At 71.4% G+C, this 55,145-nt stretch carries 53 protein-coding genes and 3 tRNA genes (1 of these 56 running past the window's edge); 18 read left to right on the forward strand and 38 right to left on the reverse strand.

The features are described from left to right. Nucleotides 1-37 precede the first annotated feature (37 nt). From ACWGPF_RS08065 to nagE, 5 genes are all read right to left on the reverse strand, one after another. Nucleotides 38-955 (reverse strand): carbohydrate ABC transporter permease, encoded by a 918-nt coding sequence (locus ACWGPF_RS08065; RefSeq protein ID WP_345435768.1) that lies wholly within the window; start codon nucleotides 953-955, stop codon nucleotides 38-40. After that, the gene (locus ACWGPF_RS08070; protein WP_452332338.1) at nucleotides 952-1,911 is read right to left on the reverse strand and encodes a carbohydrate ABC transporter permease; all 960 of its coding nucleotides are present in this window, start codon (nucleotides 1,909-1,911) and stop codon (nucleotides 952-954) included. Before ACWGPF_RS08070 ends, ACWGPF_RS08065 begins: the two co-directional genes overlap by 4 nt. After that, a complete protein-coding gene (locus tag ACWGPF_RS08075; protein ID WP_452332339.1) occupies nucleotides 1,911-3,200 on the reverse strand; it encodes an ABC transporter substrate-binding protein in 1,290 nt (429 codons plus the stop codon). The genes ACWGPF_RS08070 and ACWGPF_RS08075 overlap by 1 nt, the downstream gene beginning before the upstream one ends. 144 nt (nucleotides 3,201-3,344) lie before the next feature. Next, complete coding sequence (locus ACWGPF_RS08080) at nucleotides 3,345-4,184, reverse strand: PhzF family phenazine biosynthesis protein (RefSeq protein ID WP_452332340.1); 840 nt, start codon at nucleotides 4,182-4,184, stop codon at nucleotides 3,345-3,347. Between the two features lie 106 nt (nucleotides 4,185-4,290). Further along, a complete protein-coding gene (nagE, locus tag ACWGPF_RS08085) occupies nucleotides 4,291-6,234 on the reverse strand; it encodes an N-acetylglucosamine-specific PTS transporter subunit IIBC (protein ID WP_452332341.1) in 1,944 nt (647 codons plus the stop codon). A gap of 179 nt (nucleotides 6,235-6,413) precedes the next feature. On the opposite strand from nagE, the gene ACWGPF_RS08090 reads away from it, so the two are divergent. Both ACWGPF_RS08090 and ACWGPF_RS08095 read left to right on the forward strand, forming a co-directional pair. Continuing rightward, entirely contained in the window at nucleotides 6,414-6,926 is a 513-nt protein-coding gene (locus tag ACWGPF_RS08090; RefSeq protein WP_345435778.1) for a MarR family winged helix-turn-helix transcriptional regulator, read from the forward strand. 23 nt (nucleotides 6,927-6,949) lie between these two features. Then, nucleotides 6,950-7,738, forward strand: coding sequence for an MmyB family transcriptional regulator (locus ACWGPF_RS08095; protein ID WP_452332342.1), 789 nt, complete (start codon nucleotides 6,950-6,952; stop codon nucleotides 7,736-7,738). On the opposite strand, the gene ACWGPF_RS08100 is transcribed toward ACWGPF_RS08095, so the two are convergent. The 3 genes from ACWGPF_RS08100 to ACWGPF_RS08110 all read right to left on the reverse strand — a co-directional run bounded on the left by ACWGPF_RS08100 (nucleotide 7,710) and on the right by ACWGPF_RS08110 (nucleotide 10,503). Then, nucleotides 7,710-8,501: a helix-turn-helix domain-containing protein gene (locus tag ACWGPF_RS08100; protein ID WP_452332343.1), complete on the reverse strand. Its 792-nt coding sequence runs from the start codon at nucleotides 8,499-8,501 to the stop codon at nucleotides 7,710-7,712. The genes ACWGPF_RS08095 and ACWGPF_RS08100 overlap by 29 nt on opposite strands. A 153-nt stretch (nucleotides 8,502-8,654) precedes the next feature. Continuing rightward, nucleotides 8,655-10,022, reverse strand: a complete 1,368-nt coding sequence (locus tag ACWGPF_RS08105) for an MFS transporter (RefSeq protein WP_452332344.1) — start codon at nucleotides 10,020-10,022, stop codon at nucleotides 8,655-8,657. 28 nt (nucleotides 10,023-10,050) lie between these two features. Continuing rightward, a complete protein-coding gene (locus ACWGPF_RS08110; RefSeq protein ID WP_452332345.1) occupies nucleotides 10,051-10,503 on the reverse strand; it encodes an SRPBCC family protein in 453 nt (150 codons plus the stop codon). Between the two features lie 137 nt (nucleotides 10,504-10,640). On the opposite strand from ACWGPF_RS08110, the gene ACWGPF_RS08115 reads away from it, so the two are divergent. The 6 genes from ACWGPF_RS08115 to ACWGPF_RS08140 all read left to right on the forward strand — a co-directional run bounded on the left by ACWGPF_RS08115 (nucleotide 10,641) and on the right by ACWGPF_RS08140 (nucleotide 15,195). Next, nucleotides 10,641-11,276, forward strand: coding sequence for a hypothetical protein (locus tag ACWGPF_RS08115; protein ID WP_452332346.1), 636 nt, complete (start codon nucleotides 10,641-10,643; stop codon nucleotides 11,274-11,276). A gap of 64 nt (nucleotides 11,277-11,340) precedes the next feature. Next, nucleotides 11,341-12,534, forward strand: coding sequence for a sensor histidine kinase (locus ACWGPF_RS08120; protein ID WP_452332347.1), 1,194 nt, complete (start codon nucleotides 11,341-11,343; stop codon nucleotides 12,532-12,534). Nucleotides 12,535-12,578: 44 nt separating this feature from the next. Continuing rightward, nucleotides 12,579-13,550, forward strand: coding sequence for a TIGR03557 family F420-dependent LLM class oxidoreductase (locus tag ACWGPF_RS08125; RefSeq protein WP_452332348.1), 972 nt, complete (start codon nucleotides 12,579-12,581; stop codon nucleotides 13,548-13,550). 127 nt (nucleotides 13,551-13,677) lie between these two features. Next, nucleotides 13,678-13,965, forward strand: a complete 288-nt coding sequence (locus tag ACWGPF_RS08130; protein ID WP_452332349.1) for a hypothetical protein — start codon at nucleotides 13,678-13,680, stop codon at nucleotides 13,963-13,965. Nucleotides 13,966-13,976: 11 nt separating this feature from the next. Continuing rightward, a complete protein-coding gene (locus tag ACWGPF_RS08135; protein WP_345435794.1) occupies nucleotides 13,977-14,180 on the forward strand; it encodes a multidrug transporter in 204 nt (67 codons plus the stop codon). A 1-nt stretch (nucleotide 14,181) separates the two neighbouring features. Continuing rightward, a complete protein-coding gene (locus ACWGPF_RS08140) occupies nucleotides 14,182-15,195 on the forward strand; it encodes a YihY/virulence factor BrkB family protein (RefSeq protein WP_452332350.1) in 1,014 nt (337 codons plus the stop codon). A gap of 6 nt (nucleotides 15,196-15,201) precedes the next feature. Here ACWGPF_RS08140 and ACWGPF_RS08145 read toward each other — a convergent pair whose 3' ends face one another. The 13 genes from ACWGPF_RS08145 to rplU form a co-directional block, all read right to left on the reverse strand. Further along, nucleotides 15,202-15,495: a SelT/SelW/SelH family protein gene (locus ACWGPF_RS08145; protein ID WP_452332351.1), complete on the reverse strand. Its 294-nt coding sequence runs from the start codon at nucleotides 15,493-15,495 to the stop codon at nucleotides 15,202-15,204. Between the two features lie 27 nt (nucleotides 15,496-15,522). Continuing rightward, entirely contained in the window at nucleotides 15,523-16,998 is a 1,476-nt protein-coding gene (locus ACWGPF_RS08150) for an MATE family efflux transporter (protein ID WP_452332352.1), read from the reverse strand. A gap of 80 nt (nucleotides 16,999-17,078) precedes the next feature. Next, nucleotides 17,079-17,154, reverse strand: a tRNA-Ala gene (locus tag ACWGPF_RS08155). A 95-nt stretch (nucleotides 17,155-17,249) separates the two neighbouring features. After that, complete coding sequence (locus tag ACWGPF_RS08160; protein ID WP_452332353.1) at nucleotides 17,250-17,759, reverse strand: hypothetical protein; 510 nt, start codon at nucleotides 17,757-17,759, stop codon at nucleotides 17,250-17,252. Nucleotides 17,760-17,776: 17 nt separating this feature from the next. Continuing rightward, a complete protein-coding gene (gene rsfS / locus ACWGPF_RS08165) occupies nucleotides 17,777-18,151 on the reverse strand; it encodes a ribosome silencing factor (RefSeq protein ID WP_452332354.1) in 375 nt (124 codons plus the stop codon). Further along, complete coding sequence (locus ACWGPF_RS08170; protein WP_452332355.1) at nucleotides 18,151-19,122, reverse strand: hypothetical protein; 972 nt, start codon at nucleotides 19,120-19,122, stop codon at nucleotides 18,151-18,153. Before ACWGPF_RS08170 ends, rsfS begins: the two co-directional genes overlap by 1 nt. Then, entirely contained in the window at nucleotides 19,119-19,718 is a 600-nt protein-coding gene (gene nadD, locus ACWGPF_RS08175; RefSeq protein WP_345435806.1) for a nicotinate-nucleotide adenylyltransferase, read from the reverse strand. The genes ACWGPF_RS08170 and nadD overlap by 4 nt, the downstream gene beginning before the upstream one ends. Nucleotides 19,719-19,728: 10 nt before the next feature. Next, nucleotides 19,729-19,935, reverse strand: coding sequence for a hypothetical protein (locus tag ACWGPF_RS08180; protein ID WP_345435808.1), 207 nt, complete (start codon nucleotides 19,933-19,935; stop codon nucleotides 19,729-19,731). Between the two features lie 47 nt (nucleotides 19,936-19,982). Next, nucleotides 19,983-21,269: a glutamate-5-semialdehyde dehydrogenase gene (locus ACWGPF_RS08185; RefSeq protein WP_452332356.1), complete on the reverse strand. Its 1,287-nt coding sequence runs from the start codon at nucleotides 21,267-21,269 to the stop codon at nucleotides 19,983-19,985. Then, on the reverse strand, nucleotides 21,266-22,090 hold the full coding sequence (gene proB / locus ACWGPF_RS08190; RefSeq protein WP_452332357.1) for a glutamate 5-kinase: 825 nt from the start codon (nucleotides 22,088-22,090) through the stop codon (nucleotides 21,266-21,268). Before proB ends, ACWGPF_RS08185 begins: the two co-directional genes overlap by 4 nt. Further along, entirely contained in the window at nucleotides 22,087-23,586 is a 1,500-nt protein-coding gene (gene obgE / locus ACWGPF_RS08195) for a GTPase ObgE (RefSeq protein WP_452332358.1), read from the reverse strand. Before obgE ends, proB begins: the two co-directional genes overlap by 4 nt. 101 nt (nucleotides 23,587-23,687) lie before the next feature. Next, nucleotides 23,688-23,942, reverse strand: coding sequence for a 50S ribosomal protein L27 (gene rpmA / locus ACWGPF_RS08200; RefSeq protein ID WP_271172004.1), 255 nt, complete (start codon nucleotides 23,940-23,942; stop codon nucleotides 23,688-23,690). 17 nt (nucleotides 23,943-23,959) lie between these two features. Next, nucleotides 23,960-24,268: a 50S ribosomal protein L21 gene (gene rplU / locus ACWGPF_RS08205; RefSeq protein WP_345436910.1), complete on the reverse strand. Its 309-nt coding sequence runs from the start codon at nucleotides 24,266-24,268 to the stop codon at nucleotides 23,960-23,962. A gap of 235 nt (nucleotides 24,269-24,503) precedes the next feature. On the opposite strand from rplU, the gene ACWGPF_RS08210 reads away from it, so the two are divergent. Continuing rightward, entirely contained in the window at nucleotides 24,504-24,770 is a 267-nt protein-coding gene (locus ACWGPF_RS08210) for a DUF4031 domain-containing protein (RefSeq protein ID WP_345435817.1), read from the forward strand. A gap of 20 nt (nucleotides 24,771-24,790) precedes the next feature. On the opposite strand, the gene ACWGPF_RS08215 is transcribed toward ACWGPF_RS08210, so the two are convergent. Further along, the gene (locus ACWGPF_RS08215; protein WP_452332359.1) at nucleotides 24,791-27,193 is read right to left on the reverse strand and encodes an Rne/Rng family ribonuclease; all 2,403 of its coding nucleotides are present in this window, start codon (nucleotides 27,191-27,193) and stop codon (nucleotides 24,791-24,793) included. A gap of 274 nt (nucleotides 27,194-27,467) precedes the next feature. Here ACWGPF_RS08215 and ACWGPF_RS08220 point away from each other — a divergent pair, with 274 nt between their 5' ends. Next, nucleotides 27,468-28,064: a vitamin K epoxide reductase family protein gene (locus tag ACWGPF_RS08220; RefSeq protein WP_452332360.1), complete on the forward strand. Its 597-nt coding sequence runs from the start codon at nucleotides 27,468-27,470 to the stop codon at nucleotides 28,062-28,064. A 61-nt stretch (nucleotides 28,065-28,125) separates the two neighbouring features. On the opposite strand, the gene ndk is transcribed toward ACWGPF_RS08220, so the two are convergent. Genes ndk through ileS form a run of 4 tightly spaced genes read right to left on the reverse strand, consistent with a single transcriptional unit; the run spans nucleotide 28,126 to nucleotide 33,631 of the window. Then, nucleotides 28,126-28,542, reverse strand: a complete 417-nt coding sequence (ndk, locus tag ACWGPF_RS08225) for a nucleoside-diphosphate kinase (RefSeq protein ID WP_345435824.1) — start codon at nucleotides 28,540-28,542, stop codon at nucleotides 28,126-28,128. 27 nt (nucleotides 28,543-28,569) lie between these two features. Continuing rightward, nucleotides 28,570-28,962, reverse strand: coding sequence for a DUF4233 domain-containing protein (locus tag ACWGPF_RS08230; RefSeq protein WP_452332361.1), 393 nt, complete (start codon nucleotides 28,960-28,962; stop codon nucleotides 28,570-28,572). Then, on the reverse strand, nucleotides 28,959-30,311 hold the full coding sequence (locus ACWGPF_RS08235; protein ID WP_452332362.1) for a bifunctional folylpolyglutamate synthase/dihydrofolate synthase: 1,353 nt from the start codon (nucleotides 30,309-30,311) through the stop codon (nucleotides 28,959-28,961). The genes ACWGPF_RS08230 and ACWGPF_RS08235 overlap by 4 nt, the downstream gene beginning before the upstream one ends. Beyond that, entirely contained in the window at nucleotides 30,308-33,631 is a 3,324-nt protein-coding gene (ileS, locus tag ACWGPF_RS08240; RefSeq protein WP_452332363.1) for an isoleucine--tRNA ligase, read from the reverse strand. The genes ACWGPF_RS08235 and ileS overlap by 4 nt, the downstream gene beginning before the upstream one ends. A gap of 365 nt (nucleotides 33,632-33,996) precedes the next feature. Between ileS and ACWGPF_RS08245 the strand changes: the two genes are divergently transcribed. Continuing rightward, entirely contained in the window at nucleotides 33,997-34,653 is a 657-nt protein-coding gene (locus ACWGPF_RS08245) for a pentapeptide repeat-containing protein (RefSeq protein ID WP_452332364.1), read from the forward strand. Here ACWGPF_RS08245 and ACWGPF_RS08250 read toward each other — a convergent pair whose 3' ends face one another. The 3 genes from ACWGPF_RS08250 to ACWGPF_RS08260 form a co-directional block, all read right to left on the reverse strand. Beyond that, complete coding sequence (locus ACWGPF_RS08250) at nucleotides 34,654-35,043, reverse strand: VOC family protein (protein ID WP_452332365.1); 390 nt, start codon at nucleotides 35,041-35,043, stop codon at nucleotides 34,654-34,656. Further along, on the reverse strand, nucleotides 35,040-35,189 hold the full coding sequence (locus tag ACWGPF_RS08255) for a ribbon-helix-helix protein, CopG family (RefSeq protein ID WP_452332366.1): 150 nt from the start codon (nucleotides 35,187-35,189) through the stop codon (nucleotides 35,040-35,042). The genes ACWGPF_RS08250 and ACWGPF_RS08255 overlap by 4 nt, the downstream gene beginning before the upstream one ends. Before the next feature lie 335 nt (nucleotides 35,190-35,524). Beyond that, the gene (locus ACWGPF_RS08260; RefSeq protein ID WP_452332367.1) at nucleotides 35,525-36,319 is read right to left on the reverse strand and encodes a hypothetical protein; all 795 of its coding nucleotides are present in this window, start codon (nucleotides 36,317-36,319) and stop codon (nucleotides 35,525-35,527) included. Between the two features lie 452 nt (nucleotides 36,320-36,771). Here ACWGPF_RS08260 and valS point away from each other — a divergent pair, with 452 nt between their 5' ends. Genes valS through ACWGPF_RS08275 form a run of 3 tightly spaced genes read left to right on the forward strand, consistent with a single transcriptional unit; the run spans nucleotide 36,772 to nucleotide 41,650 of the window. Further along, nucleotides 36,772-39,339 carry a valine--tRNA ligase gene (gene valS, locus ACWGPF_RS08265; protein WP_452332368.1) on the forward strand — a complete coding sequence of 856 codons (2,568 nt, stop codon included), beginning with the start codon at nucleotides 36,772-36,774 and terminating at the stop codon, nucleotides 39,337-39,339. Beyond that, nucleotides 39,339-39,551 carry a hypothetical protein gene (locus tag ACWGPF_RS08270; protein WP_452332369.1) on the forward strand — a complete coding sequence of 71 codons (213 nt, stop codon included), beginning with the start codon at nucleotides 39,339-39,341 and terminating at the stop codon, nucleotides 39,549-39,551. The genes valS and ACWGPF_RS08270 overlap by 1 nt, the downstream gene beginning before the upstream one ends. A 50-nt stretch (nucleotides 39,552-39,601) precedes the next feature. Continuing rightward, nucleotides 39,602-41,650, forward strand: a complete 2,049-nt coding sequence (locus tag ACWGPF_RS08275) for a M3 family metallopeptidase (RefSeq protein ID WP_452332370.1) — start codon at nucleotides 39,602-39,604, stop codon at nucleotides 41,648-41,650. Nucleotides 41,651-41,692: 42 nt separating this feature from the next. On the opposite strand, the gene clpX is transcribed toward ACWGPF_RS08275, so the two are convergent. The 3 genes from clpX to ACWGPF_RS08290 form a co-directional block, all read right to left on the reverse strand. Beyond that, nucleotides 41,693-42,964 (reverse strand): ATP-dependent Clp protease ATP-binding subunit ClpX, encoded by a 1,272-nt coding sequence (gene clpX / locus ACWGPF_RS08280; RefSeq protein WP_452332371.1) that lies wholly within the window; start codon nucleotides 42,962-42,964, stop codon nucleotides 41,693-41,695. Nucleotides 42,965-43,102: 138 nt separating this feature from the next. Further along, nucleotides 43,103-43,765 (reverse strand): ATP-dependent Clp protease proteolytic subunit, encoded by a 663-nt coding sequence (locus ACWGPF_RS08285; RefSeq protein ID WP_345435846.1) that lies wholly within the window; start codon nucleotides 43,763-43,765, stop codon nucleotides 43,103-43,105. A gap of 26 nt (nucleotides 43,766-43,791) precedes the next feature. Continuing rightward, complete coding sequence (locus ACWGPF_RS08290; protein ID WP_345435848.1) at nucleotides 43,792-44,385, reverse strand: ATP-dependent Clp protease proteolytic subunit; 594 nt, start codon at nucleotides 44,383-44,385, stop codon at nucleotides 43,792-43,794. A 200-nt stretch (nucleotides 44,386-44,585) separates the two neighbouring features. Between ACWGPF_RS08290 and glgX the strand changes: the two genes are divergently transcribed. Next, the gene (gene glgX / locus ACWGPF_RS08295; protein WP_452332372.1) at nucleotides 44,586-46,856 is read left to right on the forward strand and encodes a glycogen debranching protein GlgX; all 2,271 of its coding nucleotides are present in this window, start codon (nucleotides 44,586-44,588) and stop codon (nucleotides 46,854-46,856) included. Between the two features lie 4 nt (nucleotides 46,857-46,860). Here glgX and tig read toward each other — a convergent pair whose 3' ends face one another. The 3 genes from tig to ACWGPF_RS08310 form a co-directional block, all read right to left on the reverse strand. Next, complete coding sequence (gene tig, locus ACWGPF_RS08300) at nucleotides 46,861-48,285, reverse strand: trigger factor (protein ID WP_452332373.1); 1,425 nt, start codon at nucleotides 48,283-48,285, stop codon at nucleotides 46,861-46,863. Nucleotides 48,286-48,352: 67 nt separating this feature from the next. Further along, nucleotides 48,353-48,429, reverse strand: a tRNA-Pro gene (locus ACWGPF_RS08305). Nucleotides 48,430-48,512: 83 nt separating this feature from the next. Beyond that, nucleotides 48,513-48,586: transfer RNA gene (locus ACWGPF_RS08310), tRNA-Gly, on the reverse strand. A gap of 175 nt (nucleotides 48,587-48,761) precedes the next feature. On the opposite strand from ACWGPF_RS08310, the gene ACWGPF_RS08315 reads away from it, so the two are divergent. Continuing rightward, on the forward strand, nucleotides 48,762-48,956 hold the full coding sequence (locus tag ACWGPF_RS08315) for a hypothetical protein (RefSeq protein ID WP_452332374.1): 195 nt from the start codon (nucleotides 48,762-48,764) through the stop codon (nucleotides 48,954-48,956). Nucleotides 48,957-48,997: 41 nt separating this feature from the next. Continuing rightward, complete coding sequence (locus ACWGPF_RS08320; protein ID WP_452332375.1) at nucleotides 48,998-51,844, forward strand: helix-turn-helix transcriptional regulator; 2,847 nt, start codon at nucleotides 48,998-49,000, stop codon at nucleotides 51,842-51,844. Here the strand turns inward: ACWGPF_RS08320 and ACWGPF_RS08325 are convergent. Further along, complete coding sequence (locus ACWGPF_RS08325) at nucleotides 51,837-52,370, reverse strand: gamma carbonic anhydrase family protein (protein ID WP_452332376.1); 534 nt, start codon at nucleotides 52,368-52,370, stop codon at nucleotides 51,837-51,839. The two genes, ACWGPF_RS08320 and ACWGPF_RS08325, sit on opposite strands and share 8 nt — an antisense overlap. Nucleotides 52,371-52,523: 153 nt before the next feature. Here ACWGPF_RS08325 and ACWGPF_RS08330 point away from each other — a divergent pair, with 153 nt between their 5' ends. Next, nucleotides 52,524-53,009 carry a Dps family protein gene (locus ACWGPF_RS08330; RefSeq protein WP_345435860.1) on the forward strand — a complete coding sequence of 162 codons (486 nt, stop codon included), beginning with the start codon at nucleotides 52,524-52,526 and terminating at the stop codon, nucleotides 53,007-53,009. A gap of 72 nt (nucleotides 53,010-53,081) precedes the next feature. Here the strand turns inward: ACWGPF_RS08330 and ACWGPF_RS08335 are convergent, their stop codons facing one another. Together ACWGPF_RS08335 and ACWGPF_RS08340 are read right to left on the reverse strand one after the other, a co-directional pair. Further along, the gene (locus ACWGPF_RS08335) at nucleotides 53,082-54,584 is read right to left on the reverse strand and encodes an amidohydrolase (RefSeq protein ID WP_452332377.1); all 1,503 of its coding nucleotides are present in this window, start codon (nucleotides 54,582-54,584) and stop codon (nucleotides 53,082-53,084) included. Next, nucleotides 54,581-55,145 carry the 3' portion of an FMN-binding negative transcriptional regulator gene (locus ACWGPF_RS08340; RefSeq protein ID WP_452332378.1) on the reverse strand. Its footprint extends 89 nt past the window's final position, so only the last 565 of its 654 coding nucleotides appear in the window; the start codon falls outside the window, past its right edge — the gene reads right to left on this strand; it ends in the stop codon at nucleotides 54,581-54,583. Before ACWGPF_RS08340 ends, ACWGPF_RS08335 begins: the two co-directional genes overlap by 4 nt.

Here is a 55,145-nt window from a genome sequence, read left to right on the forward strand (position 1 = left end):
GGCCGATCCTCGGGATCGGCCATCGACATCCCGTGGATCACTTGAGGCCCGTGGTGGCGATGCCCTGGACGAGGTACTTCTGTCCCGCGATGAAGAACCCGACGATGGGCAGGAGCGACACGACCGACATCGCGAACATGGGTCCCCAGGAGGACTGGCCCTCGGAGTCCATGAACTGGCGCAGGGCGAGGGGCACGGGGTACAGCTCGCTGTCGGTGATGTAGATGAGCGGGGAGAAGAAGTCGTTCCAGGTCGCGATGAACGTGAAGATCGCGGTCGTCGCGAACGCGGGCGTGCACAGCGGCAGGATGATGCGCCAGAAGATGCCGAACGTGCCGCAGCCGTCGATGCGGGCCGCGTCGTCGAGCTCGCGCGGGAGCGCGCGCATGAACTGCACCATGAGGAAGATGTAGAACGCGTTCGACGCGAGGAAGTGGGGCACCACGAGCGGGAGGTACGTGTTCACCCATCCGAGCTGGGAGAACATGATGTACTGCGGGATGAGCAGCACGTGCCCCGGCAGCATGAGCGTGCCGAGCGTGAGGGCGAACATGAACCGGCGGCCGGGGAACGTCAGCCGTGCGAACGCGAACGCCGCCAGCGCCGTCGAGAACAGGGTCCCCACGATCGAGAGTCCGACGATGATGAGCGAGTTCACGAGATAGACGTCGAACGGGTGCTCGAGCGCCGTCCACCCCTCGACGTAGTTCGCGAGGTCCCACTCCGCCGGCCACAGCCCCTGCTCGCGGAAGATGCGGTCGTCGGGCTTGAACGAGCTCGACAGCATCCACAGCAGCGGGTACAGCATGAACAGGCCCACGCCCGCGATCACGACATGGCGCAGGAACCTCGCCTGCACGCTCCGACGGCGGCGCCCGACGACGCGGACGTCCTGCGGGGCCCTCCCCCAGGACCGCCGCCTGCGGACGACGGTCTGCACCTCGGTGACGGTCATCGCTCGTCCTCGTCCTCGTAGAACACCCAGTGCTTCTGGGCGATGAAGTTCACGGCCGTGAGCGCCGCGATGATGAGCAGCAGCAGCCACGCCAGCGCGGACGCGTACCCCATGTTGAAGCGCCCGAAGCCCTCGATGTAGAGGTTCAGGTTGAAGAACAGCGTCGACCCGGCAGGGCCCCCTGACCCGTTGCTCATGACGTACCCCTGCGTGAAGGTCTGCAGCGACCCGATGAGCGACAGCACCAGGTTGAAGAAGATGATCGGGCTGATCAGCGGCACCGTGATGAACCGGAACTGCCACCACTTCGTCGCACCGTCCACGGCCGCCGCCTCGTAGTACATCGCCGGGACCTGCCGCAGCGCCGCGAGGAAGATCACCATGGGAGACCCGAACGTCCAGATGTTCAGCATGATCAGCACACTGAGCGCCGTGTCGGGATCCGACACCCACGCCGGCCCCTCGATCCCGAACCACCCCAACGCGGCGTTCACGACGCCCCGCGTGCCGAACAGCTCCCGCCACAGCATCACGATCGCGACGCTCGAGCCCAGCAGCGACGGCAGATAGTAGATCGCGCGATAGAACGACAGCCCCCGCAGGCCGTGGTTGAGCGCCATCGCGACGCCCAGCGCCGCCACCAGCGACAAGGGCACCGACACGAACGTGTAGACGAACGTCACCACGAGCGACTGCCCCACCCGCGGGTCGGACATCATCGCGAAGAAGTTGTCCAACCCCGTGAAGACGGGGGCGTTCAGGAGGTTGTAGTCCGTGAACGCCAGATACAGCGACCACCCGAACGGGATGATCGTGAGCAGCATCCCGCCGTACCACGGGATGAGGAAGACGTAGCCCGACCAGTCGATGCGCCCCGACCGCGTCGGCCTCCGCCGCGGACGCCCAGGCTCCGGCGTCGCGGTCGCCGTGGGCGGCGGCAGGGTGGCGGTGGCCATCAGCCCAGGCCCATCGTGTCGGAGGCGACCTGCAGGATCTGCTTCGCGGCGTCCTGCGGCGAGGTGCGCTCGAACGTCACCTCGACGGCGATGTCGGCGAGCGCGTCCTGGATGGTCGTGCCGCCGATCGGGTCGGGCCGCGAGATCGGCAGCTCCTCCGCGCCGAGGCCGGAGATGTACTCGATCGAGCGCTGGTCCTCCTCGCCGAGTCCCGAGGCGATCGCGTCGGCGACGACGGTGCTGATCGGCAGCCCGCGCGTGGGGCCGACGGCCTCGTTGCCCTCGACGCTGTTGACGATGAAGTCGAGCAGCTGCAGCGCCGTGTCCTTGTTGGGCGACTGCTGCCCGATCGACCAGTACATCGACGTGTCGATGGACATCCCACGTCGAGCGCCCTGGACCTCACCGGGGATCCGGAGCAGCTCGAGCGGGCTGCCCGTGGCGTCGGTGTACGCCTTGAGGTTGTTCGTGGGGATGATCTGCCCCGCGACGAGCCCCGTCGCGATGGGCGACTGCTCGGTCGCGCCGCCCGTCACCTCGATGAAGCCGGCCGGCGCGAGGCCGCCCGTCTTCCGCTGCTCGAGCGACATCGCGAACCAGTCGGCGAGCGTCTCCTCGCTGGCCCCGAACGTGCCGTCCTCGTTGTACATCTCCTCGCCCGTCTGCCGGATGAAGACGACGAGGTTCTGCACGGTCGAGAAGTCGAGGTCGACGCCGTACACCTGGCCGCCCGAGGCGTCGGAGACCGCCTTGCTGAAGGCCCACAGGTCGTCCCACGACCACGTGTCCCCGTCGGGGATCTCGACGCCGTACTGCGCCGTGAGATCGCGGTTGATCACGAAGCCGACGGCGTTGAGGCCCGCGGGGATGCCGTACAGGGCACCGTCGACGAGACCGAGCGGGCTCGTGGTGGGGACGTCGTCGAGGTTCAGCACATCGAGGTGCTCGTTGAGATCGAGGAGGGCACCGCGATCCGCGTACTCGCGCAGTCCGTCGCGCCGCTGGTTGAAGAGGTCGGGCACGTCGCCGCCCGCGAACCGCGTCGCGAGCTTGTCGGAGTACGGGCCCGAGTCCTGGTACTCGGTCTTGATCGTGAGACCGTCGTGCTGCTCCTGGAAGATCGCGAGCATGGCCTCGGTCGCCTCCGCGCGCGCGGCGTCGCCCCACCAGATCATGTCGAGCGAGGACGCCGACGCGGTCGGCTCGCCGCCGATGCCGAAGCGGTTGCAGCCTGCCAGGAGGAAGGCCGACGCACCGAGCCCGAGGCCCAGCAGCGTCCGTCGGCTCATCTCCACTCGTGATGCGCTCACAGTGTTCCCTTTCGCCTCGTTGCGATGGATGGTCCGGAGAAACCGGTTTCTGCATCCTATGCCGCGAGCCGGGGGCGCTGTCAAGCCGTCAGCGCAGGGGCGCGTCAGCGCAGGCGCCGGGCGTCAACCCAGGCGAACGGTGCCCTGCACGACCGTGCGGCTCTCGCCGCCGACCCAGACGACGCCGTCGGCGTCCGTCGTCACGACGACGTCGCCCGCGCGTCCGAGCGCCGTGCCCTGGCGCGCCGTGTAGGCGGGCGGGAGCACGCCCTCGCGCGTCAGCCAGATCGCGAAGCCCGCGTTGAGGCTCCCCGTGACGGGGTCCTCGCCGACCCCGATGCCGGGAGCGAAGGCACGGACCTCGACGTCGGCCGCTCCCTCGGGGTCGCGTGCGAGCACGCCGACCTTGAGCGCGCCCATCCGCGCGAAGTCGGGGCGGAGGGAGCGGACGAGGTCGGCGGAGTCCAGCACGATGCCGATCCAGCCCGGGCCGTTGTCGATCCACGCGACGCGCTCGACGTCGCCGCGCGCGACGCCGAGCGCGGCGAGGGCCGCCTCGACGGTGTCGTCGTCGACGGGCCCTGAGCGCCGCAGCTCCGGGGCGGCGAACGCGAGCCGATCGCCGTCGCGACGGAGCTCGACGAGGCCGATCCCGCATTCCTGCACGATGCGCTCCGCGGAGACCGGTGCACCGCCCGATTCCAGCCACGCATGGGCGCTGCCGAGCGTCGGATGGCCCGCGAAGGGCAGCTCGCCGCCCGGGGTGAAGATGCGCAGACGGTAGTCGGCGCGAGGATCGACGGGCGGGAGGAGGAAGGTCGTCTCCGAGAGGTTCGTCCAGCGCGCGAACGCGGCCATCCGCTCCTCGTCGACGTCGACGGCGTCGTGCACGACGGCGACCGGGTTGCCGGAGAGCGCCGACGGGGCGAAGACGTCGACCTGGGAGAACGCGTGGGTGCTCATCCCCTCAGTCTCCGCCCGACGGCGCGCTCCTCGTGCCGTCGGCGCCGGTCCACCGCGAGGTGCGTGGACCGGCGCCGCACCGCAGCCGGCCGTCCGAGGAGGCGGGTCAGACGAGCTCGATGCGGGCGCGCTCGTCGTTCAGCACGATGACCGGGGTGACGGTCGGGTGTCCGGCGCGGCGGATCGCCTCGAGGTCGACCTCCAGCAGCGGCGTCCCCTCCGTCACGCGCGCGCCCGCTTCGACGAGTGTGCGGAATCCCTCGCCCTTCATCGCGACCGTGTCGATCCCGACGTGGATGAGCAGCTCCACACCGCCGTCGAGCACGAGCGCCACGGCATGGCCGGTGTCGAACACGTGCCCGACGGTCGCGTCGGCGGGCGCGACGACGGTTCCGTCCGTCGGCTCGATCGCGATGCCAGGGCCCATGATCCCGTCGGCGAACGTCGCATCGGGGACCGAGGCCAGCGGCACGACGGCACCGGCGACGGGCTGGCGCAGGCGCACGACGGCGGCGGGCGGCGCCGCCACGGCCGTCGTCGTCGCGGCACCGGGATCGGGGGCCACGGCGACCGGATCACCCGCCGCAGGCTCTCGCAGCTCGCCCGACATGAGACCCTCCATCGCGTCCTTCACGAACTGCACGTTGAGTCCGTAGACGACCTGTACCGAGGTTCCGCCCGGCTTGATCGTGCCGGCGGCGCCGGCGCGCTTGAGCGCGGCGTCGTCGACGCGAGCCACGTCGGCGACCTCCATCCGCAGCCGCGTCGCGCAGTTGTCGAGCTCGACGATGTTCCCGGCGCCGCCCAGCGCCGCGAGGAAGCGCGACGCCGTCGCGAGGTATTTCTCGTCGACGCTGCCCGTCGCATCGGCCGAAGCCTGCCCGTTCTCGAGGAAGTCGTCGTCCTCGCGACCGGGCGTCTTCAGGTTCCAGCGGACGATCACGAAGCGGAAGACGAGGAAGTACACCGCGAACCAGAACGCCCCCATCACGAGGATGATCCACGGGTTCTGCGCCATCGGGTTCACCCAGCCGAGCACGAGGTCGATGAAGCCGCCGGAGAAGCCGAAGCCCATGCGCACGGGCAGGATGGCGCTGATCGCGAGCGAGATGCCCATGAACACCGCGTGGATGAGGTACAGCACCGGCGCGAGGAACATGAACGCGAACTCGAGGGGCTCGGTCACGCCGACGAAGAACGACGAGACGGCCCCCGAGAGCAGGATGCCGTAGACGATCTTCTTGCGCGCCGTCTTCGCTGTGACGTACATGGCGAGCGCGGCGCCCGGCAGACCGAACATCATGACGGGGAAGAACCCGGTCATGTACTGGCCGGTGACGCCGTACTCTCCCGTGCCGGAGAGGAAGTTGTTGAGATCGTTGATGCCGGCGACATCGAACCAGAACACCGAGTTGAGCGCGTGATGAAGGCCCGTGGGGATGAGCAGGCGGTTGAGGAAGCCGTAGATGCCTGCGCCGACGGGGCCGAGCGTCGCGATGAACTCGCCGAACCCGACGAGCCCGCCGTAGACGAGCGGCCACACGACGTAGAGCGCGACGGCCACGACGAGCGAGAACCCGGCGGTGACGATCGCGACCGAGCGCTTGCCCGAGAAGAACGACAGCGCGTCGGGCAGCTTGGTGTCCTTGAAGCGGTCGTAGCAGAACGCGCCGATGAGACCGCAGATGATGCCGACGAAGACGTTCTGCACCTTGCCGTAGGCGGGGTCGACGTCAGCGGCGTCCGCGCCCTGGAAGAGCGCGACGGTGTCGGGGCTGAGCAGGGTCGTGACGGTCAGCCACGACACGAGGCCGGCGAGTGCCGACGTGCCGTCCGACTTCTTCGCCATCCCGAGCGAGATGCCGATCGCGAAGAGCAGCGCCATGTTGTTCAGCAGCGCGCCGCCCGCGGCGCCGAGGAACGTCGACACGACGTTCGAACCGCCCGTGGCGCCTTCGATCCAGTACGAGATGCCCGACAGGATCGCGGCGACCGGCAGGACGGCGACCGGCAGCATGATCGAGCGGCCGAGTCTCTGGAAGAACCTCACTGTGCCTCCTAGGGTGCGCACACGAGTGGTGCGGAGCTGTGTGATGCCGATGACGGTACCCCCTCGGGGCAGGCCGGACAAGCTAATCGTTAAAATCCCTTACAAATCCGCTCCGCCGCGCCCTGACGGGGCTCGAGGCGATGCGCGCCCTATGCTGGGCAGTGGTGGCAGAAGCGGACATGACCCGGTCGGGCGATGACGAGGTGGACCTCCTCATCGACGCGTGGTCGACCATCCTCCCGGACGTCGACCTCTCGCCCCTCGACGTCATGTCCCGCCTGCGCCGCGTGGCCCGCGACCTGCAGCGCGTGCGCGAGGCGGCCTTCTCGGCGGCGGGGCTGCGCGCGTGGGAGTTCGACATCCTCTCGCTGCTGCGCCGCTCCCCCGACGGCTTCTCCATGACGCCGTCCCAGCTCGCGTCGTGGACGACGGCCACGAGCGGGACGATCACCTACCGCATCGAACGGCTGGAAGAGCGCGGCTACCTCGTGCGGACGGACAACCCCGCCGATCAGCGCAGCCGCATCGTCACCCTGCTGCCGGCGGGGAGCGAGCGCGTGGAGTCCGCCATGCGCGTCCTCGTCGCCGCCGAGGCGGACCTGCTCGACGGCCTCACCTGGAACCAGGTCGCCTCGCTCATCGAGTCGCTGCGCACGATCGGCGCGTCGGCCGAACGCGACGCGCGGCGCTGAGCGCGAACCGGCAGGATGGCCCCATGACGATCCGCCAGCGCCTCATCGCCGAGCTCCTCCGAGGACGGAGGGCGCAGCTCCAGCCCGAGGACATCGGGCTGCTCCGCGACGAGGTGCGACGGGTGCCCGGTCTGCGCCGCGAGGAGGTCGCAGAGCGCGCGGGCATCAACCGCGACTACCTCATCCGCCTCGAACAGGCCCACGGCCATCTGCCGTCCCCGCAGGTCGTCTCCGCCCTCTCGCGCGCGCTCCTCCTCGACGTCGACACGACGGAGTACTTCCAGCAGCTCGCGCAGACGAGCGCGACACGCGCGCTGTCGCGGCGCGAAGGCCTCCCCCAGGGAGCGTTCGAGATCCTCCGCCTGCTGGAGCCGAACCCCGCCTACATCACGAACGCCGTCCACGACATCCTCGTCGTGAACACGGCGTGCGAAGAGGCGGCCGGCGGGTTCCTCGAGGAGGGGCGGAACCTCCTCGAGGAGATCCTGCGCCACGAAGCGCATGCGCCGTTCGGCAACGAGTGGCTGCAGACCGCCTCGCGTCTCGTGGACGCGTTCCGCTTCCACGTGCTGCCGGACGATGCCGAGTACGTGCACCGTCTCGCGCAGCTGCACGACCGCTACGAGACGTTCCGCCGGCTGTGGGCTCGTCAGACCGCGCGCAAGCTGACGGACGCGACGAGCCTGTTCCACGACGGCCGCGCGGGATGGCGGAGGCACACCTGGCAGACGCTCATCGTCCCGGACCACCCCGACTCGCTTCTCACGGTCATCCATCCCCCGCTCACCGGGAGCGCGCCCGCAAGAGCGTGAGCACGATGTGCAGGACGCTGCGTCGCAGTCCGTCGGCGAGCTCGTCCCGCACCCCCTGCGGCAGGTTCTCGAGCCGGTAGTAGAGCGTCGTCCGATGGATGTGCAGCCGCCGACAGGCTTCCGACACGCGGGCGCCGGCGTCGAGGTACACCTCCACCGTCCGGCGCTGCTCCGTGTCGCCCGAGCGCCACAGCGCGAATGCACCGGGAGAGGCGCGGCGCAGCAGCGCCGTCGGCACGTCGACACGGTCGAGGAGCTGTCGGATGGCGCCGGGAAGCTGCGCTCCGTCCGCCTCGAGGTCGCCGAGCACCTCCGACACGGCGGGCGCGAGGTCGACCTCGTCCGCGCCGATCTCGGTCGTCCTCACGACGATGCCGTCGGCACCGTGACGGCGCACCGCCCCGTCGATCCACGCCCGCGCGCTCTCGCCGAGTCGGCCCGCCGAGACCACGACGACGGGCACCCCCGCCACGTCGCCGATGTGCCACACGGCACCGCGGCCATCCGCCTGGAGCGCCGTCGCGAGACGCCTCGCCGCCGCGGGCTCGGGGCCTCCCAGGACGACGATCGTCGCCGGAGAGCCGGCGTCGAACCAGCGGCGCGACCTGGCGTGGGCCAGGGCCCGCTCGCGCACGGAGTCGTCCTCTGCGAGCAGCCGCCGGAACACGGTCGACCGCGCCGGTGAGAGGGGCCCCTCCGGGCCTCGTGCGGGATGCGTCCCCTGGGCGGCGGCGTCGCCCGACGCCCCCTCCGTGTCCGACATCCTGCTCCGTCCCGCGGGAGCACAGCGCACCCCTCGGTTCGACGCTAGAACGCCGCGTCGGCCGTGAGGGTGTCCCTGTCGCACCCAGGAGCCGGGATCGCGGCCCTCCTCCCACACGAATTCCGACGAACGTCTGACACGCGCTCACGCCGCTCACGCCGCGCGCGGCGCGTCGCGGATGCCGGCCCATGACACGATGCCGCCCGCTGCGAACAGGACGGCGGTGGCGATGGCGGCGGCATGGAAGCCGTCGAGGTCGAGCTCTCCCCCGACGATCGTGGACAGCAGGGCGACGGAGACGAGCCCCGCGACGCGGGAGACGGCGTTGTTCACGGCCGAGGCGATACCCGAGCGCCGGGGGTCGACCGCGCCCAGGATGGCTGCGGTGAGTGGGGAGACCGTGGCCGCGAGCCCGCCGCCGAGGAGCAGCATGCCCGGGAGCATCTGCCAGCCGTAGTCGAACTCGTCGGCGACCGTCAGGAGCAGGAGCGCGCCGGCGGCCATGACGAGAGGTCCGGCCGTCATGAGCAGGCGCGGGCCGCGGCGCCCCGCGACGGCTCCCGCCCGTGCGCTGAAGAGGATCATGAGCACCGTCACGGGAAGGCTCGCGAGCCCCGAGAGCGTCGCCGAGAGCCCGACCCCCTGCTGCAGGTAGACGGCGACGACGAAGCCGTTGAGCGAGAGGGCGGCGTAGACGAAGAACGTCGCGATGTTCCCCGCGCGCATGTTCCCCGCCCGGAACAGGTCGACGGGCACGAGAGGGTGGGCGATGCGCCGTTGACGGAGGATGAAGGCGACGCCGAGCGCCACGCTGCTCACGAGGCCTCCCCACACGAGCGGATGGGGCCAGCCCAGCCTCGGCTGCTCGATGAGCGCGAGCACGGCGGCGCCGAGTGCGCCGGCGCAGAGTGCGCCCCCGAGCACGTCGACACGTCGCCCTCCCACGCGCCGAGGGGCGTCGGCCATCCGAGCCGCGAGCAGGAGGGCCGCCGCCACCACGGGGAGGTTCAAGAGGAACACCATCCGCCACGAGCCGAGGTCGACGAGCAGGCCCCCGAGCACGGGTCCGACGATCATGGCCGCCGTCGTGCAGGCCGTCCAGATGCCGATCGCGCGGGACTGGCGGACGGCGTCCGAGATCTCGGCGGTGATGAGCGCGAGCGACGCGGGCACGAGCAGGGCACCAGCGGCCCCCTGCGCGGCGCGGGCGATGACGAGGGTGACGGGGTCGGGCGCGAGGGCGATGAGCGCCGATGTCGCGGCGAACGCCGCGAGGCCGATCCGCAGCACCCGCACGCGCCCGTAGGCGTCGGATACCGCGCCGGCGAGGAGGATGAGCGCGCTCAGCGTGACGAGATACGCGTCGACGACCCACTGCTGCAGGGCGAGGCCCCCGCCGAGCTCCGCGCTCATGGCGGGCAGGGCGACGTTCACGACGGTGCCGTCCAGGAACGTCGTGAACGACGCCAGCACCGCTGCGGCGACGACGCGCCGCTCGGGGGCGGAGAGCGCCTGGGTCATGCCGCCGACGCTACCGCCCCCGCGTCGGTCAGTCGACGTCTCCCCGCCATGCTCCCGTCTCGGAGCCGCGCGACTCGATGAACTCCTTGAATCGCGCGAGGTCCTTCTTCACGGCGTGGTCGTCGACCCCCAGCGCGGCGCCGACCGTCTCGGTGAATCCGGAAGGCTCCCAGTCGAGCTGCACCGTGACGCGCGTGCTCCCTTCGCTCAGGGTGTGGAACGTGACGACGCCGGCATGGTCGGCATCGCCCGACACGCTCGTCCACGCCACGCGCTCGTCGGGGTGTTGCTCCGTGATCTTCGCGATGAACTCCCGCTCGGCACCGCCGATCGTCACCTTCCAGGCGAGCGTCTCGTCGTCGATCTGACGGATGCCGTCGACGAAGCCCAGGAACTCCGGGAAGCTCTCGAACTGCGTCCATTGGTTGTACGCCGTCGTCACATCGACGTCGACGTCGATGGTCTCGATGATGCGGGCCATGGCCGTCCTCTCGTTGTCCGTCGGGGGTCCGCCCATCGTGCGACGGGACAGCCCGGCGACGGAGGGGCTTGCATCCGACCGGGGCTGCGCGTATCGGGCGCGCGACCGCGGGGTCGCCTACCCTGGAGGAAAGCGGGATGGCAGGGGGCGACATGGGGGCAGCGGAGCGGCGGATCGCGGACGACCGGCGTGCGCTCTACGCGTTCGACGAGGCCGTCGAGGGACTCGCCGAAGAGGCGGGCTTCCTCGCCGCCGGCCCGAACCGGCAGGCCGCACGCTATGTCGAGCATGCGACCTCCGTCCTCGCCGAGGTGCGGACGACCGCGCACCGACTGGCCGCGGCGGGAGACGACCCGATGCTGCGCAAGAGCGCGCGGCGGCGCATGAGGGCGCTCGCCCGCTCGGTCGCCGATGCCGGCCAGCGCGACGCGGAGCACATCGCCCGCGGGGTGGCGCACCTCAGGGTCGACGGCGATGCCGCGCCCGGATGGGGCGGAGCCCTCCGGACGCAGGCCGCACGGGCCGCGGCGTGGGGCGTCGAGAAGTGGACGGGGTCGCCCCTCGCCACCGCCGAGCTGCGCAGCCCCCGGGCGGCTGCGGAGGCCGACCGCACGGCGCTCGCGATCTCCGAGCGCGGCAGGGCGCCCGTCCGTCCCCGGGCGCGCACCTGGATCGCCATCGGGCTCTCGGCGGCCGGAGCCGCCGCCGTGGGCGCCTCGCTCGCGGTCTACGGCGCGTGGAGCCTCGTGGGCGTCCTGTTCGGGGCCGGCTGACATCCGCCGCGATCTCGCTCCCGGGTAGGCTGACCGGCGGGGAGGGGCCCAGGAGGGAAGAGCCGTGAGCACCGCAGAGGACGTCGCCCGCCGCGCCGTCGTCGACCAGTACCGCATCGTCGGAGAGCCGCCGGAACCCGACCTCGAGGGGATCGTCCGCCTGGCCGCCACCCTCTGCGGCGTCTCGACGGCCGTCATCAACATCATCGACGACCGCTCGCAGCATCAGATCGCCGCCGTCGGCCTGGAGCCAGCGGTGTGCTCGCGCGAGGACTCGATGTGCGCCGTCGTCATCCGACGGCCCGAGCACGTCGTGGTCCCCGACGCACGGGAGGATGCGCGCTTCGCGGCCAACCCGTTCGTGACGGGCGAGATCGCGCGCGTCCGCTTCTACGCCTCGAGCCCGCTCGTGACCCCGTCCGGCGTCGTGATCGGCACCCTGTGCGTCTTCGACGAGGACACCGGGGAGCTCCCTCCGGACGTCAGCGAGGCGATGGACCTGCTGGCGCGCCAGGTGATCGACGTCCTCGAGCTGCGCAGGATGACCCGGGCGCTCGGCGAGGCGAACGCGCAGCTCGCGCGCTTCGCGGGTCAGGTGAGCCACGACCTCCGCAATCCGCTGACCGCGCTCTCCGGCTTCCTCGAGCTCGCCGCCGACAGCCCGGAGATGGCGCGGGCTCCGCAGGTCGCCCGCGCGGTGTCGCGCGCCGAGTCGGCGGCCGAGCGGATGACGGCGATGATCGCCGATCTGCTCGCGTTCGCCCGGGCGGGCGGCGCCCTCCCCCGTCTCGCCGACGTCGATCTCGGAGCCGTGGCGCTCGCGGCGCGCGACGACCTCGACGCCGCGACGCACGCGACGCGCGCGCGCATCGAGGTCGATCTCGACGCCCGCGTCAGAGGCGACGCCACGCTGCTCGGCGCGCTGCTGCAGAACCTCCTCGCCAACGCCGTGAAGTTCACGGCGGCCGCCGGCCGCGAGCCGCGCGTGCGGGTCCACGCCGAGAAGCTCGCCGGCGCGTGGAGGGTGCTCGTGGACGACAACGGCCCCGGCGTCCCGGAGACCCGGCGCGACGACGTCTTCGCGCTCCTGCACCGAGCCGTCTCCGACGAGGTGCCGGGGCTCGGCATCGGCCTGTCCACATGTCAGCGCATCGTGCAGGCGCACGGCGGTCACATCGGCATCGACGACGCTCCGGGCGGCGGGGCACGCGTGTGGTTCGTGCTGCCCGCGGCGGATACCGCGCGCGCGGCCGCCTGACAAGCCCGTCGCCGGGCTTGCCGGGGCGCCGTAGCGTCTCCGGCATGACCCGCTTCGGATACACGCTCATGACCGAGCAGAGCGACCCCCGGTCGCTCGTGCGCTATGCGCGGGGCGCCGAGGAGGCCGGCTACGACTTCCTCGCCTGCAGCGACCACTTCTCGCCCTGGCTCGTGAGCCAGGGGCATGCGCCGTACGCCTGGACGCTCCTCGGCGCGGTCGCCCAGGCCACGCACGACATCGAGCTGATGACGTACGTGACCTGTCCGACCATCCGCTACCACCCCGCCGTCGTCGCGCAGAAGGCGGCGACGCTCCAGCTGCTCTCGGATGGCCGGTTCGTCCTCGGGCTGGGGTCCGGCGAGAACCTCAACGAGCACGTCGTGGGCGAGGGATGGCCGTCGGTCGCGGTCCGCCAGGACATGCTCGTGGAGGCGATCGAGATCATCCGCGCCCTCCACCGCGGCGACCTCGTCACGTACGAGGGCGCGTACTTCCGCGTCGACTCCGCACGGGTGTGGGACGCCCCCGACGGCGGAGTGCCGATCGGCGCGGCGGTGTCGGGGCCGGAGTCGGTCGCGCGCTTCGCTCCGCTCGCCGACCACCTCATCACGACGGAGCCGGATGCCGCGCTCGGCGACGCGTGGGACGCGGCGCGCTCCCCCGCCGCCGCGTCCCGGCGCATCGGCCAGGTGCCGATCAGCTGGGATCCCGACGAGGGCACGGCCGTGGCCCGCGCGCACGAGCAGTTCCGCTGGTTCGCGGGCGGATGGTCGGTGAACGCCGACCTGCCGACGCCGGCCGGGTTCGAGGGAGCGAGTGCGTTCGTCCGGCCCGAGGATGTGGCAGGCCGCATCGCGTGCGGCCCCGACCTCGACGCCCTCGCGGAGAGCGTGCGCCCGTTCGTGGATGCGGGTTTCACCGACGTCGCGATCGTGCAGGTGGGGGATGCGCAGCAGGAGCGCTTCGTCGCCGAGGTCGCCGCGCCGCTCCTCGGGCGGCTGCGCGCCCTGTGACCGCGCGACCCGCGTGCCGCAGGCGCCCGGATCTGTCAACCCCGCCCCGCCGCCTTGGCGGCGGCGCCGCGCGCGAGACACAATCGCCTATCGCCGCGGATCGCGTCGATGTCGAGAAGGAGGAGAGATGACGCTCATCGCCGAAGGCCCCGCGCACGTCGCCACCCGCCCGACGGCCCCGCTGAGGTCGGCGCACCCCAGCCTCGGCCGGGCTCCCGAGGCCACGCTCATCCCCGTGAGCCTCACGTGCTACCAGGTGGCTCTGGGCGACTCGGTGAAGGGCTACATCTGCGTTCAGGGACCGGGGTGGGAGTGCTTCGCCGGCTCGCACATGGCCGATGCGGTCTCGATCGGCTTCCGGGCCACGCTGACCGTCGCGATCCGCGACCTCGTCGCCGACTCCCCCGCCGCGTGACGGATCCGATCATGGGACGCGACGACATGACCGACGCCGAGAAGCGGCACGACCAGCTCACCTCGGCGCCCGACGCCGTCGAGGAGGATGCAGCGCCGCGCATCGACGTCACGGAGCACGACGGCGTCACGCGCATCGACGTCCGCGAGGACGCGGCCGTGCGCCCGGGGTTCGGCTACCCGGGCGAAGCGGCCGAGCCCTCCGACGAGGACTGACATGATGAAGGAGGCGGACGGCACCGGGACGGCACCCCGATCGCCGTCCGACCTCCACCGGGAGGCGTGGTGGCTCGCCCTGCGTCGTGCCTCGCGCGGCTTCCTCACGGACGCGTGCCCTGACGCCGCCGCGGCTCTCACCTTCTACAGCGTCCTCGCGCTCTTCCCCGGGCTGGTCGCTGCACTGTCGCTGCTGGGCGTCGTGGGCCAGGACGACGAGGCCGCGCAGCTGGTCCTCGCCGTGCTCGGCGACGTGGCCCCGCGCGCGGAGGAGGCCGTGCGCGAGCCGATCCTCGAGATCGCCGCCTCCGACTCCGCTCCGTGGGTTCTCGCCGCGGGCCTCGCGATCGCCCTGTGGTCGGCATCGCGATACGTGGGCGCGTTCTCGCGGACGATGAACGGCATCTGGGGGCGCGAAGAGGGCCGCCCCGTCGTGTCGCTGAAGCTGCACCAGCTCGGCGTCACGCTCATCTCCTCCTTTCTCGCGGCGCTCGGCCTCGCGGGTGCGGCGATCTCGACGCCCGTCGCCCGGGCGATCGGCGACATCGTCGGCGCGGGCGACACGGGTGTCCTCGTCTGGCGGATCGCCCGCTGGCCGTTCCTCCTCGCGATCGTCGTCGTGATCGTCGCGATCCTGTACCACACCGGTCCGAACGCGCGGCGGCCGCGGTTCCGCTGGGTGAGCATCGGCGCGCTTGTCGCGATCGTCGTGCTCGCCGCGGCGTCAGCGGGCTTCGCGGTGTACGCATCCGACCTCGCCGACTACGAGCGCCTGTACGGGTCCTTCGCCGGGGTCGTCGTCGGCCTGCTGTGGCTGTGGATCGCGAACATGGCGCTGCTGTTCGGCGCCGAGGTCGATGCCGAGCTCGAGCGCGCACGTGAGCTGCAGGCCGGGCTGCCTGCCGAGGAGGACATCCAGCTGCCGATGCGCGACGCACGGCGGATCCTCCGCAAGGCGCGCACCGAGCGCGAGGAGAAGCGCCTGTCGGGCGAGGTCCGACGGAGGGCTCGCTGAGCGCCGTCAAGCGGGGGCGTCCGCCACGCGGTCGGCGTGCCCGAGGGGCTTCCCGGGGGCGATGAGGTCGCGCACGCGGCGCTTGAGGTCCGTGATCTCGGGGAAGCCGCCGTCACGCTTGCGGTTCCATACGTGCACGTCGTCGACGTCGATGCGGAACACGCCGCCCGTCGCGGGGACGAGGGCCACCTCGCCCGCCTCGGCCTCGAAGGTCTGCAGCAGCTCGCCGGCGTACCACTGGGCGCGCAGCAGCCAGCGGCACTGCGTGCAGTAGGTGATGACGATGCGGGGTCTGGCCATTCCGTCAGGATGCCACACTCGTCCGCCTCAGCGCCGCCGTCGCGACAGCGGCCGTCGGCGGGCCTCCACCACGGGGACCGGCGCCGTGACGACGGCGTCCACGACCATCGATCCGTCCGTCGGGCCGATCACGGCGATGGGCGTCGTCTCCGTCGCCACCTGCGCCGTGATCGGCCGGGCAGCGAGCCTCCCATGCGCGCGGACGTACGCGGGGACGAGGATGAAGAGCGCCGCCAGCCAGGCGAGCGGGTTGCTCGCCGCGACGCCGACGAACCCGAACGCCGCGCCCAGCGCGACCGCGGCGAAGACGCGCGCGACGAGCTCGACGACTCCCGTCAGCGTGGGCACGACCGTCTGCCCGAGCCCCTGCAGCGCACCGCGGAGCACGAAGAGCACGCCGAGGAACGTGTAGGTGATGCCGTTGACGACGAGCATGAGATGCGCCTGCGCGACGACGTCGTCCGACCCGTCCCCCACGAACACGCGCACGATCGCTGCGCCGAAGGCCACCAGCACCGCGCCGAGCACGACCGCGCCGGCCACGGCCATCCAGACCGACTGCATGACGCCGCGGCGGATGCGGTCGGGGCGTCCTCCGCCGAGGTTCTGCGCCGTGTACATGGACACCGCGAGCCCGAGCGACTGCAGGAACGCCAACGCGAGGCTGTCGACGCGCGAGGCCGTCGTGTACGCCGCGACCGCGTCGGAGCCGAGCGTGTTGAGGGCGACCTGCACCGTGAGCGTGCCGATCGCGATGATCGATGCCTGGAACCCCATGGGGAGCCCGAGACGAAGATGCTCGGCGAGGTCGGCGCGCGAGACGCGCCACTGCGCGCCGCGCACGATGAGCACGGGGACACGGCGCCAGACGTACAGCAGGCAGAGCGCCACCGACACGGCCTGGGACACGACGGTGGCGAGAGCGGCTCCCGCCACGCCCCAGGCGAGCGGTCCGACCATGAGGATGACGAGCGCGATGTTGAGTCCGCACGCCAGGGCGAGGAAGACGAGGGGCGTGCGCGAGTCGCCGATCGCGCGGATGATGCCGGAGAGCTGGTTGAAGAACATCGTCGCCGCGGCGCCGAGGAAGCTCACCTGCGTGAAAACGGTCGCGTCGTCGAGGAGCTCCGCGGGCGTCTGCAGCAGCTCGAGTCCCGGGCGCGCGACGAGAGGCGCGACGACCGTCAGCACGAGGCTCGCGATCCCCGTGAGGATGACGCCGGAGGCGACGGACCGGCGGACGGCGTCGTCATCGCGTGCGCCGTACGCCTGCGCGGTCGGGATGGCGAACCCGGACGTCAGGCCCCATGCGAAGCCCAGGAGGAGGAACAGCAGCGGGCCGGTGGCGCCGACGGCTGCGAGGGCGTCGACGCCGAGTCGCCGCCCGACGACGACCGTGTCGGCGAACTGGTACAGCTGCTGGGCGATGTTGCCGAGCAGGAGGGGGATGGTGAAGGTCAGGATGACGCGCCACGGGCTGCCCGTGGTGAGAGAGGAGGCCATGAGGATTCCGCTGAGGAGACGGGGCCGGCTGCCCGGCCGATCGGAGACGCGAAAAACCCCCGGGTGCAACCGGGGGTTCTTGGTGGACCTGAGGGGACTCGAACCCCTGACCCCCTGCATGCCATGCAGGTGCGCTACCAGCTGCGCCACAGGCCCAGATGCCGTTCGGGGCGAGCCCCGGACAACTCCTTTAGCTTACACGAGGGTTTCCGGCCGATGAAATCGGCGTCGCCCGCCGGGCGCGTCGCGACTCAGCCGTGGGCGAGGACCTGCAGGCCGATGACGACGAGCCCGAGCGCCGCCTCGGCGGCGAGCACGACGAGACGCTGCCACCACGCCATCCGGATGCGGCGGACGGCGAGGAAGCCGATGAAGACGAGCGAGAGCAGGAGCACCGCGATCGAGACGACCAGCGCCGTGTCGACCTCGACGACGCCGATCCCGGACAGCACGAGGACGATGACGGGCACGACGATCACGCCGAACGCCCCGAAGGTCGACGCGCACACCTGCCGCAGCTCATGACGGTCGAGCATTCGCGCGTGGACGACGAGATGGGCGAGCACGTCCGCCGTGAAGACGGCGAAGAGGGCGCCCGTGACCGTCACGGCGAGCGTCGCGAGCGCGTCCCACGGCTCGACGTGCCCGTGCGCGCGCAGCGCGAGGACGACTGCCAGCGCGGCGAACGTGATGTAGATGCGTTCCTTGAGGTGCGCGGCGCGCGCCTCCCGCGTCCGGGCGTCCGGCTCGACGTGGGACATCGCAGGTCCCGCCCGCGTCAGTCGACCGAGCGAGGGGCCGGAAGATCGATCGGCACGACCGGGCAGTCCTTCCAGAGGCGCTCGAGCGCGTAGAACGACCGCTCCTCCTGGTGGAAGACGTGGACGACGAGATCGCCGAAGTCGAGGAGGACCCACCGCGACTCGGATCGTCCCTCGCGACGCAGGCGCTTGTGCCCCGCTTCGTGCAGCTTGTCCTCGATCTCGTCGGCGATGGCGGCGACGTTGCGCTCGCTGCGTCCCGTGGCGAGGAGGAAGATGTCGACGAGCGGCAGCGGCTCGGACACGTCGAGCGCGACGAGGTCCTCCGCACCGGTGGCGTCGGCGGCTGCGGCCGCGATCTGGAGCATGTCGATGGATGTCTGTGTGGCCATCAGCCGAAGACTCCCGTGGTGTAGGCGACGATGACGGCCGCGACCACGACGATGCCGAGGCCTCCCGCGGTGATGCCGAGCGTCAGGATGAGCTTGTGGTTCTTCTCGGGAGCCGGCGGCCGGATGACCTCGCCCGGGCTCTTCGAGGTCGACACCGCGTTGCTCGCGGCGATCGGAGTGGGCGAGGAGGCGAGCGGGATCTCGCCGTCGATCAGCACGGCGTCGACCTCGCGGCCGTCCGTCGTCCCGCGTGCGGCACCGCTCGAGCCGAAGCCCTCGGGGAGCTTGTGGGAGCTCGTGATGAGCAGCTCCCCCGTCGCCGTGATCGGGGCGTTCAGCGCGGCGGTCGCCGGGATCTCGTCGAGGATGAGCGCGGACGGCGCGGACGACGACCCGCTCGACTCCTGCGGGTGCGTGAGCAGCTGATCGAAGGAGGCGGAGGTGTCCGTCACGGCGGCCTCGTCGACGTTGGCGCCGAAGTCGGCGTGCACGACGGGGGCGTCTTGGACCGCCTCGGCAACCGGGGCGTCGGAAGACCCGCCGACTGGTGGAGCGGGCGCCGGATCCGGCGCAGGAGCCGAGACCGCGTCGGCGAGCGCGACGGGCGCCTCGATGAGCTCGCCCTCCACGACGGGTCGGCTGCGGTCGTCGCCCTCGGCGACGTCGGGAACGGGCACGGCCGTCACGAGCGGCACGGCGTTCGTGCGCAGGCGCTCCTGCTCGCGCAGCTGACGGCGCGTGAGCTGCGGTTCGGACGCACCGGGCTCCGGCTCGACGACGGGCTCCGGCTCGACGACCGGCGCAGGCTCAACCACGGGCTCCGGCTCGACGACCGGCGCAGGCTCGACGGCGGGCGCCGGCTCGGCGCTCTGTGCCGAGCCGGAGTCGTCCGCGATGATCGGCGTCTGACCGGTGTCACGCAGCTCACGCAGCTGACGTCGTGTGAGCGGACGACCGTCTGATGTGCTCATGGAGTGCTCCGATACAGATGATGCTTCGCGATGTACTGCACCACGCCGTCCGGAACGAGGTACCAGACGGGAAGATCGCGCTTGACGCGGTCTCGGCAATCCGTGCTCGAGATCGCCAGCGCGGGGATCTCGAGCTGGCTGACGACGCCGCCCGGAAGGCCATCCGTGCTGAGTACGTGCCCGGGGCGCGACACCGCCACGAAGTGGGCGAGATCCCAGAGCTCATCATGGTCGCGCCAGCTGAGAATCTGCGCCACGGCGTCCGCTCCCGAGATGAAGAACAGCTCGGCGTCGGGGCGCTCCGCCTGGAGATCACGGAGCGTGTCGACCGTGTACGTCAGACCGCCGCGGTCGATGTCGACGCGGCTGACCGTGAACCTCGGATTCGACGCCGTCGCGATGACGGTCATCTCGTAGCGCGCCTGCGCCGCAGACACGCGGTCTTTCTGCCACGGCTGGCCGGTCGGGACGAAGACGACCTCGTCGAGGTCGAACGACGTCGCGACCTCGCTCGCCGCGACGAGGTGGCCGTGATGGATGGGATCGAATGTCCCGCCCATCACGCCGATGCGCGGCGGGCGCGTCGTCGTCGTCACGGACGAGTGCCTAGTGGCCGTGTCCGGCCTCGCCGTGCCCCGCGCGGTCGGTGCGGTCGGCGTGGCGGTTGGCCACGTTGCGGTAGGAGGCGCCGACGAGACCGAGCACGCAGAAGATGGCGAACGCCACGATCCCGTACGGAAGGGTCTCGAGCGCGACGTTGCCGTGGTGCTCGGACTCGGCGGCGAGCGTCGCGATGGCGGGAGCGAGATGCATGGGGGGCCTTCCGTGCGCGGATCGGGGCGAACCGTTCCAGCTTACCGTCAGCCCCGCACCTGACCGGAGCCACGCCCGACCCACTTCGTGCTCGTGAGCTCCGGCAGGCCCATCGGCCCGCGCGCGTGCAGCTTCTGCGTCGAGATCCCGACCTCGGCGCCGAAGCCGAACTCGCCGCCGTCGGTGAAGCGCGTGGACGCGTTGGCGAACACGGCCGCCGAGTCGACCTCGGCGAGGAACCGCTCGGCGTTGCGCACGTCGGCCGTCACGATCGACTCCGTGTGCCCCGTGCTGTAGGTGCGGATGTGCTCCATCGCCTCGTCGAGGGACTCCACGACGCGCATGGCGATGTCGAGGCTGAGGTACTCGGTCGCCCAGTCCTCCTCCGTCGCGGGCACGACGCCGCTCGCGAGCGACGCGACGACCTCGTCGCCGTGCACCGTGACGCCCTCGCGCTGCAGCGCATCGACGACGGGCGCGACGAGGCGGTCTGCGCCCTCCCGCACCACGAGCACGGTCTCGGCCGCATTGCACACGCTGGGCCGCTGCACCTTCGCGTTCACGACGATGTCACGCGCCCAGTCGTCGGGAGCGGAGGCGTCGAGGACGATGTGCACATTGCCGGCACCCGTCTCGATGACGGGGACGGTCGATTCGGTCACGACCGTCTCGATGAGCCCGGCCGACCCGCGCGGCACGAGCACGTCGACGAGACCGCGGCCGTGCATGAGGGCTCGTGCGCCGTCGCGGCCGAAGTCGTCGACCGTCTGGATGGCCTCTGCGTCGACGCCGTGCGCGGCGAGCGAGCGGCGCATGACGTCGACGAGCACCTCGTTGGACGAGCGCGCTGCGCTCCCTCCCCGCAGCACGACCGCATTGCCGGCCTGCAGCGCGATGGCGGCGATGTCGACGGTCACATTGGGACGCGCCTCGTAGATCGCGCCGACGACGCCGAACGGCACGCGGCGCTGCTCCAGCATGACGCCGTTGTACATGCGCTGCCCGCGCACGAGCTCGCCCACGGGATCGGGCAGCGACGCCACCTGGCGGACGGCGCCCGCGAGGCCGTCGATGCGCGCACCGTCGAGCCGCAGGCGGTCGAGCAGCGACGAGCCGATGCCATCCGCCTCGCCCCGACGCAGGTCGTCCGCGTTCGCCGCGATGATCCGCTCCGCATCCGACACGAGGGCGTCGGCGATCGCGTGCAGCACGGCGGCCTTCTCATCGCTCGTCAGCCTGGCGATGGCGCGGGACGCCGTCTTCGCACGCCTGAGCCGGTCCTCGGGCGTGTCGGTCTGCGTCGTCACGGGGGCGAGGAGGGCGTCGGCGGTCATCCCCTCAGTGTAGCGATGGCGCCCGTGGCGGAGACCCGCACGTCGGCCGGGACGAACCACGTGCCGATCGGGGCGCCCGAGAGTGCCTCGCCCACGAGATCGGCACTCGTCACGAGCGTGCCGATGCCCGCTGACGACGCCAGTCGCGCCGCCGACGCCTTCGTCGCGGCGCCGCCCGTTCCCACGCTGTTGACGACCTTCGACCCGAACGCGTACGTCGACAGGTCGTCGTCCGCCTCGACGAGGTCGATGGGCTCCGCGCCCGGCTCCCCCGGCGGGCGCGTGTAGAGCGCCGTGATGTCGCTCAACAGGACGAGCGCATCCGCGCCGACGAGACGAGCGACGAGCGCCGCGAGGCGGTCGTTGTCGCCGAACCGGATCTCGTGCGTGGCGACGGTGTCGTTCTCGTTGATGATGGGGAGGATCCGCAGCCCGAGCAGCCGCTCGACCGCTCGACGCGCGTTGCTCCGGTGGGTCGGGTCCTCCATGTCGCTCGCGGTGAGCAGCACCTGGCCGGCCACGATCTCGAAGGGGCGCAGCGCCTCCTGGTAGCGGTAGACGAGGATGTTCTGGCCGACCGCCGCCGCCGCCTGCTGCGTGGCGAGGTCGTTCGGGCGGGAGTCCAGCGCGAGGAAGGGCATCCCCGTGGCGATCGCACCGGAGGAGACGAGCAGGACCTCGACGCCCCGCCCATGCGCTGCGGCGAGGGCCTCCACGAGGACGGGGATGCGCCACGCGGCGTCGCCGCTGATCGACGAGGAGCCGACCTTGACGACGATGCGCTTCGCCCCCGCGATCGACGCGCGGTCCTTTGCGATCACCGGGACTCGTCCTCGTCCAGGCGCGCGAGGCGGCGCTCCTCCTCGAGAGCCCTCTCGACCGTGCGTGCGTCCTGACGGGCGTGGTAGCGCTCGCGGCGTTCCGAGGTGGTGCGACGGCTGTTCGGGTCGAGACGGGAATCCAGGCCGCGCGGCGACTGGATGAGCTCCGCGGCCGACGCGATCGAGGGCTCCCAGTCGAACACGATGCCGTCCTCGCCGATGACGACGGTCGATCCGGCCACCGCCCCCAACCGGAACAGCTCCTTCTCCACGCCGAGCTTCTCGAGCCGATCGGCGAGGAAGCCGACCGCCTCCTCGTTCTGGAAGTCGGTCTGCTGCACCCAGCGCACCGGCTTCTCGCCGAGCACGTGGTAGACGTTGCCGTACGTTCCGCCGTCGACGCGGATCGTGAAGTCCTTCTCCGCACCCCGGGGGCGGATGACGACGCGCTCGCGCGGAGCCTCGACGGGAGCGGTGCGACGGTGCTCGTCGATGACCTCTCCGATGGCGAACGTGAGCTCACGGAGACCGCGGCGCGCGACCGTCGAGATCTCGAACACCCGGTAGCCGAGGGCCTCCAGGTCCGGGCGCACGAACTCGGCGAGCTCGTGGGCCTCCGGCACGTCGACCTTGTTGAGGACGACGAACTGGGGGCGTTCGAGCAGCGGGACCTGCCCCTCGGCGACGGGGTAGTTCGCGAGCTCCTGGCGGATCGTCTCGAGGTCGGTGAGCGGGTCGCGTCCCGGCTCGAGCGTGGCGCAGTCGAGCACGTGGACGAGCGCCGTGCAGCGCTCGACGTGGCGGAGGAACTCGAGACCCAGCCCTCGACCCTCGCTCGCGCCCTCGATGAGCCCCGGCACGTCGGCGACGGTGTATCGGAAGTCCCCCGCCTGCACGACGCCGAGATTGGGGTGCAGCGTCGTGAACGGGTAGTCGGCGATCTTCGGACGAGCCGCCGAGATGGCGGCGATGAGGCTCGACTTGCCTGCCGACGGAAAGCCCACGAGCGCGACGTCGGCGACCGTCTTCAGCTCCAGGACGACGTCGCCTTCCCAGCCGGGTGTGCCGAGCAGGGCGAAGCCGGGCGCCTTGCGCTTGGGCGACGCGAGGGCCGCATTGCCGAGCCCGCCCCGTCCGCCGGGCGCCGCGACGAAGCGCATGCCCGGGTCGATGAGGTCGACGAGCACCTCCCCGTCGGGAGCCTTCACGACGGTGCCGACGGGCACGGGGAGCTCCAACGGCTCTCCCTGGGCTCCCGAGCGGTGGTCGCCCATCCCGAACCCGCCGTTCCCCGCGTGACGGTGCGGCGAGTGGTGGTAGCTGAGCAGCGTCGTGGTCTGCGGGTCGGCGACGAGGACGACGTCGCCGCCGTCGCCGCCGTTGCCGCCGTCAGGGCCGCCGAGGGGCTTGAACTTCTCCCGGTGCACCGAGACGCAGCCGTTGCCGCCCTTGCCGGCACGCAGATGGAGCGTGACCTCGTCGACGAACGTGACCATGGGGGTTCCTGCCTCTCGCCGCCTGCGCGGACGGGTGGGTGTAACGAAAGGACGGGGCGGGCCGAAGCCCGCCCCGTCCGGATGCTGTGCGTGCCGCGCGATTACTCGCCGGCGACGATGTTGACGACCTTGCGGCCGCCCTTGGTGCCGAACTCGACGGCACCGGCCGCGAGCGCGAACAGCGTGTCGTCGCCGCCACGGCCGACGTTGGCGCCGGGGTGGAAGTGCGTGCCGCGCTGGCGGACGAGGATCTCGCCGGCGTTGACGGTCTGACCGCCGAAGCGCTTGACGCCGAGGCGCTGCGCGTTCGAGTCGCGGCCGTTGCGGGTGGAGCTTGCGCCCTTCTTGTGTGCCATGTCTGAGCCTCTTCCGCTTACTTGATGCCGGTGACCTTGACGCGCGTCAGGTCCTGACGGTGTCCCTGGCGCTTCTTGTAGCCGGTCTTGTTCTTGAACTTCTGGATGACGATCTTCGGGCCGCGGAGGTCGCCGAGGACCTCGGCGGTGACCTTGACCTTCGCCAGCTTCGCGGCGTCGGTCGTCACGGCGTCGCCGTCGACGAAGAGGACGGCGGGCAGCTCGATCGTCTCACCCTCGGCAGCCTTGAGGCGGTCGAGCGTCACGATGGTCCCGACCTCGACCTTCTCCTGCCGGCCACCGGCGCGAACAACTGCGTAAACCACGTTCATACCTGTTTCATTGGGGAAGCCGTGCGGCTTCCGAATCTCACGGGAAGACTTCGCTTGCGGATCGCACCGGATGTGCGAGGTGCGTCTCGGGCAAGACTTTCGTCGCGCCGCCAGTGGGAGAGCGCGCGACAGGGGACGCACCAAACGAATACATTACCCGATCGGATGCGTATCCGGCAAAAGCGGTCGTGCGGCGCGTCGGGTGTGTCGCGCCGTAGGCTGGTGCACCGTGACGATCCTCGTGGACACGGCCCAGTGGCCGGCGCACGGCAGACTGTGGGCGCACCTCGTGAGCGACGAGAGCCTCGACGAGCTGCACGCGTTCGCGCTCGCGCACGGTGTGCCGCCGCGCGCCTTCGACCTGGATCACTACGACGTCCCCGACGACATGGTCGACCGCCTCGCCGCGGCCGGCGCACGTCGTGTCAGCGCGCATGAGCTGACGCGCGCCCTCATCGCATCCGGTCTGAGGGTGCGCGCCCGCGACCGCCGATAGGCGGCGCGGGCACGCGGCCGTCAGTCCGCCGACGGGGTGACCGGCACCGCGGTGCCGGGAAGGGCGGCCGTCGTCACGCGCCGCCGCGCGCGTCCCTGCCCGGGCGCCTTGGGCTCGGGCAGCGCGTCGAGCACGGAGTCGAGCAGGTGCGCGGCCTCCGACGCGGGAGCCACCGATGCGGGCTTCTCGACGGACCGCTTCTTGCGCGGCCGACGGGGACGCTCTCGGTCCTCGGCAGGCGCCTTCGTCCGCGGCCCCTCCGGCAGCGCGATGTCGAGGAGGTCCTTCGGCGCCTCGACGACCGCCGGCGGCGCATCGACCGCGGGCTCGTGCTCGTGCTCGTGCTCGTGCTTCGCGATCGTCGACGCGGCGATCTGAGCGAGAGCGGACTTCACCCCGTCGGTGATGACGTGAGCGGGCTGCGAGGGCTGGACCGGCTGGGCAGGGGCGGGGTTCGACCCGCGCCCGCGGCGTCCGCCGCCGTTCGAGCCGCCGCCGTTCGAGCCGCCGGCGGGCCGGTGCTTGACGACGGGGTCGTGGTGCACGATGACCCCACGGCCGGCGCACACCTCGCACGCCTCGCTGAACGTCTCGAGGAGACCGAGCCCGAGCTTCTTGCGGGTCATCTGCACGAGGCCGAGAGAGGTGACCTCGGCGACCTGGTGCTTCGTGCGATCGCGGCTCAGGCACTCGACGAGGCGGCGCAGCACGAGGTCGCGGTTCGACTCGAGCACCATGTCGATGAAGTCGACGACGATGATCCCGCCGATGTCGCGCAGACGCAGCTGGCGCACGATCTCCTCGGCCGCCTCGAGGTTGTTCTTCGTGACGGTCTCCTCGAGGTTGCCGCCGGAGCCGACGAACTTCCCCGTGTTGACGTCGACGACCGTCATCGCCTCCGTGCGGTCGATGACGAGCGATCCGCCCGACGGCAGCCATACCTTGCGGTCGAGCGCCTTCTCGATCTGCTCCGTGATGCGGAAGTCGTCGAAGGGATCGCCCTCGCCCTCGTAGTGCGCGACGCGGTCCAGGAGGTCGGGCGCGACCCCCGTGAGGTAGTCGACGATGGTGCGCTGAGCCTCGTCTCCCTGGATGAGGAGCTTCGTGAAGTCCTCGTTGAAGACGTCGCGGATGATCTTGACGAGCAGGTCGGGCTCGCTGTGGAGGAGCGCCGGCGCGCTGCCCTTCTGCACGAGCTCGGTGATGTGCGCCCACTGCGCCGTGAGTCGGTTGACGTCGCGGGTGAGCTGCTCCTCCGTGGCGCCCTCCGCCGCGGTCCGGACGATGACGCCCGAGGACTCGGGCAGCACCTCCTTGAGGATCTTCTTGAGGCGTGCCCGCTCGGTGTCCGGCAGCTTCCGCGAGATGCCGTTCATGGCACCGCCCGGCACGTAGACGAGGTAGCGGCCGGGAAGCGAGATCTGGCTCGTGAGCCGCGCACCCTTGTGGCCGACGGGGTCCTTCGTGACCTGCACGAGCACGCGGTCGCCCTGCTTGAGCGCGAGCTCGATACGGCGCGGCTGGTTGCCCGTCTCGACGGCGTCCCAGTCCACCTCGCCGGAGTAGAGCACCGCGTTGCGTCCGCGCCCGATGTCGACGAACGCCGCCTCCATGCTGGGGAGCACGTTCTGCACACGCCCCAGGTAGACGTTGCCGATGAGCGACGCGTCCTGGTTGCGCGCGACGTAGTGCTCGACGAGCACGTCGTCCTCGAGGACGGCGATCTGGATGCGGCCGTTCTTCGAGCGCACGATCATCTGGCGGTCGACGGCCTCCCGGCGCGCGAGGAACTCCGCCTCGGTCACGACGGGACGGCGCCGGCCGGCTTCCCTGCCATCCCGACGGCGCTGCTTCTTCGCCTCGAGGCGGGTCGAGCCCTTGATGCGCTGCGGCTCTGTGATGACCTCGACGACACGCTGACGGCGCCGCTCCTCCTGGGGGGCGTCCTCGGCGGGCTCTCCCCCGCGACGCCGGCGGCGCCGTGACGACGACGAGCGGCCGCCGACCTGCTCGTCCGCCTCGGGCTCGGGGAGCGCCGGGAGCGCGACGAACTCGGGGGCGTAGAAGTGCAGCGCCGTCGTCACCTGCGACACGAACTCCGCCGGCAGGAGACCGAGCGAGACGGCCGTCACGGGCTCCGCGTCCGGTTCGTCGGCGGGCGTGCTGTCTGCCGCCGCGGCTTCGTCGGCCTGCGGGGCGTCGTCTGCAGACGTCTCCGCCTGCGGGGCGTCGTCAGCAGGCGTCTCCGCCTGAGGAGCGTCATCCGCAGGCGTCTCCGCCTGCGGAGCGTCATCCGCGGCTGCGGTCTCCGCCTGCTCGACGAGGTCGGCCGGTGCCCCGCTCGTCGTCGTCTCCGCCGCCTCGTCTGCGGCGTCTGCCACGGTGTCGAGCGTTCCGTCTGTGTCGTTGTTCACTTCAGCCATCGCTGGCGCACTCCCTGCGGGGCGGACATCCGCCCGAGATCCTCATGCGGTCGCACACTGCGCGACCGCGAACTCCATCGGTTTGCGACCGGCGATTCCGCTCTGGCCGCGCGGGGCAGCCGTTGCCCCGAAGTCTTGTCACTCCACGCGATCCCGACGCCGTCGACATGCGCGTTCCGGCCATTATCTCATCCCGCGCCGCGGATCGGGGATCATCGTGCCCAGGCAGGCTCCGCTGGGAGCGCGCTCCAGCGCCCGATGCGATAATCCGGGCATGCCGGAGACCCGTTCCCGCCCCACTGCCCTCGCCGTCTGGCTCGTCCTCGCCGGTGCCGTGGGATGGTGGGCCGCCTTCTCGCTCACCCTCGAGAAGCTGCACGTGCTGGAGAACCCGGGCGCGGCGCTCGGCTGCGATTTCAACGTGCTCGTGCAGTGCGCACGCAACCTCGACTCCTGGCAGGGAGCCGTGTTCGGGTTCCCGAACCCGCTGCTCGGCGTGGCGGGCTGGATGGCGCCCGTCGTCGTGGGGATGGCCGTGCTCGCGGGCGCGCGCTTCTCCCGGTGGTTCTGGGCGCTGTTCACCCTCGGCATGACGTTCGCCTTCGGTCTCGTCTGCTTCCTCATCGTGCAGAGCATCTTCGTGATCGGAACGCTCTGCCCCTGGTGCATGGTGACGTGGGTCGTGACCATCCCGTCGTTCTACGCCGTCCTGCTGCACAGCATCCGCATCGGCGCGCTCCCGCTGCCCGCTCGCGTCCGGTCCAGCGCGGACGCCCTCATGGGATGGCTGCCCCTGCTCGCCGTGCTGAGCTACGTCGCGATCGCAGTGGCGGCCCAGCTGCGGCTCGACGTGCTGTCGTACCTGTTCTGAGAGACCGCCGCAGAGAGACGACGCGGCGCCCGGCCGCGGCCGGGCGCCCCGTCGTCCGACGTCAGGCGAACCAGATCGCGAGCTCGCGCTCCGCCGACTCGGGGCTGTCGGAGCCGTGGACGAGGTTCTGCTGGACGGCGACCCCCCAGTCGCGACCGAGGTCGCCGCGGATGGTCCCGGGCGCGGCCGTCGTCGGGTCGGTCGTGCCGGCGAGCGAGCGGAAGCCCTCGATGACGCGGTTGCCGGCGACGCGGATCGCGACGACGGGCCCCGACAGCATGAACTCCAGGAGCGGCTCGTAGAACGGCTTGCCCTCGTGCTCGGCGTAGTGCCGCGCGAGCAGGTCGCGGCTCGGCTCGACGAGCTTGAGGTCGACGAGCGAGTAGCCCTTCGCCTCGATGCGCGCGAGGATCGCGCCGGTGAGGCCGCGGGCGACGCCGTCGGGCTTGACGAGGACGAGGGTCTCTTCGGTGGCCATGGAACTGCCTTTCTGTCGAAGGAGGGGTCAGGCGGCGTCGGCGTCCCGCTGAGCGGCGAGCCGGCGCTCGATGCGCGCCCCACCGATCGTCGCATACGCCCACATGCCGCCGAACACGAGGGTCACGAGGAGGATCGCGGGGACGAGGATCGCGCCGAGCGCCGTGACGACCTGGAGCACCCAGCCGAGGGCGATCGCCCACCGGTGCCGGAGCAGTCCGCTCAGCGCGATCATGAGCACGGCGACGACGGCACCGGCGACGATCGCCCACCACGGCGCGACGCCCTCGGGGAGCGCGCGCAGGCCGTATACGGCGAGGCCGGCGAGGAAGACGATGATCGCCTCGAACGCGAGCACGACCGACCCCGCCTTCTCGGGCAGCCCGCGGGGTCGGCGCGGACGGGGCGCGGGCGACGTCATGCGCCGGCCGCCGGCTTCCACTCGTCCTCCTCGGCGAGGGCGACCGCCTCGCCGGCGAGAACGACGGAGCCCACGATCGCGACCGCGCGCTTGTCGCCCTGCTGCGCCCACGCGCGTGCGGCCTCGGCCGCGTCGTACAGGCCGGGGTGCACGGTCGCACGCAGGCCTGCCGCCTCGACGAGATCGGCGAGGCGGTCGACGTCGGCCGCGCGGTCGGACGAGGGAGCCGTGGCGAACACGTGCGCGGCGACGGGAGCCAGGGCCGCCACGATGCCCGCCGCGTCCTTGTCGTCGAGGACCCCGAGCACGATCCCCCACTCGTCGAAGTCGAAGGAATCCTCCAGCGCAGCCGCGAGCGCGCGGGCGCCGTGAGGGTTGTGCGCGGCGTCCACCACGACCGTGGGCTCCACGCCGACGAGCTGCAGGCGCCCGGGAGAGGTGACCTGCGCGAGAGCCTCCGTGACGATGCCGCCCGCGATCGGCTGACGGCCGTCGCCGATGAGCGCCTCCACGGCCGCGATCGCGACCGCGGCGTTCTGGCCCTGATGACGGCCGTACAGCGGCAGGTACTCCTCGTCGTACACGCCCGCGAGGCCGCGCACGGAGATGAGCTGTCCTCCCACGGCGAGCCGGTCGTCCGTGAGCGCGAACTCGGCCCCCTCGAACGCGATGCCCGCGCCCTTCTCCGCGGCGACACGGCGCAGCACGCGCTCGGCGTCGGGATGCTGCGCCGCCGCGACGACGGCGGCGCCTGGCTTGATGATGCCGGCCTTGACCTCCGCGATCTCGGAGATCGTCGAACCCAGGCGCGACACGTGGTCGAGGTCGATGGGGGTGAACACCGCGACGTCGCCGTCCGCCGTGTTGGTCGAATCCCAGCTCCCGCCCATCCCCACCTCGAGGACGAGGACGTCGACCGGAGCGTCGGCGCACGCGGTGAACGCGAGCACCGTGAGGAGCTCGAAGAAGGTCAGCCGGGCATCCCCCCGCGACTCGAGCTCGGCATCCACGATGCCGACGAACGGCTCGATCTCCTCCCATGCGTCCGCGATCGCGTCGTCGCCGATGGGCTCGCCGTCGATGAGGATGCGCTCGGTGAAGCGGGTGAGATGCGGGCTCGTGAAGAGCCCCGTCCTCAGCCCATGCGCCCGGATCAGGCTCTCGACGATCCGTGCCGTGGACGTCTTGCCGTTCGTGCCCGTCAGGTGGACGACCCGGTAGGTGCGCTGCGGGTCGTCGAGCAGTTCGAGGATGCGGCCGACGCGCTCCACGCGCGGCTCCACCCACTGCTCCCCCGCGCGCCCGAGCAGGGCCTCGTAGACGGCGTCGGCACGCTCGCGGGCGCTCATGCGGCACTCCCGATGCGCGTCACGGAGACGACGATGTCGCCCGCGTTCGCGTAGGTCCCCGCCCCGACCGTCGCGACGTGCTCGCCGGCGCCGGCGTCCGAGCCGTCGACGAGCGCGTGCTCGACCGCGAGGGTCTCGCCGGCCACGTCCGCGGCGTCCCAGGCCGCGCGCACGGCGGCCGCGTCATCCGCGGACGCGAATGCCAGCGTGAGACGGATGCGGTCGCTCACCTCGAAGCCGGCGGCCTTGCGGGTGTCCTGCACGGCGCGGATGACGTCGCGCGCGAGCCCCTCCGCCTCGAGCTCGGGGGTCGTCGCCGTGTCGAGGAGCACGAATCCGCCCGACGGCAGCGTGGCGATCGCCTCGCCCTCCGGACGTCCGGAGGTGTCGAGCGCGAGCTCGTACTCCCCCGGCTCGAGCACGATGCCGTCGGCCGTCACGACGCCGCTCTCCTCCGTCCACAGGCCCGCCTTGGCGGCCTTGATGACGTGCTGCACCTGCTTGCCGAGGCGCGGTCCCGCGGCACGGGCATTCACCGTGAGCCGGTGGGAGATGCCGTAGCGCACGGCGGTGTCGTCCTGCAGGTCGACGAGCTCGACCGATTTGACGTTGAGCTCGTCCCGGAGGATGTCCTCGAACTGGGCGAGCGCCTCCGCGTCCGACGTGACCACGGTGAGGCGCGCGAGCGGCAGCCGCACGCGCAGCCCCTCCTTCTTGCGCAGCGCGTTGGCGACGCTGGACGCCTCCCGGACGGCATCCATGGCCGTCCGGATGTCGACGGCCTCGGCGAACTCGGAGGCGTCCGGCCACTCCTCGAGATGCACGCTGCGCCCGCCCGTCAGTCCCTGCCACACGCGCTCCGACACGAGCGGGATGAGGGGGGCGGCGACGCGCGTGAGGGTCTCGAGGACGGTGTAGAGCGTGTCGAACGCCTCCCGGCTGCGCGGATCGTCGGTGACGCCCTGCCAGAACCGGTCGCGCGAGCGGCGGATGTACCAGTTGGTGAGCACCTCGGCGAAGTCGCGCAGCCGCTCGGATGCGGTCGTCGAGTCGAGCTGCTCGAGGTCGGCGGCCACGTCGCGCACGAGGTCGCCCGTGCGCGCGAGGATGTAGCGGTCGAGCACATCCTGCGAGTCGGTGCGCCACTCGGCGGCGTAGCCCGCACCAGCCGCGCCCGCGCCGGCGGCATTGGCGTACGTCGCGAAGAAGTACCACGAGTTCCACAGCGGCAGCAGGAACTCCCGGACGCCCGATCGGATCCCCTCCTCCGTGACGACGAGGTTGCCCCCGCGCAGCACGCTCGACGACATCAGGAACCATCGCATGGCGTCGGAGCCGTCGCGGTCGAACACCTCCGACACGTCGGGATAGTTGCGGAGCGACTTCGACATCTTCTGCCCGTCGTTGCCGAGGACGATGCCGTGGCACGAGACGCCCGTGAAGGCGGGGCGGTCGAAGAGCGCGCCGGAGAGCACGTGCATGACGTAGAACCAGCCGCGCGTCTGCCCGATGTACTCGACGATGAAATCGGCCGGCGAGTGCGAGTCGAACCAGTCCTTGTTCTCGAACGGGTAGTGCACCTGCGCGAACGGCATCGAGCCGGAGTCGAACCAGACGTCGAAGACGTCTTCGATGCGGCGCATGGTGCTGCGCCCTGTGGGATCGTCGGGGTTCGGCCGCGTGAGCGCGTCGATGTACGGGCGGTGCAGATCGACCTCGCCCCGCTCGTTGCGCGGGAGCGCTCCGAAATCGCGCTCCAGCTCCTCGAGGGAGCCGTAGGCGTCCACGCGCGGGTGGTTGGGGTCGTCCGACTTCCAGACCGGGATGGGCGAGCCCCAGAACCGGTTGCGGCTGATCGACCAGTCGCGCGCCCCCTCGACCCACTTGCCGAACTGGCCGTGCTTGACGTTCTCCGGAGCCCACGTGATCTGCTCGTTGAGCTCGACGAGGCGGTCCTTGACCTCCGTGACGCGGATGAACCAGCTCGACACGGCCTTGTAGATGAGCGGGTTGCGGCACCGCCAGCAGTGCGGGTACGAGTGCTCGTACGACTGCAGGCGCAGGAGCCGGCCGCTCTGGCGCAGCAGGCGCACGAGCGGTGTGTTGGCGTCGAGCCACAGCTCCCCCGCGACGTCCGGGACGATGTCGAGGAAGCGGCCGTCGTCGCCCAGCGACACGATCGTGGGGATGCCCGCGGCGTCGGCCAGGCGCTTGTCGTCCTCGCCGTACGCGGGGGCCTGATGCACGACCCCCGTGCCGTCTCCCGTCGTCACGTAGTCGTCGACGAGGATGCGCCAGGCACCGGCCGTCCCCCACTCCTCCGCGTCGGCGAAGTAGTCCCACAGCCGCTCGTACGAGACGTCGCGCAGGTCCTCCCCCGTCACGCGCGTGCGGACGGCCGCGCGCGCGGCATCCGCGTCGTCGTAGCCGAGGTCCTTCGCGTGGCCCCCGAGGAGCTCCTCAGCGAGGAGGAACTCGGCGCCCTCCGCGCCTTCCGAGATGCCGCCGGGCCCCGCGGGCACGACGGCATAGACGATCGCCGGCCCCACCGCGAGGGCCATGTTGGTCGGCAGCGTCCACGGGGTCGTCGTCCAGGCGAGCGCGCGGACGCCCTCCAGCCCGAGAGCGGCGGCCTTCTCCCCCGCGAGGGGGAACGCGACCGTCACGGAGGGGTCCTGCCGCATCTTGTAGACGTCGTCGTCCATGCGCAGCTCGTGCGTCGAGAGCGGGGTCTGATCGCGCCAGCAGTAGGGCAGCACGCGATAGCCCTCGTAGGCGAGTCCCTTGTCGTAGAGGCTCTTGAACGCCCAGAGGACGCTCTCCATGAAGGTCGTGTCGAGCGTCTTGTACCCGCGGTCGAAGTCGACCCAGCGCGCCTGACGCGTGACGTAGTCGCGCCACTCGCGCGTGTAGGCGAGCACGGACTCCCGAGCCTTCGCGTTGAACGTGTCCACGCCCATCGCGAGGATCTCGTCCTTCTCGGTGATGCCGAGCTGCTTCATCGCCTCCAGCTCGGCCGGAAGGCCGTGGGTGTCCCAGCCGAACACGCGGTCGACCTTCTTGCCGCGCATGGTCTGGAAGCGCGGGAAGAGGTCCTTCGCGTAGCCCGTGAGCAGATGGCCGTAGTGGGGCAGGCCGTTCGCGAAGGGCGGGCCGTCGTAGAACACCCACTCCTCTGCACCGTCGCGCTGCGCGATCGACGCCCGGAAGGTGTCATCCGCCTCCCAGAACGCGAGCACGTCGCGCTCGACGTCGGGGAACCGCGGGCTCGGCACGAGGGGCTCGGCGGCGGGTCCGAACGAGGACTTCGGGTAGGTCATCTCACTCCAGCAGTTCCGTAGGGACTGCGAGGACGACCCGCTGCCGATCGCCCGGCAGGGCCGCGGTACCACCCCGCGTTGCGCCGCACGCGGCGCCTCTCTCACTGCGGCTGTGACGGGCCTGCCCCGCGCGGTTCTAGTGGGGTCCTTGCGTTCCCGTTCTTCCGCGAGCTCCCCGGTGATGGCCGGATCGGTGCCGATGCGCACCATCCTACCGCGCATGCGCAGCCCGCGCGCCTGTCCATGCGGGGCGGGAGCCGCGCGGGCGGGGCGGCCGACGGGCGGGAGCCGCGCGGGCGGGGCGGCCGACGGGCGGGAGCCGCGCGGGCGGGGCGGCCGACGGGCGGGAGCCGTAGGCTCGCAGGATGGCCAGGAAGCAGGACCGCCCGATCGCGCCGCGCGTGAGCGCGCCCGATCTGCCCGCACGACTCGACGACGGCGAACCGCGCTCCCGTGCCGATCTCCACCGGCAGCGTCTCGATGGTCTGACGGGCGACGTCGATCTCGAGCACACGTCGCTCGAGGAGTGCGCCGTGCCCTCCCCCGTCGTCGAGACGCTGGCCCTGCGAGGGGCGACGCTCGTCGACGTCGAGGTGACGGACATCCGAGCCGTCTCCGTGCGCGGGCGCGACACGACCATCCGCCGCGTCGCGATCACGGGAGGGCGCATCGGGACGCTCGATCTCGCCGACGCGCGGATCGCCGAACTGGAGCTGCGCGACGTGCGCATCGACTACCTGTCGCTCGCCGGCGCGCGGGCCGAGGACGTCCGCGTCGTCGACTGCGCCATCCGCGCGCTGGATCTGCCGCAGGCGCAGCTGACGCGGGTCGCGTTCGAGCGCTCGCGCACCGACGAGCTCGACCCCCGCGGCATGCGGGCGGCCGACCTCGATCTGAGGGGCCTCGATGTCGCCGCGTGCCTGGACGTGCTGGCGCTGCGCGGGGCGACGCTGACCGAGGATCAAGTGCGCGCGCTCGCGCCCGCCTTCGCATCGGCGGTGGGGATCGACGTCCGCGGCTGATCAGTCGAGCAGCGCGCGCGATTGCTCCGTCTCGTACGACCGGGACAGGTCGTCGGGTGCCTCGTTCACCTGCACGACGTAGCCGTCGGGATCGGCGACCTCGAAGTAGCGCCCGAACGTCTCGTCGAGGATGGCGCCGGGCGCGTGACCGTGCGCGGCGAGACGGGCGCGGACGGCATCGAGCTCGCCGTCGTCGACCGTCACCTGGAACGACACCTCGCGGCTCTCGTCCGCCGATGCGATGTGCAGTCCGACGGCGCCGCCGGACCCGGTGAGCGATGCCCACGTGCGACTCGTCTCCTGTGTGCGCTCGTCGAGGCCGAGCAGCGCGTAGAACGCCGTGCTCTCGGCCACGTCGGCCACCATCCGGATGGGTGTGATGCGCGTCATGACGCCCCCTTCTCGATCTCCGCGCGCAGGACGCGTTCGACGAGCGCCGACAGGCTCACGTTCTCGTCGATCGCGCGGTGCTTGACCGCCCGGACGAGATCGCGAGGCAGGTACACGTTGAACTGCGCCTTGTCGCTTGCTTGCATGCTAGCACTCTAGTGCGGGAGGCGGCGTGGTGTCGAGGGGCGGCGTGGTGTCGCGGGGCGGCGTGGTGTCGAGGGGCGGCGTGGTGTCGAGGGGCGGCGTGGTGTCGAGGGGCGGCGTGGTGGAGCCGGCTTCAGTCACCGCGAATCGCGGCGAAACCCGCTTCGGTCGCCGCGAATCGGGGCGAGAGTCGGTCGCACCCCGAGGAGCGTCGCCGCGAATCGCGGCAAAACCCTCGACGGTCGCCGCGAATCGGGGCGAGAGTCGGTCGCACCCCGAGGAGCGTCGCCGCGAATCGGGGCGAGAGTTGGAAGCAGGTCCGCGCGGACCTCGTATGTCAGGACCGGCGATCGACCGCCGCCCGCAGGTCGCTCAGCAGGCGGCGCGGATCATCGAGATCCGCCTGTGTGACCGGGATGTAGATCCATCCGAGAGCTTCGAGCCGCCGGCGACGCGCCTGGTCGCGGCGCCACTGCGACTTGTCGCGGTGATGATCGCCTTCGTACTCGATGGCGATCTTCAGGTCGACAAGAGCCAGGTCCACGCGCGCGACGAAGCCTCCGGCCGCGTCGTGCACCTCGACGTTGCAACGGAGCGGCCCGAACCCGGCGCAGACGAGGAGCACCCGCAGCTCCGATTCCTTCGGCGACTCGGAGGCGAGATCGAGCAGTTCCAGCGCGCGCTGAAGCACGGCGGGGCGTCGCCTCGCCGGAACGCGCTCGACAGCGCGACGGATGGCCTCGACGCCGACGATGCGAGCGGCCGCATCTCCAAAGGCGACGAGTTCGGCGAGCGTGAGGTCGTCGGCGAGATCGCAGAACGTGCGTGCCGGCGAGGTGACGGGGAGACCCGCTCGTTCGGTGACGTCATCGGCGTGCAGCGCACGCTCGTGGCCCCTGATCCGTCGCCCCCGCCGGGCACGGACCCCGACAGGCGTTGTGACGTGGACGTGTTCCTCGACAGCGAGCCGTATCGGCACGGGGAGCGGCGTGAGCTGCGCGGCGGTTGAGTGACTGAAGGTCGCGCACGTGGGCATCGTGAGCAGGATGGCCCGACACACGCTCACGACATCGCGTCGCGCGACGGGCAAGCGGATGCCCTGGGCCGGGATCCACAGATCGGACGCGCGCAAGCGCGCAGGCGAGGCCTCGGGCACATCCCGCGCTCGAAAGGCGCGACCGGCGACGCGTGCGGGAAGGGGAGCAGGTCGACGTGACATGTCCTCGACTCTGTCCGCCTTGAGGAAGCCGCCAGGGGCCGTCCACAGGAGAGCCGGCCGCCGCGCGGAGGATCGACGTCTGTGCACGCCTCAACGGGCTCCACGGCGGGCCCGGTGCCCGCGGATAACCCCATCCGTCGCCGCGATTCGCGGCGAAACCCGAAACGATCGCCGCGAAACGTGGCAACCCTGGCGGCCACGCGCGATCAGTCGCCGCGAAACGCGGCGAAACCCGCTTCAGTCGCCGCGAATCGCGGCGAACAGCCCCGCCCGGCTCGCAGGCGCTCCCGACCCGCCCCGGTAGACTGACGGCACATCCACACTCAGGCACGCAGACACCGTGCCGCATATACGTCAGGAGAACCATGGCCATTCCCGACAAGCCCGTGCTCGAAGGACTCGAGGCGAAGTGGGGTGAGACCTGGGAGCAGGACGGCACCTACCGCTTCGACCGCGACGCCGCCCGCGCGAAGGGCCGCTCGGGCGTCTTCTCGGTCGACACGCCGCCACCGACGGCGAGCGGCAGCCTCCACATCGGCCACGTGTTCTCGTACACCCACACCGATGTGAAGACGCGCTTCGAGCGCATGCGCGGCAAGACGGTGTTCTACCCGATCGGCTGGGACGACAACGGCCTGCCGACCGAGCGCCGCGTGCAGAACTACTACGGCGTGCGCTGCGACCCGTCGCTCCCCTACGACCCCGACTTCACGCCGCCCTTCGAGGGCACGACGAAGTCGATCAAGGCCGCCGACCAGATCCCCGTCAGCCGCCGCAACTTCATCGAGCTGTGCGAGAAGCTCACGGTCGAGGACGAGAAGACCTTCGAGGACCTCTGGCGCACCCTCGGCCTCTCGGTCGACTGGACGCAGACGTACCGCACGATCTCCGACGACACCATCCGCACGAGCCAGCTCGCCTTCCTCCACAACATCGAGCGTGGCGAGGCCTACCAGGACCTCGCCCCCACGCTGTGGGACGTCGACTTCCGCTCGGCCATCGCGCAGGCCGAGCTCGAGGACCGCGACCAGCAGGCCGCTTACCACCGGCTCGCGTTCACGAAGACGGATGGCACGGGTGCCATCCGCATCGAGACGACGCGTCCCGAGCTCCTCGCCGCGTGCGTCGCCCTCGTCGCGCATCCCGACGACGAGCGCTACCGCCCCGTGTTCGGGACGACCGTGACCACGCCCGTCTTCGGCGTCGAGGTCCCCGTGCTCCCGCACCCGCTCGCCCAGCCCGACAAGGGCTCGGGCATCGCGATGATCTGCACCTTCGGCGATGTGACCGACATCATCTGGTGGCGCGAGCTCGACCTCCCCAACCGCACGATCATCGGCAAGGACGGCCGCATCGTCGCCGATGCGCCCGAGGCGATCACCTCGGACTCCGGTCGAGCGGCGTTCGCGGAACTCGCCGGGAAGACCGTGTTCAGCGCCAAGAAGCGGATGGTCGAGCTCCTCGACGAGGCCGGCGCGCTCGAGAACGTGTCGGCGCCGTTCACGCATCCCGTGAAGTTCTTCGAGAAGGGCGACCGCCCGCTCGAGATCGTCTCGACGCGCCAGTGGTACATCCGCAACGGCGCTCGCGACACCGAGCTGCGCGCCAAGCTGCTCGAGCTCGGAGCGCAGATCGACTGGCACCCGGAGTTCATGCGCGTGCGCTACGAGAACTGGGTGAACGGCCTCACCGGCGACTGGCTCGTCTCGCGGCAGCGCTTCTTCGGCGTGCCGATCCCGGTCTGGTACGCGCTCGACGAGAACGGCGAGCGGGACTACTCCCGCGTGCTCGTGCCCGACGCCGCCTCCCTCCCGGTCGACCCGTCGAGCGACGTGCCCCCGGGATACACCGAGGAGCAGCGCGGCGCGGCGAACGGCTTCGAGGCCGAGACGGATGTCTTCGACACGTGGGCGACCTCGTCGCTCACGCCGCAGCTCGCGGGCGGATGGCGACGCGACGCCGAGCTGTGGGACCTCGTCGCGCCGTTCGACGTGCGCCCCCAGGGGCAGGACATCATCCGCACGTGGCTCTTCTCGACGCTGCTCCGCAGCGCCCTCGAGGACGACCGAACGCCGTGGGCGCACGCCGCGATCTCCGGCTTCATCGTCGATCCCGACCGCAAGAAGATGTCGAAGTCGAAGGGCAACGTCGTCACGCCCGCCGACATCCTCGAGAAGCACGGCTCCGACGCGGTGCGGTACTGGGCTGCCTCCAGTCGCCTCGGCACGGACGCCGCGTTCGACCCGCAGAACCCGACGCAGATCAAGATCGGCCGCCGCCTCGCCATCAAGGTGCTGAACGCCGCGAAGTTCGTGCTCGGCTTCGAGGCCCCTGAGGGCGCCGAGGTCACCGAGCCCCTCGACCTGTCCATGCTCGCGACGCTCGACGGCGTGATCGCGCAGGCGACGGCGGCCCTCGACGCCTACGACCATGCGCGCGCACTCGAGGTGTCGGAGGCGTTCTTCTGGACGTTCTGCGACGACTACCTCGAGCTCGTCAAGGAGCGCGCCTACGCGGGCGGCGCCGCCGGCGCATCCGCCGCCGTCGCCCTGCGCTCGGCGCTCTCGACGCTGCTGCGGCTGCTCGCCCCCGTGGTCGTGTTCGCCGCCGAGGAGTCGTGGTCGTGGTTCCAGGAGGGCTCCGTGCACACGGCTGGATGGCCCGAGGCCGCTGGGCTGGAGGGAGACCCGGCGGTGCTCGCCGTCGCGAGCGAGGCGCTCATCGGCGTGCGCCGCGCGAAGACGGAGGCGAAGGCCTCGCAGAAGACCGCCGTCGCGACGGCCGTCATCGCCGCGCCGGCCGACAAGGCCGCCGCGCTCCGGCTCGCGGCCGACGACCTCCGCGCCGTCGGCCGCATCGCCGACCTCGAGATCGCGGATGGCGACGCCCTCGCCGTGACGCGCATCGAGCTCGTCGAGACGCCGGAGGCCTGATGCAGCTCGGAACACGCTGGGCGGCGGGCACGATCCCGCCGCCCCGCGTGCCCGAGGAGCTCCGCACGGCCATCCGCGAGGTCGAGGCGGACCCCGCCGCGACCGGGTCGTGGACGCTCACGTGGCTGGAGGGCCGCCCGATCGTCGAGCTCGACACCGGCTGGGAGCTCTCGCTCGCCGCCGACGGCTCGGTCTCCGTCGAGCGCTTCTGACACGGGCGCGCGATCGCATCGGGCATCCCTCGCCTGGATAGGCTGACGGGATGACCGATGCGACCGCGTTCAACCCCCTGCTCGCTCCGTCCCCGCTCCCGTACGGCATCCCCGACTACGCGGCCATCGAGCCGGGCCACTACCTTCCGGCGTTCACGCAGGCGTTCGCGGAGCATCGTGCCGAGATCGAGGAGATCGCCTCGTCGCCGGACGAGCCGACGTTCGCCAACACCGTCGAGGCCCTCGAACGCGCCGGCGATCTGCTCGACCGCGTCTCCCGCGCCTTCTACACCGTGAACTCCGCCGACGCGACGTCGGCCATCCAGGAGATCGAGGAGACGCTCGCGCCCCTCATGTCCGCGCACGCCGACGCGATCGCACTCGACGGACGGCTGTTCGCTCGCATCACGGCCATCCGCGACCGTCTCGACGAGCTCGACCTGACGCCTGAGCAGCGTCGGCTCGTCGAGCGGCTCCACATCGAGGCCGCGCACGCGGGAGCGGCGCTCGACGACGCCGCGAAGGAGCGCCTCACGGCGCTCAACGCGCGCCTGTCCGTGCTCACGAGCCGCTTCGAGAAGAACCTCCTCGCCGACACCAACGACCTCGCGGTCGTGGTCGACGACGTCGCCGAGCTCGACGGCCTCGGCGCGGGCGAGCTCTCCGCCGCGGCGGACGCCGCCCGCGAGCGCGGACTCGACGGGACGCACGTCGTCACCCTCACCCTGTTCACGGGGCACCCCTACCTCGCGTCGCTCACATCGCGGGATGCCCGTCGCCGGCTGCTCGAGGCATCCCGCAGCCGCGCGCATCGCGGCAACGCGAACGACAACTCCGAGACCGTGCGCGAGATCGTCCGGCTGCGCGCCGAGCGCGCCGAGCTGCTCGGATACGCGTCGCACGCCGCCTATGTGACGAGCGACGAGACGGCGGGAACACCCGAGGCCGTGCAGACGCTCCTGCGCGAGCTGGCCGCCCCCGCCGCGCGCAACGCCCAACGGGAGAAGGCGGCGCTCCAGCGGATCGCCGGCGACGCGTCCGTCGAGGCCCACGACTGGGCGTTCCTCACGGAGAAGGTCCGGCAGGCGGAGTACGACATCGACACGGCGGCGCTGCGCCCGTGGTTCGAAGCGGAGCGGGTGCTGCAGGACGGCGTCTTCCGCGCCGCGCAGGAGCTGTACGGGCTCACCTTCCGCGAGCGGGCGGATCTCCCCGGCTATCACCCCGACGTCCGCACCTTCGAGGTGATCGACGCCGACGACGCACCGCTGGGTCTGTACCTGCTCGATCTGTACACGCGGGACACGAAGCGCGGCGGCGCGTGGATGAACTCCCTCGTCGCGCAGTCCGAGCTGCGCGGCACGCGTCCCGTCGTCGTGAACAACCTCAACGTCGTCAAGCCCGGTGCCGGGCAGCCCACGCTCCTCACGCTCGACAACGTCACGACGCTGTTCCACGAGTTCGGCCACGCCCTGCACGGGCTGTTCGCGCACGTGACCTACCCTCACTTCGCCGGAACCGCGGTCCACCGGGACTTCGTCGAGTTCCCCAGCCAGGTGAACGAGATGTGGATCCTCTGGCCGGAGATCCTCGCCGCCTACGCCGTCCATCACGAGACAGGAGAGCCGCTGCCCGCCGACGTCGTCGAGCGTCTGCGCGCGAGCGAGGCGTTCAACCAGGGGTTCGAGACGAGCGAGTACCTCGCCGCCGCGTGGCTCGACCAGGCCTGGCACTCGCTGTCGTCCGCCGAGGCGGCCGCCGTCACCGACGTCGCGGCGTTCGAGGCCGCCGCCCTCGCCGAGATCGGCCTCGACGAGCCGGCGGTGCCGACGCGCTACTCGTCGACGTACTTCCAGCACGTGTTCGCCGGCGGCTACAGCGCCGGGTACTACTCGTACATCTGGGCCGAGGTGCTCGACGCGGACACCGTCGAGTGGTTCCGCGAGAACGGCGGGCTCATGCGCGCCAACGGCGATCGCTTCCGAAGCCGCCTGCTCGGGGTCGGCGGCGCGAAGGACCCCCTCGAGGCCTACCGCGACTTCCGGGGCCGCGATGCCGACATCGCCCCGCTGCTGGCTCGGCGCGGCCTCGTCGGCTGACCTGAGACGAGAGGCCGGGGCGAGCCCCGGCCTCTCCTCGACTCAGGCGCTCTTCTTGCGCTGGCGCAGGACGACCGTCGGCGCCGCGCCGTCCTCCACGGCGGCCCGCGTGACGACGACCTTCGCGACATCGTCCGTGGAGGGGATCTCGAACATGATCGGCCCGAGCACCTCCTCGAGGATGGCCCTGAGCCCTCGTGCGCCCGTCTTGCGGCCGACGGCGAGGTCGGCGATGGCGCGGAGCGCATCCTCCTCGAAATCGAGGTCGACTCCGTCGAGCTCGAACATCCGCTGGTACTGCTTCACGAGCGCGTTCCGCGGGACGGTGAGGATCTCCATGAGCGCGTCCTGATCGAGCGCGCCGACGGACGCGATGACGGGGAGGCGGCCGATGAACTCGGGGATGAGCCCGAACTTGTGGAGGTCCTCCGGGAGGACCTCCGAGAACAGCCCGCCCTCGTCGCGCTTGTCCTGCAGCGGAGCGCCGAATCCGACCCCGTGACGGCCGACACGCCCGGAGATGATGTCCTCGAGGCCGGCGAACGCGCCCGCGACGATGAACAGCACGTTCGTCGTGTCGATCTGGATGAACTCCTGATGGGGGTGCTTGCGTCCGCCCTGCGGCGGCACGGAGGCGACCGTGCCCTCCAGGATCTTCAGGAGCGCCTGCTGCACTCCCTCGCCCGAGACGTCGCGCGTGATCGAGGGGTTCTCCGCCTTCCGGGCGATCTTGTCGATCTCGTCGATGTAGATGATGCCGGACTCCGCGCGCTTGACGTCGAAGTCGGCGGCCTGGAGGAGCTTGAGGAGGATGTTCTCGACGTCCTCGCCGACGTAGCCCGCCTCCGTCAGCGCCGTCGCGTCGGCGACCGCGAACGGCACGTTGAGGCGCTTCGCGAGCGTCTGCGCCAGGTAGGTCTTTCCGGAGCCGGTCGGTCCGAGCATGAGGATGTTGCTCTTGGCGATCTCGACGTCCTCGGCCTTCTGATCGGCCGGCTTGATCTCGCCGCGGGCGCGCACGCGCTTGTAGTGGTTGTAGACGGCGACGGCGAGGGCGCGCTTGGCGGGCTCCTGCCCGATGACGTACTCCTCGAGGAATCCGAAGATCTCGCGGGGCTTGGGCAGATCGAACTCCGCGACATCGCCGTCCGCGCTCGACTCGGCCATCCGCTCTTCGATGATCTCGTTGCAGAGCTCGACGCACTCGTCGCAGATGTACACGCCGGGACCGGCGATCAGCTGCTGCACCTGCTTCTGGCTCTTGCCGCAGAAGGAGCACTTGAACAGGTCGGCGCTCTCACCGATGCGTGCCATGGGTCGTCTCCTCCTGGATGGAATACCGGGCGGGTCGTGTCCGAGCCTAGTCGAGCCCGCGGACACCGGCCGCGACCGACGCGGCCGGAAAGCGGACGCCCCGGTGCACGCTGTGCATCGGGGCGTCCGCGGGGCGGGTCACTTCGCGAGCGGCGTGCGCTTGCGCGTCGTGAGCACCTGGTCGACGAGGCCGTACGCGACGGCCTCCGATCCGCTGAGGATCTTGTCTCGGTCGATGTCCTTGTGGACCTCCTCGACCGTCTTGTTGGAGTGCTTCGCGAGGGTCTCCTCGAGCCACGTGCGCATGCGGAGGATCTCCGCGGCCTGGATCTCGATGTCCGAGGCCTGGCCGTGCCCCGACTCGCCCACGGCGGGCTGGTGGATGAGCACGCGCGCGTTGGGCAGCGCGAGGCGCTTCCCCGGCGCGCCTGCCGCGAGCAGGACGGCCGCGGCCGACGCCGCCTGACCCAGCACGACGGTCTGGATCTGGGGCGAGATGTACTGCATCGTGTCGTAGATCGCCGTCATGGCGGTGAAGGAGCCGCCGGGCGAGTTGATGTACATGATGATGTCGCGATCGGGGTCCTGGCTCTCGAGCACGAGGAGCTGCGCCATGACGTCGTCGGCCGAGGCGTCGTCCACCTGCACGCCGAGGAAGATCACTCGATCCTCGAACAGCTTGTTGTACGGGTCCTGGCGCTTGTAGCCGTAGGCCGTGCGCTCCTCGAACTGCGGGAGGATGTAGCGGCTCGACGGGACCTGGAAGCCCTGCGGCGTGCCGGCGATGTACGGGGTGTTCATCTGCTCTGTCGTCCTTGTCTCTCGCCTCAGTTCGCGTCGCGGTCGGTGCCGCCCGCGCCCGCCACGTCGGCCGCGTGCTCGCGGATGAAGTCGACGAAGCCGTACTCGAGGGCCTCCTCGGCCGTGAACCAGCGGTCCCGGTCGCCGTCCTCGTTGATCTGCTCCACGCTCTTGCCCGTCTGCGCAGCCGTGATCTCGGCGAGGCGGTTCTTCATCGACACGATGAGCTCGGCCTGCGTCTGGATGTCGCTCGCGGTTCCTCCGAAGCCTCCGTGCGGCTGGTGGAGGAGGACGCGCGCGTTGGGCGTGATGTAGCGCTTGCCCTTGGTGCCGCTCGTGAGCAGAAGCTGGCCCATCGAGGCCGCCATGCCGATGCCGACCGTCACGATGTCGTTCGGGACGAACTGCATGGTGTCGTAGATCGCCATGCCGGCCGTGATCGAGCCGCCGGGCGAGTTGATGTAGAGGTAGATGTCCTTCTCGGAGTCCTCCGCGGCGAGAAGGAGGATCTTGGCGCAGATCTCGTTCGCGTTCTCGTCGCGCACCTCCGAGCCCAGCCAGATGATGCGGTCCTTGAGAAGCCTGTCGAAGGCACTCTGTGCCAGCAGCGGTTCGGCCATGAAATCACTCCGTTTCGGTGATGCGTCGAGATCGACCCTACCGGCGCGATTTCGGCGTCCCGGCCGTGTTCGCCCTGGGCATAGCACCCGTCTCCTCCCCCTTCCGCCGGGCGGTCGCGGGGCGTTAGCGTGGGGCCATCAGAGCGGATCCCGCAGGCGGCTCCGCCCGAGCGCCGTCCGGGAGCGCGGACGGAGGCGGCATGCTCACCTGGCCCGGACGGCCGTATCCGCTCGGCGCGTCGTTCGACGGCGACGGCACGAACTTCGCGCTGTTCAGCGAGGTCGCCGAGCGCGTCGAGTTGTGCCTCGTCGACGACCGGGGCGGCGAGACCCGCGTCGAGCTGCGCGAGGTCGACGCCTACGTCTGGCACGCCTACCTTCCCGGGGTCGTGCCGGGTCAGCGATACGGGTACCGCGTGCACGGCCCTCACGATCCGTCGCGAGGGCTCCGGTGCAATCCGGCGAAGCTCCTCGTGGATCCCTACGCGAAGGCGCTCTCGGGCGCCATGGACGGGCATCCTTCGCTGTACGACTACGAGTTCGACCGCCCGGATCGCCGCAACCTCGACGACTCGGCCGGGCACACGCTCCTCTCGGTCGTCGTGAACCCCTACTTCGACTGGCGCGACGACAGGCCGCCGGCCGTCCCGTACGAGCGCACCTTCATCTACGAAGCGCATGTGAAGGGCCTCACCCGGCTCCACCCCGAGGTGCCCGACGAGCAGCGCGGCACCTACGCCGCCCTCGCGCACCCGGCGATCGTCGCGCACCTGCTGCGGCTCGGGGTGACGGCCGTCGAGCTCATGCCCGTGCACCAGTTCGTCCACGACGACCTCCTGCTCCAGCGGGGGCTCCGCAACTACTGGGGGTACAACACGATCGGGTTCTTCGCGCCGCACGCGGAGTACTCGTCATCGGGCGACCGCGGCGGGCAGGTGCAGGAGTTCAAGGGGATGGTCCGCGCGCTGCACGCGGCCGGCATCGAGGTCATCCTCGACGTCGTCTACAACCACACCGCCGAGGGCAACCACCTCGGGCCCACGATCTCGTTCAAGGGCATCGACAACGCCGCGTACTACCGCCTCGTCGACGGGACGCCGCAGTACTACATGGACTACACCGGGACGGGGAACAGCCTCAACGTGCGCAACCCGCATGCGCTCCAGCTGCTCATGGACTCGCTGCGCTACTGGGTGACCGAGATGCACGTGGACGGCTTCCGCTTCGACCTCGCCTCGACGCTCGCGCGCGAGTTCTACGACGTCGACCGGCTGTCGAGCTTCTTCGAGCTCGTCCAGCAGGACCCCGTGGTCTCGCAGGTGAAGCTCATCGCCGAGCCGTGGGATGTCGGGCCGGGCGGCTACCAGGTCGGGAACTTCCCGCCGCAGTGGACGGAGTGGAACGGCACGTACCGCGACACCGTGCGCGACTTCTGGCGCGGCGAACCCGCGACGCTCGGCGAGTTCGCCTCGCGGATCACGGGCTCCGCAGACCTGTACGAGACGTCGGCGCGGCGCCCCGTCGCCTCCATCAACTTCGTCACGGCGCACGACGGCTTCACGCTCTCCGACCTCGTCTCCTACGACGCGAAGCACAACGACGCCAACGGCGAGGGCGGCCGCGACGGCGAGTCTCACAACCGCTCGTCCAACCACGGCGCGGAGGGGCCGACCGCCGACCCTCGCGTGCTCGAGGTGCGGGCTCGCCAGCAGCGCAACCTGCTCGCGACGCTCCTCCTCTCCCAGGGGGTGCCCATGCTCCTGCACGGCGACGAGCTCGGCCGCACGCAGGAGGGCAACAACAACGCCTACGCGCACGACTCCCCGCTCACCTGGGTGCACTGGGAAGCCGCCGACGAGCCGCTCATCGCCTTCACCGCCGCGGTCTCGGAGCTACGTCGACGCCATCCGGTCTTCCGTCGCGTGCAGTTCTTCGACGGACGCCCCGTCCCCCGCGCGAAGGGCGACCCGCTCCCCGACGTCGCATGGCTCACACCGGACGGCGCGCCGATGTCGGCGGACGACTGGGAGACGGCCTACGCCCGCTCCATCGGCATGTTCCTGAACGGACAGGGCATCGCCGGCCGCGACGCCCGCGGTGGCCGCATCGTCGACGCGCACTTCCTCATCTGCTTCAACGCCGACGCAGAGCCGGTCGCGTTCACGCTCCCACCGGACGAGTACGCGGCACGGTGGGAGATCGTGCTCGACACGGCGGCACTGCCCGCGACCGTGCCGCTCGCGGCCGGTGCGCGCATGGATGTGCCCGGTCGCTCGATGCGCGTGCTGCGGGAGGTCGGCCCGCCCGACGTCGCCGTCGATCCGTCGCCCGCGGCCTCGGTCCGTCACCAGCTCGCGCGGATGGCCGCCCCCGGAGCCCGCGCATCGAACGCTCCCCGAACGCGGAGGTCTCCGGAGACGCCGGAGGGGGCGGGTGCCACGACGGCACCCGCCCCCTCCGGGACGCTCTAGCTGATCACTCCGCGTCGGCGGCGGGCTCCGCCTTCTTGCGCGACGCGCGCTTCTTCGGCTTCTCCTCGACGGGAGCCTCCTCGACGGGAGCCTCCTCGACGGGAGCCTCCTCAGCGGCGACCTCGTCGACCTCGTCCGCCTCGGGCTCGTCGTCGACGGCGGCGAAGTCGCTCACGTCGACCGGGTTGCCGGCGGTGTCGACGACCGTCGCCTTGCCCAGGACGATCGCGATCGCCTTGTTGCGTGCGACGTCTCCCATGAGCGAGGGCAGCTGGTTGCCCTGCTGCAGCGCCTGGATGAAGTCCTGCGGGGACATGCCGTACTGGCCGGACGCCTGGATGAGGTACTGCGTGAACTCGTCCTGCGAGACCTGGACCTCGAGCTGCTCGGCGATCGCGTCGAAGAGGATCTGCGTGCGGAACTGCTTCTCGCTCGCCTCGGTCACCTCGGCGCGGTGCTCGTCGTCCTCGAGCCGGTTCTCCTGCTCGAGGTGGCGGTGCACCTCGTCCTCGATGAGGCTCGCGGGCACGGGGATCTCCACGGCCTCGATGAGCTGCTCGACGAGCTTGTCGCGCGCCGCGGAGCCCTGCGAGAACGCGCCGCGCGTGGCCGCCGTCTCCTTGAGCGAGTCGCGCAGCTCGGCGATCGTGTCGAACTCGCTCGCCATCTGCGCGAAGTCGTCGTCGGCCTCCGGCAGCTCGCGCTCCTTGACGGCCTTCACGACGACCGAGACCTCGGCCTCCTCGCCGGCGTGCTCGCCGCCGACGAGCGTGGAGCGGAACGTCGTGTCCTCGCCCGCCGTGAGCGACTCGACGGCCTCGTCGATGCCCTCGAGCAGCTCGCCGGAGCCGACCTCGTACGACACGCCCTCTGCGCGGTCGATCTCGGCGTCGTCGATCTTCGCCACCAGATCCAGCTCGACGAAGTCGCCCTTCGCAGCGGGGCGCTCGACGGGCACGAGGGTGCCGAAGCGGGCGCGCAGCGTGTCGAGCTCCTCGTCGATCTTCGCGTCGTCGATCTCGACGGCGTCGACCGTGACGGTCAGGCCATCGAACGACGGGATCTCGAACTCGGGGCGCACGTCGACCTCGACGTCGACCACGAGGTCGCCGGAGAAGTCCTTGTCGCTGGGCCACTCCACGATGTCCGCCTGCGGGCGGCCGAGGATCTTCACGTCGTTCTCGGCGACGGCGGCGCGGAAGAAGGTGTCGAGGCCCTCGTTGACGGCGTGCTCGATGACGGCGCCGCGGCCGACGCGCTGGTCGATGATCGGAGCGGGAACCTTGCCCTTGCGGAAGCCCGGCACCTGGACGTCGCGGGCGATGTGCTCGTACGCGTGCTCGATGCTCGGCTTGAGGTCCTCGGGGCTGACCGTGATGTGCAGCTTGACCCGCGTCGGGCTCAGCTTCTCGACGGTGCTGTTCACCATGCTGGTTCGTTTCTCCTTGTGACGGCCCCGCGCCGATGACCGGCGCGGGCTGAGGTCGATGGGCCGTTGGTCGGGGCGACAGGATTTGAACCTGCGGCCTCCCGCTCCCAAAGCGGGCGCTCTACCAAGCTGAGCTACGCCCCGCGGACATCCCCGTCGTGGGGACGCGAAACGGCCTCGGAAAGTCTAGCCGACGATGACCGGCCCGCTCACCAGGAGGGAGGACGTGGAGGGGATGACGAGAATCGAACTCGCGTGACCAGTTTGGAAGACTGGGGCTCTACCATTGAGCTACATCCCCGCTGCTGCGCGCGGCAGCGAAGAACACTCTATCCCACCTGCGGGCATGGTCTTCGCACCGCGCGGGGGCACATCGCCTCCTGAGGTACCTCAGATCCGCGCCGGCCCGCGGATCGACGCGGGAATACGGCGTCCTCCCGATGTGCCGCGACCACCGCGCGGAGGAACGTGGAAGCATGTTCGCCGATCCGCTCGCCGCCCTCACCGTCCACCGCTCCGACGTCGCAGAAGCCGAGCGCCGCGCCGCCCTGCTGCGCGCGGCGGCCGAGCGCACCCCGGGCGCGTCGCCCCCTCGCGAGCGCACGGCGCGCCGCAGCGAGCGCCGCACAGCGCGCCGGGTCGCGCCGCCCACGGCCGCCGGCGCCGCGTGAGGGGGCGGACGACTGTCGGCGCGGCGTGTGATGATGACGCGGTGACGATCACGACGAGCCGCCGGACGGTCGGACGCGAGGCCGAACGCGCCCAGCTCGATGTGCTCTTCCGCGAGGTCGCAGCGGGAGGCACCCGCGTCGTGCTGCTCTCCGGCGAGGCCGGCATCGGCAAGTCCCGCCTCGTCGCCGACCTCGTCGACGACGTCGGCGACGAGGCGTTCACCGCCGTCGGCAACTGCATCGCGCTGGGTTCGTCGGGAGAGGCGTTCACGCCGTTCGCCGGTGCCCTGCGCGCACTCGTGTCGGCACTCGGCGTCGACCGTGCACGGGAGCTCGCCGGCCCGGCGGCGCCGGCCCTCGCACGCCTGGCGCCGGCTCTCGCTGACGGCACCGCGCCATCCGGTCAGCAGCCGCACGAGGCCCTCGCCCAGTTCCTGGAGGCCGCGAGCGCCGATCGGCCCGTCGTGCTCGTGCTCGAGGACGTGCACTGGATCGACACGGCGAGCCTCGGCATCCTCGCCTACCTGTCCCGCGTCGCTCTCGACGCGCGCCTGCTGCTCGTCGCGACCTACCGCCCGGAGGACGTCGGCCGGCTCCATCCCGCCCGCGAGGTGCTCGGGGAGCTCGCGCGCGACCGGTCGACGACGCGCATCGAACCGTCCAGACTCGACCGCGACGGCGTCCGCGCCCTCGTGGGAGAGCTGACGGGCGAGCTCCGCGCGGGCCCTGCGCTCGACCTCCTCGACGAGCGGAGCGACGGCGTTCCCTTCTATCTCGAGGAGCTCGTCGCCGTCGACGGGTGCGCGACCGAGCCCGTGCTGCCCGGGGGTCTGCGCAGCGTGCTCCTCGCGCGCTACGAGCGTCTGTCGGATGGCGCACGTGCGCTCGCGCGCGCCCTCTCCGTCGGCGGGATCTGCGTCGCGCACGACCTCCTCGAGCGGGTCGACGGGCTCGACGCCGGAACGCGCGACGCCGCGATCCGGGAGGCGCTCGACGTCGGACTGCTCGAGCTCTTCGACGGGGGCTACGCGTTCCGGCACGCCCTCGTGCAGGAGGCCGTGCTCGACGACGCCCTTCCCGGCGAGCGGGAGCGCCTCCACGAGCGCTACGCCGACGCACTCGAGGAGGACGCCTCACGCGGCGCGGCGGTCGCCGCGGCGATCGCCCACCACCGCACGTCGGCCCGCGACACCCCGCGCGCGTTCCCCGCCGCCATCCGCGCCATGCGGGAGGCGAGGGCCGGCGTGGCGTACGCGGCCGCGGCGCGCCACGCCGAGAACGCGCTGACGATGTGGGATCTCGTCGCCGACCCCGAATCGGTGGCGGGCATGACACGACCCCAGCTCATGGGCCGCGCGGCGACCTACCTCCGCAACGCCGGGGAGACCGAGCGCTCTCTCGCGCTGCTGCGCGCGGCCATCGCCCTCGCACCCGACGTCGGCATCGACCGCGTCCTGCTCACGCAGAACGTGGCGAAGGCGCTGGCGAACCTCGCGCGGCCCGGCTCCATCGAGGCGTACCGCGAGGCGCTCGAGGTCCTCGACCGGGTCGAGGGCGATCACGACGCGCTGCGCGCCGATCTGCTCATCTCTCTCGCCGGGAGGCTCATGCTCGTCGGGAGCCGTGAGGACTCCCTGCGCCTGGCCTCGGAGGGAGCGGCCATCGCGGAGCGCATCGGATCCGACCGGCTGCAGTCGAACGGCGTCAACATCGCCGGTGTCTGCCTCGCCCACGGCGGCGATCTCGCCGCGGGGCGTGCGCAGCTCGCGAGGGCCAGGGCCCTCGCCGGAGACGACCCCTCGGCGCGTCTGCGGTACTGGGTGAACGCCTCCGACCTCGCACAGCGGGCGGGCGAGCCCGAGGAGGCGATCGAGCTCGCCCGCGAGGGGATGGAGGAGGCGAGACGCCACGGACTCGCACGCACCTCCGGGACCATCCTCGCCTCGAACCTCGCGGACCCGCTCGCCTCGCTCGGACGATGGAGCGAGGTGGACACGGTCGTCGAGCGTGCCCTCGCCGCCGCACCGCCATCCGTCAACGTGACGTACCTCGTGGTGGTGCGCGCGTGGTCGCTGCTGTGGCGTGACGATGCCGAGGGCGCGGCGGCCCTCCTCGACGCGCACCGCGCCGTGCTGCGGTCGACATCGGACAACGAGGTGCAGGCGCGGCTCACGGTGGCGCGCGTCGACATGGAGGTCGCGCTCTCGACGAGCGACGCCGACGGCGCGTGGCGGGCGACAGGGCCCGTGCGCGACATCCCCGAGGAGAGGCTGGCGCTGAGCCCGGCCTACGCGCTGCCGGTGGCGTGGTCGCTCGCCCGCGCGGCGCGGCTCCGTCCCGACGCCGACTGGGCCGCCGATGCGACGCAGCGCGCGCGGGCGATCGTCGCGCGGTTCCCGGAGTGGCCGACGAAGGCAGAGTGGGCCGCGCTCGTGGATGCCGAGCTCGACGGCGGCGTCGCGGCGTGGGAGACCGCCGTCGCCTGCGTGCGCTCGCCGCGCACCCCCGTCGTCCTCCTCCCCTACGCGCTCGTCGCCCTGGCGGATGCGCGGATCGCGACCGGCGACAGGGCGGGTGCGCGCACGGCGGCCGAGGAGGCGACGGCGGTGGCGGGCGAGCGGGGTGTGGCGCTCGTCGAGCGCGCCGCGCGCGAGCTGCTCGCTCAGGCGGGGCTCACGGGCGCACGCCGTCGCCGCACGGCCATCCTCACAGAGCGCGAGCGGCAGGTGCTGGAGCTCGTCGCGGAGGGGCTGAGCAACGGCCAGATCGCGGAGCGGCTGTTCATCAGCACGAAGACGGCCTCCGTGCACGTGTCGGCCATCCTGCGCAAGCTCGGTGCCGCCACGCGCACGGAGGCGGCACGTCACGCCGCGCACCTGCTCAGCTGAGCGACGCCTCGTGCCGCGCGGCGTACGCGAGGTAGTTCGCGGCGTTCCGGCGGAGACCGGCCGCCTCCTCGGCCGTGAGCGGGCGCCGGACGGCGGCCGGCACTCCGGCGACGAGGCTTCGCGGGGGCACGACCGTCCCCTCGAGCACCACCGCACCGCCGGCGATGAGCGACTCCTCGCCGATGACCGCTCCCTGCAGGACGACGGCGCCCATTCCGACGAGGGTGCCGTCGCCGATGCGGCAGCCGTGCACGACGGCGTTGTGGCCGACGGAGACGTCCTCCCCGAGGACGGTGTCGTGTCCGCCGCCGACGTGCACGGACACGTTGTCCTGCAGGTTGCTGCGCGCGCCGATCCGGATGGCGCCCGTGTCGCCGCGCAGCACGGCGTTGTACCAGACGCTCGCGCCCTCTTCGAGGACGACGTCCCCGATCACGCGGGCCCCGTCGGCGACGAGCACGTCGGGGGCGAGACGCGGGGCGTCGGCGCCGAGGGCTCGCACGGTGGCATGGGGGGAGACGCTCATGGGATCGACTGTATCCGAGTTCGGCAAGCCTTACTTTCCCCAGTTCACCGGCGATTTAGCCTTGCCTCGGCTTGCTTGCGGAATACCGTGACGCGAGTACCGTTGAGGTCGTAGGGAGCGCGGGATGCGCTCCCCGAGACGAAGGAGAACCCCATGAGCGACGCACAGACCATCGCAGCCACCGCCTCCGACCCGACGGTCGCCGCCGGCACCTCCCAGTTCCTCTCCCCCGTCGTGCTGGGCCTGCAGGCCCTCGGCGTCAACGGCAAGCAGGCGCACTGGCACGTGCGCGGCGCCAACTTCATCGGCGTGCACGAGTTCCTCGACACGCTGGTCGACCACGCACAGGAGTGGGCCGACCTCGCCGCGGAGCGCATCGTCGCCCTCGGGCTCCCCATCGATGCGCGTCTGTCCGCCGTCGCGACGAAGGTCGCATCGACCGGCGCACCGGCAGGCTTCGCGCAGTCGGATGCCGTCATCCGCGGCATCGTGTCGGACATCGACGTGGTGCTCGCCGATCTGCAGGCCGCCATCGACGGTCTCGACGAGGTCGACCTGACGAGCCAGGACGTCGCCATCGAGATCAAGGCCGGCCTCGAGAAGGACCGCTGGTTCCTCGTCGCGCACATCGCGGCGTAATCCCCCGTCTCCTCGTCAGAAGGCCCCGGTTCCGACCGGGGCCTTCGGCGTGTGCGGGGTTGATGCACGCGGTCAGTCCAGGTGCGTGAGCTCTCCGCCGAGCAGGGTCGCGTGGACGGGCATCCCCCTCAGCTGCTCACGGGTCGCGCTGAGCGGATCGTGCGCGACGAGCACGAGATCGGCGGGCTCGCCGGGGAGCACCCGCGCGCCGTCGAGCGATCCGCCGTCGGTCGACGCCGCGAGCGCGGTCCGCGCGGCGATCGCCTGCTCCGGGCGCCACGCGCCCTCCTCGTCCCGCGCGCGGAACACGGCGGCGGCCATCTGCACCCACGGGTCGAGCGGCGACACGGGCGCGTCGGAGCCGAGGAGGATGGCGGCTCCCGCCTCCTCGAGCTCGCGCAGCGGATACGCGACGGCGGTCTGCGCGTCCCACTCCGTCGCCACGAGGTCGCGGTCGTCGAGCGCGTGCTCGGGCTGCACGCTCGCGGTCACGTCCAGCCGGGCGAACCGGGGCAGGTCGGTGCGCGCGACGAGCTGCGCGTGCTCGATGCGGCCGGGCACGTCGGCCGCGGCGAACGCGTCGAGCGCCATCCGGTTCGCGACGTCGCCGATGGCGTGGATGGTCGTGGCGATGCCCGCGCCCGCCGCACGGACGACGAGGTCGACGAGGTCGGCCACGGAGAACCCCGCCTCCCCCGTCCCTCCCGAGCGGTACGGCGCGCTCGTCGCCGCCGTGCGCGTGCCGAGCGATCCGTCGCCGACGATCTTCAGCATCCCGAACGCGATGCGTTCGCTGCCGTCCAGTGCGTCGCCCGTCGCGAGCTCCTCCGCGATGACGCGGTGGAGGTCGGCGGGACGGGCGTCGAACCTCACCCGCACGGGATCAACGCCGCGCGCCAGCCGATGGCGCCAGCGATCGGCGTTCCACGCGAACTCCAGGTCCTGCACCCCGACGATCCCGCGCGCCGCGGCGTCCGCGAGCGCGCGGTCCATGGCGGCGTCCTCGTCATCGGCCGGCACAGCGTTCAGGACGCCCGAGATCGCGAACGCGGCGCCCTCGCGCACGAGACCGGATGGCACGGGTGCGACGCCCTCGCGGGCGAACGCCGCCGAGTTCATCCAGATGCTGTGCAGGTCGGCGTTGACGACGTAGGTCGGCACGGATCCCGCGACCTCGTCGAGAAGCGCGAGCGACGTGCCGTCCGGCCACAGGCCGTCGCGCATGTCGACCGCGATCCGTCGGCCGTCGGAGCGCGGGGGCGCGTCGAGCGCGCGCTTCGCCGCGTCGCGCGCGTCCCGCGCGGCGCCGACCGAGTGCCGCGTGCGCGAAAGCGCCCACTGCAGCGTGTGGACGTGATGGTCCCAGAGCCCCGGCACGAGCCATCCGCCCGCGCCGTCGAGCACGACCCCCCGGTGGCGCAGCGCGCCGGCGGGCGCGATGTCGGCGATGCGCCCGCCCTCGAGCCACACGTCGTACACGCCGTCGTGGTCGACATCGGGATGGGCGAGGAGCTCGCGCCCCTCTCCCCCGATCCGCACGCCCGCGACGACGTCGACGCGGTCTCCGCGCCTCACCGGGCGGACTCCGCACGCGCGGCGGCACGCGCGGCGCGCTCGCGACGCATCTCGGCCGCCAGCTCGGCGTTCGCATACGGTCCGTCGCCGTCGAGCTCCGCGATGATCGTCTCCACGACGTCGTCGCCGCGGTTCTGGCTGAGCTTGCGCTTCGCCACGACGCGCGTGGGGGTGAGGCGGAAGCCCGTCGTGCCGCGTTCGAGCCGTTCCACGAATGCCGCGTCGTTCGGCCGCTCCCACATGAGACGCGGGTCGGGCGCCGCCGATTCGAAGCGCGCCACGAGCCGGTCGAGAACGGCGAGGTTCTCCTCCTGCGTGAGGATCTCCGGCACCCCGGACAGGTGCACCGAGACGTAGTTCCACGTGGGGACGGCGGGGGCGTCGCCGTACCAGCGAGGCGTGATGTAGCCGTGGGGTCCCTGCAGCACGACGAGCAGCTCCCTCCCGCCGAGGTCGTGCACGAGGTCGTCCGGGCGGCCGACGTGGCCCACGACCGTGAGGTCGTCACGGCCCTCGTCGAGGAGGACGACGTAGTGCGAGGCGACGAGCCCGTCGTCGGCC

The organism is Microbacterium sp. NPDC055683, from assembly GCF_053617895.1.

Excerpts from the sequence above, each read along its gene's own strand:
- ACWGPF_RS08065 (WP_345435768.1), bottom strand. The coding sequence starts at position 955 with ATGACCGTCACCGAGGTGCAGACCGTCGTCCGCAGGCGGCGGTCCTGG.
- ndk (WP_345435824.1), bottom strand. The coding sequence starts at position 28,542 with ATGGCCACCGAAGAGACCCTCGTCCTCGTCAAGCCCGACGGCGTCGCC.
- ACWGPF_RS08110 (WP_452332345.1), bottom strand. The coding sequence starts at position 10,503 with ATGGCCCGCATCATCGAGACCATCGACGTCGACGTCGATGTGACGACG.
- ACWGPF_RS08075 (WP_452332339.1), bottom strand. The coding sequence starts at position 3,200 with ATGAGCCGACGGACGCTGCTGGGCCTCGGGCTCGGTGCGTCGGCCTTC.
- ACWGPF_RS08285 (WP_345435846.1), bottom strand. The coding sequence starts at position 43,765 with ATGAACACCCCGTACATCGCCGGCACGCCGCAGGGCTTCCAGGTCCCG.
- ACWGPF_RS08330 (WP_345435860.1), top strand. The coding sequence starts at position 52,524 with ATGAGCGACGCACAGACCATCGCAGCCACCGCCTCCGACCCGACGGTC.
- ACWGPF_RS08095 (WP_452332342.1), top strand. The coding sequence starts at position 6,950 with ATGACGATCCGCCAGCGCCTCATCGCCGAGCTCCTCCGAGGACGGAGG.
- ACWGPF_RS08270 (WP_452332369.1), top strand. The coding sequence starts at position 39,339 with ATGCAGCTCGGAACACGCTGGGCGGCGGGCACGATCCCGCCGCCCCGC.
- ACWGPF_RS08125 (WP_452332348.1), top strand. The coding sequence starts at position 12,579 with ATGACCCGCTTCGGATACACGCTCATGACCGAGCAGAGCGACCCCCGG.
- ACWGPF_RS08245 (WP_452332364.1), top strand. The coding sequence starts at position 33,997 with ATGGCCAGGAAGCAGGACCGCCCGATCGCGCCGCGCGTGAGCGCGCCC.
- ACWGPF_RS08100 (WP_452332343.1), bottom strand. The coding sequence starts at position 8,501 with ATGTCGGACACGGAGGGGGCGTCGGGCGACGCCGCCGCCCAGGGGACG.
- ACWGPF_RS08105 (WP_452332344.1), bottom strand. The coding sequence starts at position 10,022 with ATGACCCAGGCGCTCTCCGCCCCCGAGCGGCGCGTCGTCGCCGCAGCG.
- ACWGPF_RS08140 (WP_452332350.1), top strand. The coding sequence starts at position 14,182 with ATGATGAAGGAGGCGGACGGCACCGGGACGGCACCCCGATCGCCGTCC.
- valS (WP_452332368.1), top strand. The coding sequence starts at position 36,772 with ATGGCCATTCCCGACAAGCCCGTGCTCGAAGGACTCGAGGCGAAGTGG.
- glgX (WP_452332372.1), top strand. The coding sequence starts at position 44,586 with ATGCTCACCTGGCCCGGACGGCCGTATCCGCTCGGCGCGTCGTTCGAC.
- ACWGPF_RS08215 (WP_452332359.1), bottom strand. The coding sequence starts at position 27,193 with ATGGCTGAAGTGAACAACGACACAGACGGAACGCTCGACACCGTGGCA.
- ACWGPF_RS08130 (WP_452332349.1), top strand. The coding sequence starts at position 13,678 with ATGACGCTCATCGCCGAAGGCCCCGCGCACGTCGCCACCCGCCCGACG.
- clpX (WP_452332371.1), bottom strand. The coding sequence starts at position 42,964 with ATGGCACGCATCGGTGAGAGCGCCGACCTGTTCAAGTGCTCCTTCTGC.
- ACWGPF_RS08070 (WP_452332338.1), bottom strand. The coding sequence starts at position 1,911 with ATGGCCACCGCCACCCTGCCGCCGCCCACGGCGACCGCGACGCCGGAG.
- ACWGPF_RS08180 (WP_345435808.1), bottom strand. The coding sequence starts at position 19,935 with ATGCATCTCGCTCCCGCCATCGCGACGCTCGCCGCCGAGTCCGAGCAC.
- ACWGPF_RS08090 (WP_345435778.1), top strand. The coding sequence starts at position 6,414 with ATGACCCGGTCGGGCGATGACGAGGTGGACCTCCTCATCGACGCGTGG.
- ACWGPF_RS08290 (WP_345435848.1), bottom strand. The coding sequence starts at position 44,385 with ATGGCCGAACCGCTGCTGGCACAGAGTGCCTTCGACAGGCTTCTCAAG.
- tig (WP_452332373.1), bottom strand. The coding sequence starts at position 48,285 with ATGGTGAACAGCACCGTCGAGAAGCTGAGCCCGACGCGGGTCAAGCTG.
- ACWGPF_RS08325 (WP_452332376.1), bottom strand. The coding sequence starts at position 52,370 with ATGAGCGTCTCCCCCCATGCCACCGTGCGAGCCCTCGGCGCCGACGCC.
- ACWGPF_RS08230 (WP_452332361.1), bottom strand. The coding sequence starts at position 28,962 with ATGACGTCGCCCGCGCCCCGTCCGCGCCGACCCCGCGGGCTGCCCGAG.
- ACWGPF_RS08150 (WP_452332352.1), bottom strand. The coding sequence starts at position 16,998 with ATGGCCTCCTCTCTCACCACGGGCAGCCCGTGGCGCGTCATCCTGACC.
- ACWGPF_RS08185 (WP_452332356.1), bottom strand. The coding sequence starts at position 21,269 with ATGACCGCCGACGCCCTCCTCGCCCCCGTGACGACGCAGACCGACACG.
- ACWGPF_RS08115 (WP_452332346.1), top strand. The coding sequence starts at position 10,641 with ATGGCAGGGGGCGACATGGGGGCAGCGGAGCGGCGGATCGCGGACGAC.
- ACWGPF_RS08160 (WP_452332353.1), bottom strand. The coding sequence starts at position 17,759 with ATGTCCCACGTCGAGCCGGACGCCCGGACGCGGGAGGCGCGCGCCGCG.
- ACWGPF_RS08170 (WP_452332355.1), bottom strand. The coding sequence starts at position 19,122 with ATGAGCACATCAGACGGTCGTCCGCTCACACGACGTCAGCTGCGTGAG.
- rsfS (WP_452332354.1), bottom strand. The coding sequence starts at position 18,151 with ATGGCCACACAGACATCCATCGACATGCTCCAGATCGCGGCCGCAGCC.
- ACWGPF_RS08080 (WP_452332340.1), bottom strand. The coding sequence starts at position 4,184 with ATGAGCACCCACGCGTTCTCCCAGGTCGACGTCTTCGCCCCGTCGGCG.
- ACWGPF_RS08235 (WP_452332362.1), bottom strand. The coding sequence starts at position 30,311 with ATGAGCGCCCGCGAGCGTGCCGACGCCGTCTACGAGGCCCTGCTCGGG.
- ACWGPF_RS08255 (WP_452332366.1), bottom strand. The coding sequence starts at position 35,189 with ATGCAAGCAAGCGACAAGGCGCAGTTCAACGTGTACCTGCCTCGCGAT.
- ACWGPF_RS08145 (WP_452332351.1), bottom strand. The coding sequence starts at position 15,495 with ATGGCCAGACCCCGCATCGTCATCACCTACTGCACGCAGTGCCGCTGG.
- rpmA (WP_271172004.1), bottom strand. The coding sequence starts at position 23,942 with ATGGCACACAAGAAGGGCGCAAGCTCCACCCGCAACGGCCGCGACTCG.
- ACWGPF_RS08315 (WP_452332374.1), top strand. The coding sequence starts at position 48,762 with ATGTTCGCCGATCCGCTCGCCGCCCTCACCGTCCACCGCTCCGACGTC.
- ileS (WP_452332363.1), bottom strand. The coding sequence starts at position 33,631 with ATGACCTACCCGAAGTCCTCGTTCGGACCCGCCGCCGAGCCCCTCGTG.
- ACWGPF_RS08220 (WP_452332360.1), top strand. The coding sequence starts at position 27,468 with ATGCCGGAGACCCGTTCCCGCCCCACTGCCCTCGCCGTCTGGCTCGTC.
- ACWGPF_RS08250 (WP_452332365.1), bottom strand. The coding sequence starts at position 35,043 with ATGACGCGCATCACACCCATCCGGATGGTGGCCGACGTGGCCGAGAGC.
- ACWGPF_RS08135 (WP_345435794.1), top strand. The coding sequence starts at position 13,977 with ATGGGACGCGACGACATGACCGACGCCGAGAAGCGGCACGACCAGCTC.
- ACWGPF_RS08275 (WP_452332370.1), top strand. The coding sequence starts at position 39,602 with ATGACCGATGCGACCGCGTTCAACCCCCTGCTCGCTCCGTCCCCGCTC.
- obgE (WP_452332358.1), bottom strand. The coding sequence starts at position 23,586 with ATGGTCACGTTCGTCGACGAGGTCACGCTCCATCTGCGTGCCGGCAAG.